Source organism: Candidatus Poriferisodalis sp. (genome assembly GCF_965208925.1).
In the GTDB taxonomy this organism is placed as follows: domain Bacteria; phylum Actinomycetota; class Acidimicrobiia; order Acidimicrobiales; family Poriferisodalaceae; genus Poriferisodalis.
This window is the reverse complement of record NZ_OZ242364.1, coordinates 3,214,898-3,272,568: the sequence shown is the minus strand read 5'-3', so window position 1 is coordinate 3,272,568 and position 57,671 is coordinate 3,214,898. Positions and strand designations below refer to the sequence as shown.

At 65.7% G+C, this 57,671-nt stretch carries 52 protein-coding genes and 1 tRNA gene (2 of these 53 running past the window's edge); 38 read left to right on the top strand and 15 right to left on the bottom strand.

Going from position 1 to position 57,671, the window contains the following annotated elements; all coding sequences use genetic code 11:
* From tpiA to ACOGI5_RS14420, 4 genes are all read left to right on the top strand, one after another.
* Positions 1-277: the 3' end of a triose-phosphate isomerase gene (tpiA, locus tag ACOGI5_RS14435; protein ID WP_419865106.1), read on the top strand. 497 nt of this gene lie to the left of the window's left edge; 277 of the gene's 774 nt are visible here — the last part of the coding sequence; its start codon lies off the left edge, out of view; its stop codon occupies positions 275-277.
* An 88-nt stretch (positions 278-365) separates the two neighbouring features.
* Positions 366-644: a hypothetical protein gene (locus tag ACOGI5_RS14430; RefSeq protein ID WP_419865105.1), complete on the top strand. Its 279-nt coding sequence runs from the start codon at positions 366-368 to the stop codon at positions 642-644.
* Complete coding sequence (locus ACOGI5_RS14425; protein WP_419865104.1) at positions 644-1,033, top strand: helix-turn-helix domain-containing protein; 390 nt, start codon at positions 644-646, stop codon at positions 1,031-1,033. Before ACOGI5_RS14430 ends, ACOGI5_RS14425 begins: the two co-directional genes overlap by 1 nt.
* Before the next feature lie 6 nt (positions 1,034-1,039).
* Entirely contained in the window at positions 1,040-2,635 is a 1,596-nt protein-coding gene (locus ACOGI5_RS14420) for an AMP-binding protein (protein ID WP_419865103.1), read from the top strand.
* 6 nt (positions 2,636-2,641) lie between these two features.
* On the opposite strand, the gene ACOGI5_RS14415 is transcribed toward ACOGI5_RS14420, so the two are convergent.
* On the bottom strand, positions 2,642-3,769 hold the full coding sequence (locus ACOGI5_RS14415) for an alpha/beta hydrolase family protein (protein ID WP_419865102.1): 1,128 nt from the start codon (positions 3,767-3,769) through the stop codon (positions 2,642-2,644).
* Positions 3,770-3,901: 132 nt separating this feature from the next.
* Complete coding sequence (locus tag ACOGI5_RS14410) at positions 3,902-4,510, bottom strand: MarR family winged helix-turn-helix transcriptional regulator (RefSeq protein ID WP_419865101.1); 609 nt, start codon at positions 4,508-4,510, stop codon at positions 3,902-3,904.
* A gap of 252 nt (positions 4,511-4,762) precedes the next feature.
* Between ACOGI5_RS14410 and ACOGI5_RS14405 the strand changes: the two genes are divergently transcribed.
* The 5 genes from ACOGI5_RS14405 (at position 4,763) to secG (ending at position 9,340) form a co-directional block, all read left to right on the top strand.
* Positions 4,763-5,167 carry a poly(R)-hydroxyalkanoic acid synthase subunit PhaE gene (locus tag ACOGI5_RS14405; protein WP_419865100.1) on the top strand — a complete coding sequence of 135 codons (405 nt, stop codon included), beginning with the start codon at positions 4,763-4,765 and terminating at the stop codon, positions 5,165-5,167.
* 29 nt (positions 5,168-5,196) lie between these two features.
* Complete coding sequence (locus ACOGI5_RS14400) at positions 5,197-6,348, top strand: alpha/beta fold hydrolase (protein WP_419865099.1); 1,152 nt, start codon at positions 5,197-5,199, stop codon at positions 6,346-6,348.
* A 35-nt stretch (positions 6,349-6,383) separates the two neighbouring features.
* Entirely contained in the window at positions 6,384-7,394 is a 1,011-nt protein-coding gene (locus ACOGI5_RS14395; RefSeq protein WP_419865098.1) for a patatin-like phospholipase family protein, read from the top strand.
* Positions 7,395-7,460: 66 nt separating this feature from the next.
* Positions 7,461-9,047, top strand: a complete 1,587-nt coding sequence (locus tag ACOGI5_RS14390; RefSeq protein WP_419865097.1) for a thioredoxin family protein — start codon at positions 7,461-7,463, stop codon at positions 9,045-9,047.
* Between the two features lie 65 nt (positions 9,048-9,112).
* A complete protein-coding gene (gene secG / locus ACOGI5_RS14385; RefSeq protein WP_419865496.1) occupies positions 9,113-9,340 on the top strand; it encodes a preprotein translocase subunit SecG in 228 nt (75 codons plus the stop codon).
* Positions 9,341-9,402: 62 nt separating this feature from the next.
* Here the strand turns inward: secG and ACOGI5_RS14380 are convergent, their stop codons facing one another.
* On the bottom strand, positions 9,403-10,842 hold the full coding sequence (locus ACOGI5_RS14380) for an N-acyl-D-amino-acid deacylase family protein (protein ID WP_419865096.1): 1,440 nt from the start codon (positions 10,840-10,842) through the stop codon (positions 9,403-9,405).
* Between the two features lie 127 nt (positions 10,843-10,969).
* Here ACOGI5_RS14380 and ACOGI5_RS14375 point away from each other — a divergent pair, with 127 nt between their 5' ends.
* The 3 genes from ACOGI5_RS14375 (at position 10,970) to ACOGI5_RS14365 (ending at position 12,927) form a co-directional block, all read left to right on the top strand.
* Complete coding sequence (locus tag ACOGI5_RS14375; RefSeq protein WP_419865095.1) at positions 10,970-11,806, top strand: TIGR03560 family F420-dependent LLM class oxidoreductase; 837 nt, start codon at positions 10,970-10,972, stop codon at positions 11,804-11,806.
* Positions 11,807-11,887: 81 nt separating this feature from the next.
* Positions 11,888-11,971: transfer RNA gene (locus tag ACOGI5_RS14370), tRNA-Leu, on the top strand.
* A 59-nt stretch (positions 11,972-12,030) separates the two neighbouring features.
* The gene (locus ACOGI5_RS14365; RefSeq protein WP_419865094.1) at positions 12,031-12,927 is read left to right on the top strand and encodes an LLM class F420-dependent oxidoreductase; all 897 of its coding nucleotides are present in this window, start codon (positions 12,031-12,033) and stop codon (positions 12,925-12,927) included.
* A gap of 17 nt (positions 12,928-12,944) precedes the next feature.
* Here the strand turns inward: ACOGI5_RS14365 and ACOGI5_RS14360 are convergent, their stop codons facing one another.
* On the bottom strand, positions 12,945-13,787 hold the full coding sequence (locus ACOGI5_RS14360; protein WP_419865093.1) for a phytanoyl-CoA dioxygenase family protein: 843 nt from the start codon (positions 13,785-13,787) through the stop codon (positions 12,945-12,947).
* A 137-nt stretch (positions 13,788-13,924) separates the two neighbouring features.
* Here ACOGI5_RS14360 and ACOGI5_RS14355 point away from each other — a divergent pair, with 137 nt between their 5' ends.
* The 4 genes from ACOGI5_RS14355 to ACOGI5_RS14340 are packed head-to-tail and all read left to right on the top strand — an operon-like array spanning position 13,925 to position 18,973.
* Positions 13,925-15,226, top strand: coding sequence for a Rieske 2Fe-2S domain-containing protein (locus tag ACOGI5_RS14355; RefSeq protein WP_419865092.1), 1,302 nt, complete (start codon positions 13,925-13,927; stop codon positions 15,224-15,226).
* Positions 15,227-15,229: 3 nt separating this feature from the next.
* The gene (locus ACOGI5_RS14350; RefSeq protein ID WP_419865091.1) at positions 15,230-16,636 is read left to right on the top strand and encodes a glutamine synthetase family protein; all 1,407 of its coding nucleotides are present in this window, start codon (positions 15,230-15,232) and stop codon (positions 16,634-16,636) included.
* Between the two features lie 31 nt (positions 16,637-16,667).
* Positions 16,668-17,843, top strand: coding sequence for an acyl-CoA dehydrogenase family protein (locus tag ACOGI5_RS14345; protein WP_419865090.1), 1,176 nt, complete (start codon positions 16,668-16,670; stop codon positions 17,841-17,843).
* 11 nt (positions 17,844-17,854) lie between these two features.
* On the top strand, positions 17,855-18,973 hold the full coding sequence (locus ACOGI5_RS14340; protein WP_419865089.1) for an acyl-CoA dehydrogenase family protein: 1,119 nt from the start codon (positions 17,855-17,857) through the stop codon (positions 18,971-18,973).
* Between the two features lie 11 nt (positions 18,974-18,984).
* On the opposite strand, the gene ACOGI5_RS14335 is transcribed toward ACOGI5_RS14340, so the two are convergent.
* The 6 genes from ACOGI5_RS14335 to ACOGI5_RS14310 form a co-directional block, all read right to left on the bottom strand.
* Positions 18,985-21,348: a xanthine dehydrogenase family protein molybdopterin-binding subunit gene (locus ACOGI5_RS14335; protein ID WP_419865088.1), complete on the bottom strand. Its 2,364-nt coding sequence runs from the start codon at positions 21,346-21,348 to the stop codon at positions 18,985-18,987.
* Positions 21,348-21,833 (bottom strand): (2Fe-2S)-binding protein, encoded by a 486-nt coding sequence (locus tag ACOGI5_RS14330; RefSeq protein ID WP_419865087.1) that lies wholly within the window; start codon positions 21,831-21,833, stop codon positions 21,348-21,350. The genes ACOGI5_RS14335 and ACOGI5_RS14330 overlap by 1 nt, the downstream gene beginning before the upstream one ends.
* On the bottom strand, positions 21,830-22,687 hold the full coding sequence (locus ACOGI5_RS14325) for an FAD binding domain-containing protein (RefSeq protein ID WP_419865086.1): 858 nt from the start codon (positions 22,685-22,687) through the stop codon (positions 21,830-21,832). The genes ACOGI5_RS14330 and ACOGI5_RS14325 overlap by 4 nt, the downstream gene beginning before the upstream one ends.
* Before the next feature lie 6 nt (positions 22,688-22,693).
* Entirely contained in the window at positions 22,694-23,722 is a 1,029-nt protein-coding gene (locus tag ACOGI5_RS14320; RefSeq protein ID WP_419865085.1) for a hypothetical protein, read from the bottom strand.
* Positions 23,719-24,867, bottom strand: coding sequence for an aromatic ring-hydroxylating oxygenase subunit alpha (locus tag ACOGI5_RS14315; RefSeq protein WP_419865084.1), 1,149 nt, complete (start codon positions 24,865-24,867; stop codon positions 23,719-23,721). The genes ACOGI5_RS14320 and ACOGI5_RS14315 overlap by 4 nt, the downstream gene beginning before the upstream one ends.
* Positions 24,868-25,051: 184 nt before the next feature.
* Entirely contained in the window at positions 25,052-25,519 is a 468-nt protein-coding gene (locus ACOGI5_RS14310) for an ASCH domain-containing protein (protein WP_419865083.1), read from the bottom strand.
* Between the two features lie 188 nt (positions 25,520-25,707).
* Here ACOGI5_RS14310 and ACOGI5_RS14305 point away from each other — a divergent pair, with 188 nt between their 5' ends.
* The 9 genes from ACOGI5_RS14305 to brxL all read left to right on the top strand — a co-directional run bounded on the left by ACOGI5_RS14305 (position 25,708) and on the right by brxL (position 41,244).
* Entirely contained in the window at positions 25,708-26,235 is a 528-nt protein-coding gene (locus tag ACOGI5_RS14305) for a GNAT family N-acetyltransferase (protein ID WP_419865082.1), read from the top strand.
* A 78-nt stretch (positions 26,236-26,313) separates the two neighbouring features.
* Complete coding sequence (locus tag ACOGI5_RS14300) at positions 26,314-27,465, top strand: hypothetical protein (protein ID WP_419865081.1); 1,152 nt, start codon at positions 26,314-26,316, stop codon at positions 27,463-27,465.
* A 349-nt stretch (positions 27,466-27,814) separates the two neighbouring features.
* The gene (locus tag ACOGI5_RS14295) at positions 27,815-28,360 is read left to right on the top strand and encodes a BrxE family protein (protein ID WP_419865080.1); all 546 of its coding nucleotides are present in this window, start codon (positions 27,815-27,817) and stop codon (positions 28,358-28,360) included.
* Between the two features lie 5 nt (positions 28,361-28,365).
* Complete coding sequence (locus ACOGI5_RS14290) at positions 28,366-29,124, top strand: BrxA family protein (RefSeq protein ID WP_419865079.1); 759 nt, start codon at positions 28,366-28,368, stop codon at positions 29,122-29,124.
* Entirely contained in the window at positions 29,111-29,683 is a 573-nt protein-coding gene (locus tag ACOGI5_RS14285) for a BREX protein BrxB domain-containing protein (RefSeq protein WP_419865078.1), read from the top strand. Before ACOGI5_RS14290 ends, ACOGI5_RS14285 begins: the two co-directional genes overlap by 14 nt.
* On the top strand, positions 29,680-33,138 hold the full coding sequence (gene brxC, locus ACOGI5_RS14280) for a BREX system P-loop protein BrxC (RefSeq protein ID WP_419865077.1): 3,459 nt from the start codon (positions 29,680-29,682) through the stop codon (positions 33,136-33,138). Before ACOGI5_RS14285 ends, brxC begins: the two co-directional genes overlap by 4 nt.
* A complete protein-coding gene (gene pglX / locus ACOGI5_RS14275) occupies positions 33,135-36,767 on the top strand; it encodes a BREX-1 system adenine-specific DNA-methyltransferase PglX (protein ID WP_419865076.1) in 3,633 nt (1,210 codons plus the stop codon). The genes brxC and pglX overlap by 4 nt, the downstream gene beginning before the upstream one ends.
* 287 nt (positions 36,768-37,054) lie before the next feature.
* On the top strand, positions 37,055-39,250 hold the full coding sequence (locus tag ACOGI5_RS14270; protein WP_419865075.1) for a PglZ domain-containing protein: 2,196 nt from the start codon (positions 37,055-37,057) through the stop codon (positions 39,248-39,250).
* Positions 39,247-41,244 carry a protease Lon-related BREX system protein BrxL gene (brxL, locus tag ACOGI5_RS14265; protein ID WP_419865074.1) on the top strand — a complete coding sequence of 666 codons (1,998 nt, stop codon included), beginning with the start codon at positions 39,247-39,249 and terminating at the stop codon, positions 41,242-41,244. Before ACOGI5_RS14270 ends, brxL begins: the two co-directional genes overlap by 4 nt.
* A gap of 115 nt (positions 41,245-41,359) precedes the next feature.
* On the opposite strand, the gene ACOGI5_RS14260 is transcribed toward brxL, so the two are convergent.
* From ACOGI5_RS14260 to ACOGI5_RS14250, 3 genes are read right to left on the bottom strand one after another with little or no spacing between them, the layout of a single operon-like run.
* Positions 41,360-42,034, bottom strand: coding sequence for a DUF4145 domain-containing protein (locus ACOGI5_RS14260; protein WP_419865073.1), 675 nt, complete (start codon positions 42,032-42,034; stop codon positions 41,360-41,362).
* A 6-nt stretch (positions 42,035-42,040) separates the two neighbouring features.
* The gene (locus ACOGI5_RS14255) at positions 42,041-42,700 is read right to left on the bottom strand and encodes a nucleotidyl transferase AbiEii/AbiGii toxin family protein (RefSeq protein ID WP_419865072.1); all 660 of its coding nucleotides are present in this window, start codon (positions 42,698-42,700) and stop codon (positions 42,041-42,043) included.
* A 4-nt stretch (positions 42,701-42,704) separates the two neighbouring features.
* Positions 42,705-43,016: a transcriptional regulator gene (locus ACOGI5_RS14250; RefSeq protein ID WP_419865071.1), complete on the bottom strand. Its 312-nt coding sequence runs from the start codon at positions 43,014-43,016 to the stop codon at positions 42,705-42,707.
* Between the two features lie 199 nt (positions 43,017-43,215).
* On the opposite strand from ACOGI5_RS14250, the gene ACOGI5_RS14245 reads away from it, so the two are divergent.
* From ACOGI5_RS14245 to ACOGI5_RS14235, 3 genes are all read left to right on the top strand, one after another.
* Positions 43,216-44,004 carry a PP2C family protein-serine/threonine phosphatase gene (locus ACOGI5_RS14245; protein ID WP_419865070.1) on the top strand — a complete coding sequence of 263 codons (789 nt, stop codon included), beginning with the start codon at positions 43,216-43,218 and terminating at the stop codon, positions 44,002-44,004.
* Between the two features lie 25 nt (positions 44,005-44,029).
* The gene (locus ACOGI5_RS14240; RefSeq protein WP_419865069.1) at positions 44,030-44,269 is read left to right on the top strand and encodes a hypothetical protein; all 240 of its coding nucleotides are present in this window, start codon (positions 44,030-44,032) and stop codon (positions 44,267-44,269) included.
* A gap of 88 nt (positions 44,270-44,357) precedes the next feature.
* A complete protein-coding gene (locus tag ACOGI5_RS14235) occupies positions 44,358-45,044 on the top strand; it encodes an O-methyltransferase (RefSeq protein WP_419865068.1) in 687 nt (228 codons plus the stop codon).
* A gap of 66 nt (positions 45,045-45,110) precedes the next feature.
* Here the strand turns inward: ACOGI5_RS14235 and ACOGI5_RS14230 are convergent, their stop codons facing one another.
* On the bottom strand, positions 45,111-45,941 hold the full coding sequence (locus tag ACOGI5_RS14230) for a GNAT family N-acetyltransferase (RefSeq protein WP_419865067.1): 831 nt from the start codon (positions 45,939-45,941) through the stop codon (positions 45,111-45,113).
* 16 nt (positions 45,942-45,957) lie between these two features.
* Complete coding sequence (locus ACOGI5_RS14225) at positions 45,958-46,671, bottom strand: GntR family transcriptional regulator (protein WP_419865066.1); 714 nt, start codon at positions 46,669-46,671, stop codon at positions 45,958-45,960.
* A gap of 112 nt (positions 46,672-46,783) precedes the next feature.
* Here ACOGI5_RS14225 and ACOGI5_RS14220 point away from each other — a divergent pair, with 112 nt between their 5' ends.
* From ACOGI5_RS14220 to ACOGI5_RS14175, 10 genes are all read left to right on the top strand, one after another.
* Positions 46,784-48,472: an ABC transporter substrate-binding protein gene (locus ACOGI5_RS14220; protein WP_419865065.1), complete on the top strand. Its 1,689-nt coding sequence runs from the start codon at positions 46,784-46,786 to the stop codon at positions 48,470-48,472.
* Positions 48,473-48,567: 95 nt separating this feature from the next.
* Positions 48,568-49,527 (top strand): ABC transporter permease, encoded by a 960-nt coding sequence (locus tag ACOGI5_RS14215; protein ID WP_419865064.1) that lies wholly within the window; start codon positions 48,568-48,570, stop codon positions 49,525-49,527.
* A complete protein-coding gene (locus tag ACOGI5_RS14210) occupies positions 49,524-50,369 on the top strand; it encodes an ABC transporter permease (protein ID WP_419865063.1) in 846 nt (281 codons plus the stop codon). Before ACOGI5_RS14215 ends, ACOGI5_RS14210 begins: the two co-directional genes overlap by 4 nt.
* On the top strand, positions 50,366-51,286 hold the full coding sequence (murQ, locus tag ACOGI5_RS14205) for an N-acetylmuramic acid 6-phosphate etherase (RefSeq protein ID WP_419865062.1): 921 nt from the start codon (positions 50,366-50,368) through the stop codon (positions 51,284-51,286). Before ACOGI5_RS14210 ends, murQ begins: the two co-directional genes overlap by 4 nt.
* Positions 51,283-52,260, top strand: coding sequence for an ABC transporter ATP-binding protein (locus ACOGI5_RS14200; RefSeq protein WP_419865061.1), 978 nt, complete (start codon positions 51,283-51,285; stop codon positions 52,258-52,260). The genes murQ and ACOGI5_RS14200 overlap by 4 nt, the downstream gene beginning before the upstream one ends.
* Positions 52,257-53,228, top strand: a complete 972-nt coding sequence (locus ACOGI5_RS14195) for an ABC transporter ATP-binding protein (RefSeq protein WP_419865060.1) — start codon at positions 52,257-52,259, stop codon at positions 53,226-53,228. Before ACOGI5_RS14200 ends, ACOGI5_RS14195 begins: the two co-directional genes overlap by 4 nt.
* Positions 53,225-54,334 (top strand): N-acetylglucosamine-6-phosphate deacetylase, encoded by a 1,110-nt coding sequence (gene nagA / locus ACOGI5_RS14190; protein ID WP_419865059.1) that lies wholly within the window; start codon positions 53,225-53,227, stop codon positions 54,332-54,334. Before ACOGI5_RS14195 ends, nagA begins: the two co-directional genes overlap by 4 nt.
* On the top strand, positions 54,331-55,536 hold the full coding sequence (locus ACOGI5_RS14185; protein WP_419865058.1) for an anhydro-N-acetylmuramic acid kinase: 1,206 nt from the start codon (positions 54,331-54,333) through the stop codon (positions 55,534-55,536). The genes nagA and ACOGI5_RS14185 overlap by 4 nt, the downstream gene beginning before the upstream one ends.
* The gene (locus ACOGI5_RS14180) at positions 55,533-56,558 is read left to right on the top strand and encodes an SIS domain-containing protein (RefSeq protein WP_419865057.1); all 1,026 of its coding nucleotides are present in this window, start codon (positions 55,533-55,535) and stop codon (positions 56,556-56,558) included. Before ACOGI5_RS14185 ends, ACOGI5_RS14180 begins: the two co-directional genes overlap by 4 nt.
* 165 nt (positions 56,559-56,723) lie before the next feature.
* A protein-coding gene (locus tag ACOGI5_RS14175; RefSeq protein ID WP_419865056.1) for an FAD-dependent monooxygenase crosses the window boundary here: on the top strand, positions 56,724-57,671 show its 5' portion. 204 nt of this gene lie beyond the right edge of the window; 948 of the gene's 1,152 nt are visible here — the first part of the coding sequence; its start codon is at positions 56,724-56,726; its stop codon lies beyond the right edge, outside the window.

The following is a 57,671-nucleotide window of genomic DNA, read 5'->3' as shown; positions in this document are numbered from 1 at the left end:
CCTGGTGGTGGCCTACGAGCCCGTCTGGGCCATCGGCACGGGTCGCAACGCTTCGCCCGACGACGCGCAGGAGATGTGCGCAGCCGTCCGGCGTGTGGTTGACGACATGCGCCGGGGAGCCGGCGAGCACGTCCGCATCCAGTACGGCGGCTCAGTCAAGCCCGCCAACGCTCCGGAGCTGCTGGCACAGCCCGACATCGACGGCGCTCTCGTCGGCGGCGCCTCGCTCGACGCGGTGCAGTTCGCCCGCATAGTCCATTCGGCAGCGCATCCCTAGGTTGCAAGTTGTTCCCGCAGTGGGTACTATTTCTAACAGTGCCGGTGACCCCCGCCGGCACTTCCCCCTTTTTCAGGAGCACGTCAACATGGCCGTTCTCGATTCCATCCGCGACATGCAGGACCGCACCCTCGAGCAGATGAAGACTGCCCAAGAGCAGTTCGTCTCGATGAACGAGCGCGTCGCTGAGGCATGGCTGTCGGCCGTGCCGGCGGTTTCGTCGCCGTTCGCGGAGTACCTGCCCAAGCCCACCGAGATGATCGACACCTACTTCAGCTTCTGGAGCCAGGTGCACGAGGCCAACAAGGACTGCGCCGCCCGCATCGCTGCAGCCTGGGAGCAGGCCAGCGAGGACGCCCAGGCCTGATGGTCGCTTCCGACCCTGACGCCGCAGAAGCGGACGATCAGCGGTCGGCGAACCCGTTTCCCGGCTTCGACCAGCTCGGCGACTTCATACGGGCCCAGCGCGAGCTGATGGAGCTGAGCCAGCGACAGCTGGCCAAGATGGCTCGCCTGTCGAACCCATACCTCAGCCAGATCGAGCGCGGCCTGCACGAGCCGTCGGTGCGTGTGCTCAAGGCGCTGGCCGAAGCGCTGAACGTGCGCGCAGCCACGCTGCTCTCCTATGCCGGCCTGATGGACCGCGACGACGTGCCCACGGTGGTGGAGGCGGTGCAGGCTGATCCGAACCTCTCCGACGAGCAGAAGGCAGCGCTGCTGGGCGTGTACCGCAGCTTCGACACCGGCGGAGACTGACGCTCTGTGCCCGGGCCGACGATCGCCGGCGACAGCATGTGGAACGTCGCGTTGCGCATGGGAGCTGCCGATGCAGCTCTCGGTTCGGCGCGCTGGTGGGCGTCGGTGCAATGGGGCCTCGGCACCGCTGCTGCTGTGACGGCGGCGGCACTGCGGTTCGGGGGTCGCAGCGCGATCGTGGACGACGCCGGTTCGGTGGACTATCGCACGCTCGACCGCGGGGCATCGAGCGTGGCAGCTCGACTGCGCTCCGATTCGGCCCGGGTCGATGGCAGCCTGGGCGCCGTAGGCATCCTCTGCCGCAACCACCGGTGGTTTGTGGCGGCCCTTGTGGCCGCCGAGCGCGCCGGCTGCGACACCGTGCTGCTCTCGACGGCGCTGCCCGCATCGAATCTCGCGGAGGTGTGCGAACGCGACGGCATCGCTGTGATCGTCGCCGATGAGGAATTCGCTGAGGTCGTGGCCCAGTCGGGCACGAAGGCCACGGTGCTCGTTGCCGACGGGAGCGGCCCGGACGCGCTTGCTCACATCGCAGCGGAAGGCTCGCCGTGCTCGCCGCCGTCGCGCCGGCCCAAGCTCGTCTTGCTGACGTCCGGGACGACGGGCGTACCGAAGAGCGCCGTGAGGACACTGAAGACGACTCGCGTGGGCGGCGTCGGCATGCTGCGGCGCGTCCCGTACCGCCTGGGCGACCGGTACTTCATCGCCTCGCCGCTCTTTCACGCTTGGGGTCTGAGCCAGCTCGTCGTCGGTCTGGCCACCGCCAGCACCCTCGAGATGAGGCGACAGTTCCAGGCGGCCGAGCTGAGCCAGCTGATGTGCGAGCGGCGCTACGACGCCCTCGTGGTCGTCCCGCTGATGCTGCGCCGCATGCTCGACCTGCCGATCGAGCCCGGCGCAGTGCGCCGACCGCGCATGGTGCTCAGCAGCGGCAACGTCCTGTCGGGTGACCTCGCCGGGGAATGGATGGACCGCTTCGGAGACCGCCTGTACAACGTGTACGGCTCCACCGAGACCGCGATCGGCACCATTGCCGATCCAGTCGATCTGCGCGCTGCGCCCGGCACCGTGGGCCGCCCGCCCGACGGGGTGACGCTCACGATCCTCGACGATGACGGCATGCCGTCGCTCAACGGCAGTGCCGGCTGGGTTCACCTCGCCAGCACAGCGCAATTCCTCGGCTACACCGACGGGAGCGACGGCGACCGAGCAGGCACGCTCATGGCCACCGGTGACATCGGCCGCCTTGACGCCGACGGCCGGCTTCATATCTCAGGGCGTGCCAACGACATGATCGTGACTGGCGGCGAGAACGTCTTCCCCTCTGGCGTCGAGGAAGTGCTGGGGCGCCATCCCAGCGTCGAGATCGCTGCGGTCGTCGGCGTGGATGATCCCGAGTTCGGCCAGCGTGTGGCCGCGTTCGTGGTTCCGCGCCCGCGGCGCCGCGTCGATGCCGACCAGCTCCGCGCTTGGGTCGGCGAGAACCTTCCGAGCTTCATGGTGCCGCGCGACGTTCACTTCGTGGATGCCCTGCCCATGACGACGACCGGAAAGGTCGTGCGGCACCGCCTCGCGGTTCTGGGGCATCCCGACCGCGTGTAGCGGCGCTCAGCGCGGCGCCGGCGGCTGCTGGCCGAACGTCTCGACAGCGGCCCGGTCGACGTAGCGGGCGACTTCGCGCTCGAACGGGTAGGACAGGTGCGAGCCTTGGTACCAGAGCATGTCGGGACGTTCCCAGTGCTCCCAGAGCGCCTTGACGTTGCCCGGCCGGACCCAGCGGTCGAGCAGCCCGGCGAAGATGTAGCGCCGCTCCTGCGGCACCTTGCAGGGGAGCGACAGCGGTGACACCACCGAGAGGATCTGCTCGTAGGGCTCCCATGACAGCCCCCACTGCTCGTAGAAGGGCGGGAGCAGCGGTTCGACCTGCCGGCGGGTGCCGCGCGCGAGGTCGCTCTCGGGGACACCGGCGATGACTGCAGCCAGGTCGTCTTCCAGCGCCGCGGTCATGGCGGCCATGTAGCCGCCGAGCGAGATGCCCGACACGGCAACGGCAGGCGCCTCCTGCTGGTGGCGCACCCATCCGATCACCCTGCGGATGTCCCAGGCGCCTTGCGCCACGGTGAACACCGTGTTCATTGCGCCTGCGTGGATCACACGCGAACCGCTGACGCCGATGGCCCGGGGACCGTGCAGCGGGAGCACTACGGCAATCACGTTGAGCCCCCAACGCCGGTGCAGTCGGTGCGCGTACAGCATCCACATGTCCGTCTCGGGCTCGCCGGTGCGGTAGCCGTTGACGGCCACGACCCAGGGCCGGGGCCGGTCGGGGTGCTGCAGCATCCACGCGTGGGTGGTGCGCACCGGCCGGTAGCTCATCCAGCGGTCACGCCCAGGCTCGCCGGGCCACGGCTCGAATTCGCTGGCGAAGCGGACGTGCCAGAAGTCGGCGTCGCCCGCAGAGGTTGCGCTGATCTGCACCCCGCCGTCGAGCGGCGGGGGAGTGCGGTGGTAGGCGGCCGGATCCTCGAGCCAGCCGCATTCGGCATACAGGCTTCGGGCCTCGGCCAGCTCGGAGCGAAGGCGCTGGCGGAATGGCCCGTCGGGGATCCTCATACGAGCGGACGCCAGCTCCAACTGGATCGACCATTCGTCGATCATCCACTTCCAAGCAGCCGCCGGCGTCTGGCGAACCGCAGGCAGATCGTCCTCGTTGTGCCCGCGGATCCACTCGGCCACCGAGCCTGCGGCCCGGCAGCCGGCTCGCAGCGGCGGCCTAGGCCCACCCGAGGCCGGTCGGCGGCTCGTGGAAGCGTCTGCGGGGACGGCGGTCATCGGCGGTCGGGTCCTCTCGGATCGGTTGGTCCCGCTCTACAGCGCCCGCGCATCGAGCCGGGCGAGCGCGGCGTCAGTCGACACCAGCATGCGTTCCAGCAAGTCTGCAAGAAGTTCGCGCTCGCTGGTGTCGAAGACGGTGAAGATCTCCTCGTAGATGCGGTAGGCGCGGTCGACGAAGTACTGGTGGCGGGCCGCGCCGAGATCGGTCAGCTCGACCAGTACCTCCCGATGGTCGCGGTCGGCCCGTCGCTTGGAGACGAGCCCGTCGGTCTCGAGCCGGACGACGGCGCGTGTGACCGTGCTGGGTTCGACGTCCATGATGTCGGCGAGCGCCCGGATGGAGACAGGGCCGTGACCTGCCACCGCGTCGAGCGCTCGGAACTGGCCGGGCTCGATCGCCTGGGACCCGCCCCCGAGCACGTGTCGGCGCAGCCGTTCGACGGTCGGCCCCAGCCGCGCGGCGCGCCACAGGGCGGCGACCTTATGATCGAGATCCCACTCGTCGCCCCAGTCGGCGGACTCGGGCGCCCAGGATTGCTGCGCGTCACGAACTCGTGGCAGCCCGAGCGTACGACGAGTGCCGCTGCCCGTGGACTGCGCCGGGTCTCCCGCGCCCTGCTGGTCCGCATCGATCAAGTTCATCGGCTGTCTTCATAATCTAGCCGATCCACTGCCTCTCTGCCAGTAGATCGTTGCAGCGTGTCACACAATTTCCGGTAGCGAAATGCTCTTGTGACCTCGCTGTAACCTAGATATGATTGCATAGCGTCATGCAATTGATGGACGACGAAATCGGTCCCATCAGTTCATTCATTCGCTCCGGCAGGCGTCGAGTACGCCGCCGGGATTCGTGACACCACACCGGACACCCCCTGTATTCCGGAGGAACCAGACATGGCCAAGCAATGGCGTGAGATCTACGACGAGTGGGAGAAGGCCGTAGCGCCTGGTCTCCAGCAGTTCACCGCCTCGGACGGCTTCCGAGACTTCATGGCCGCCAGCGCCAAGGTCACCAGTGCCTTCACGGCTGAGTTCGAGCGTGCCAGCCGGCGCTGGCTGCACTTCTGGAACCTGCCTGCCGCCACCGATGTGCGCAAGCTGCGCCAGCAGGTGGCCGCCGTGGACCGTGAGCTGAAGGGTCTCAAGAACCTCGTGTTCGACGTGGTCACTGCCGAAGGTGCCGATGCCGGATCGGCGATGAACGGCCATTCGAAGACCGCTGCCAAGGCGGACCCCAAGAAGAACGCCGCGAAGAAGCCGGCTGCGCGCAAGACCGCTGCTGCTGCCGAATCGTCCTGACCGACCGCGATTGAACCCAAGGAACAGCAATGTCTGCAAGCACGCTGATCAAGCCCAAGAATGGCGCTGACCCCAAGGGCCAATCGCCCGAGCACGACGCAGAGGCGCCCAACCTGTTCGCTCCGTTCGGCCCCGTCGCCGAGATGTGGGAGACCGGCATGCGGCGCTGGTGGAACCTGACCCGCCACGTCATGGGCATCGACCGTGCCCCGGTCGGCCAGACTCCCCGTGACGCCGTGTGGAGCAACGGCAAGGCCGTGCTCTACCGCTACCGCAGCGAGAACCCGACCGTGCGCCCGCCGCTCCTGCTGGTGATGAGCCTGGTCAGCCGATCGTTCATCTTGGACCTGCAGCCCGGCAACAGCTTCATCGAACGGCTCGTGGCCGAGGGCTTCGACGTCTTTCTGCTCGACTGGGGCGTGCCCGACGAGGAGGAGGCCAACAACACCCTCGAGACCTACTGCGACGAGTTGCTGCCCCAGGCAGTGGTCAAGGTCAACCAGATGGGCGGCGAGGTCGGTGTCACCGTGTTCGGCTACTGCTACGGCGGCCTGCTGTCGCTGCTGTATGCGGCCGGCCACCCGGACGATCCGATTCGCAACCTGGTGGTGATGGCCACCCCGGTGGACTTCACCGAGATGCCCACGGTCATGACCGGCGTCGGCAAGGGCGGCATCGATCCCGAACACCTGATGGACCACACGGGCAACGTGCCCGCCGAGGCCGTTCGGGCCTCGTTCACGCTGCTCACGCCCACTTCAGACCTCAGCACGGTCATGGACTTCTGGGAGCACCTCGACGATGACAAGTTCCTGAGTTCGTACCAGGCGATGACGTCGTGGACCCGCAGCCACATCCCGTTCCCAGGGGCCACGATGATCCAGACCGTCGAGATGTTCATCGAGGGCAACGGCTTCGTCACCGGCGATCTGATGCTGGGCGGCCGCAAGCTGGACCTCGGCGACATCAAGGCGCCGTTCCTGAATGTGATCGCCGAGCGCGACCACATCGTGCCTCCCGAATCCACCTTCGGCCTCGGCGAGATGATCGGCTCCGACGACGCCACCGAGATGCGGCTGCCCGCCGGCCACGTCGGGCTGATCGTGGGCAACGGCGCCCGCAAGCGCTCGATCCCGTCGATGATCGGCTGGATGCTCGAGCACAGCGACGTCGCGGCCTAGCCGGAGTCGTTCAGAGCCGGACCGCTCGAAATCGCATGAGCGAGACAGCGACGCCCGGACCGGCCGGGTCGATTCGCAGCGTGGCGCTGGTGATGGGCTCCGGCGGCATCGTCGGCGGGGCGTTCCATGCTGGCGTGCTCAAGGCGCTCGAGGACGCTTGGGCGATCGACGCCCGGGAGGTCGACCTGATCGTCGGCACGTCGGCCGGGTCGATCTCGGGAGCGCTGGTGGCTGCCGGGCTCAGTCCCAGCGATCTGTTCCGGCGCGAGACTCGTCAACCGCTGAGCCCCTGCGGCGAGCGACTGCTCGGCGCGGCACGGGCCCGGCGCGGCCCGAAGCGCCAGGCCACTGCCAGCTTCGGGGCGCCGATGGCACCCCACATCTGGATGCTCGCGGCGGCGATGCCGGGTCAGGTGGCACCAGGCACCGCGCTGGCATCGCTGCTGCCACGTGGCAGAGTGCCGACATCGCACGTGGCCCACATGGTGCGCGGGCTCTTCGAGGGGGAGTGGCCGACAGGACCCCGACTGCGTGTGCCGGTGGTGGATCTCGATACCGGCCAGCGGGTGGTCTTCGATGCCGACGGTCCGGCGACGCCCGCGGAGGCTGTCGCGGCGTCGTGTGCCGTGCCCGCGGTATTCGAGCCGGTCGAGATCGACGGCACTTCGTACATCGATGCCGGCGTGCACTCGTCCGACAACCTCGATGTGCTGCGGGATGAGTCCTACGACCTGGTCGTGGTGAGCTCCCCGATGGGCATTGCCGAGTTGCCGTCTGCGGCACAGCCGTGGGCCATGCCGATTGCCGCGGCGATGGACTTCGGCGCGACAACACTCGGCTGGAGCGCATTGCGGGTTGCCAGCCGGATGGCCACCGAATGCGAACGACTGAGCTTGACGGAGTGTGAGCGTGTGGAAATCGTCATGCCGGCATCGGCCGATCTCGATGCCATGGGCAGCAACCTGCTCGACCCGCGCCGCCGGCCGGCTGTGGCCCTGCAGGCCTACGCCGCGGCGAGCGAGCAGTTCACGGCACACCCCCTGTAGCGGATCGCTGGCGCGTCGGCGCCGACCGGGAGGCCGCGGCTAGCGCCCCAGATCTAGAGTCGCGGCGTGCCTGCTGAAGAACGCTCCACCGCCGCTGAGCTGCCGGGCCTCGTCGATGGCCTCGTGGCGTTCGTGAAACGCGATTGCCCGACGTGCCGCGATGTCGAGCCGGTACTCGCCGAACTCGCCGATCACGCCGTGCGCAGCGGCACTCGCCTGACGGTGTTCACGCAGGACGACCCCGAGTTCATGGCTGTGCTCAATGGACCACACGCGAATGTCGTGCACGACCACGACCTGGCTGTGTCGTGGCACCACGAGATCGAGACCGTGCCGACGCTCATGGCCGTGATGGACGGTCGTGAGATGGCGCGCACCGTGGGGTGGGACCGCATGAGCTGGGAGGCGCTGAGCGGCGCCGACGATCTGGGCTCCGAGCTGCCGGACATGCGACCGGGCTGCGGCTCGATGTCAGTGGACCCATTGCTGGCCGACGAGCTGGCATTGCGTTTCGGCGCCACAGCCTTCGCAAGTCGCAAGGTGGAGCTGGCGTCGGCGGAAGATCCGGTCGAGGCGGCATACGACCGCGGCTGGTCCGACGGGCTGCCGGTCGTGCCGCCCACCGAGGCGCGTGTCGCAGCAATGCTGGCGGGAACCTCGCGGGCGCCCGACGAGATCGTTGCTGTGGTGCCGCCCACGCTGGCCCCCTGCACCGTCGAGAAGGTGGCAGTCAACGCGGTGATGGCCGGCTGCAAGCCCGAGTACTTGCCCGTGGTGCTGGCCGCAGTCGAAGCAGCCTGCACCGACACCTTCAACATGCACGGGCTGCTGTGCACACTGTGGTTCTCAGGGCCGATCGTGATCGTGAACGGCCCGATCCGGCGCCGCATCGGCATGAACACCGACAAGAACGCGCTGGGCCAAGGCAACCGGGCCAACTCCACCATCGGCCGGGCGCTGCAACTGGTGATCCGCAATGTCGGTGGCGGCAAGCCGGGCATCGGCGGTATCGACCGCTCGGCGCTCGGCTCGCCCTCGAAGGTGGGCTGGTGCTTCGCCGAAGACGAGGAAGGCCTGCCCGAAGGATGGGCGCCGCTGTCGGTCAGCCGGGGCTTCGAGCCAGGTCAGGACACCGTGACGCTGTTCGCAGGGCACGGCCCGATCGGCTGCATCGACCAGGTGTCGCGGACGCCGGACTCGCTGATCCGCACCATCGCCCAGCAGTTGATGTGCGTGGGCAATCGCAAGCTGCCCACCGAGGCGATGCTGGTGATGACGCCTGAGCACATGTCGACGTTCGCGGACTCGGGCTGGACTCGGGAGCGCTTCTACGAAGAACTCGAGCCGCTGTTACAGATGGATTTGGACTTCGCAGTGAGCGGCGCCGGCGGCATTTCCGAGGGGCTGCCCGAGGGCTTCGTGCAGCAACTCTTGGGCACTGAGGTCGCCGGCAACCAGAGCGGCTCGGTCGACGGCGGGCACGTGTTCGGCTCGGCCGAAGGCGTCGCCCGCGGGGGCCTGCGCAAGCTGCCGCCGTGGTCGCCCATGGTGGTGCGTGCCGGCGGGGGAGCGGGCGGCTTCAGCGCCATCATCGAAGGCTGGGTGCCCGGGGCGAAGGGCAGTACCCCGATCACTCATCCGATCGTTGCATAACCGCTCGCCTGCGCCGGGAGCGCACTCGGGGGCTGAGCCGGGTGCCGGTAGCCTCAAGCCCCGTGATGGTGTGGATCGTCGGAGCGATACACCTGCTGTCGGCCTTCGGACTGATCGGTCTCGTGCTGCTGCACAGCGGCCGTGGCGGCGGGGTATCTGACATGTTCGGCGGCACGGTGGGATCCACTGCTGCGGGCTCGACCGTCGCCGAGAAGAACCTCAGCCGCATCACGGTGGTGGTGGCCGTCTCGTTCGGCTTCACCACGCTGATCCTGGGTTTGCTGCTCGCCTGACGGCCCGGGCTTGTTGCTCGCTTGACGGCGACGGGCTTGCTGCTCGCCTGATCCCAGATCTCTCAGGAGCGCCTGATGGCCCGACCGGGCCGTGCGCCGGTGCTGGCGCCGTCACGCCAGACCGTCCTGCCATTGACCATGACGAGTTCGATGCCGTTCGCCGGCTGAGCCGGCCGCTCGAAGGTTGCGGTATCGATCACGGTCTCAGGGTTGAACAGCACCAGATCAGCCATCGCACCGACTTGGAGCACGCCCCGGTCGGCCAAGCCGAAGTTCCGGGCCGGAAGGCCCGTCATCTTGTGCACTGCGTCTTCCAGCGAGAAGAGCCCAACCTCGCGCGCATAGTGCCCGAGCACTCTCGGGAACGTTCCCCACAGGCGCGGATGCGGGAACTCGTCATGCGGCAGGCCGTCCGAGCCGATCATCGTGCCGGGGTAGGCCAGGATCCGGCGCACGTCCGCCTCGTCCATCATGAAGAAGATCCCGCCGGCGGGCATCAACGCTTCGACGGTTGCCTCGAGGTCGAGACCCATCTCGGCTGCGATATCCGTGAGATCCATGCCGGCCGCTTCTGGCCACGCCTCAGACCACGTCACCAGCACTCTGCTGGCGCCGAGATGCCTGGCTGAGGCCAACGTGGTGGAGCTGGCGACGTAGGGGTAGGCGTCGAGGCTCACTGGCTGGTGCTGCCGGGCCCGCTCGATCTGCGCCAGCGTGTCTGTCGAGCGCCCGAAGTTGGCCTGCCCGGCGCACTTGTGGTGCGAGATCACCACCGGAATGCTGGCCTCGCGGCCGATGGTGAACGTCTCCTCCAATGACTCGCTGACGTAGTCGCCTTCATCGCGCATGTGAGTCGTGTGGATGCCGCCGGCGAGTTGGACGGCCTTCGCCAGCTCGATGATCTCCGCGGTCGGAGCGGCAGCCGCCGGGGCATAGAACAGTCCCGTTGACAGGCCGATGGCGCCGGCCTCCATCGCCTGGTCCAAGCGCTGGCGCATGGCTGCGATCTCGGCTGGGGTTGCTGGACGGTCCAGGGAGTTCATGGCTTCCACTCGCAAGGAGGCATGGCCGACGAGGCACGTTGCATTGACGGCCGCAGGCTCGGCGTCCAGAGCAGCGAGGTACTCGCCGAAGTCACCGAAGAAACCCTCGGCATCGGGACACACGAGATCCAGTGGTGTCGGCGGGCGTCCGCTGGCACGCAGCGGCGCCAGACTGACCCCGCAATTGCCGGTGACGACCGTCGTCACGCCTTGGCTGACCTTGGGCTCCATCAGCGGGTCGATCAGCAGCGCCCGGTCGTCGTGGGTGTGCACGTCGATGAACCCGGGTGCCACTGCTCTGCCGCCGGCGTCGATCTCGAGTGCTCCCTCGGTGGGGCTGAGATCGCCGAGGCCGGCGATCCGGTCGTCGGTGACGGCGATGTCACCGCGGACCGACGGGCCGCCGGTACCGTCGATCAGGCGGGCGTTGCGGATGATCAGCTCCGGTGGGTCGATCACTTCGGCGAGCTCCTTTGCATGCCGGCCGACGCCGCGAGTCCACCACAGAACCGACTCCTGTTGGCCGTCGTCGCTCCGGCGAGACACGACGCGTAGCGTTCGAGACGCCTGCGACGAAGGAGCCCCGATGGGACGCCACGCGATCAAGACCCCGCCGCACCACGCCACCTGGCCGGAGTTCCTCTCCCTGTGGCAGCTTGCCGACGAGATGGAGGTCATCGAGTCGGTGTGGAACTGGGACCACTTCTACCCGCTGGCGCCGCCGTACGACGGTCCCAACCTCGAGGGCTGGACGATGCTGGCAGCGCTCGCCCAGGCGACCGAGCGCGTCCGCATCGGTGCCATGGTCAACGGCATGCATCACCGTCACCCGGCAGTGACCGCCAACATGGCGGCCACGCTGGACCACATCTCCAATGGCCGCTTCGAGCTGGGGATGGGTGCTGGCTGGAACTTCATGGAGAGCGATGCCTACGGCATCGACCTCGGCACGCTGCGGGACCGCTCGGACCGCCTCGAGGAGGGCATGGAGGTGATCGTCAGCCTGCTGGCCAACAAGACGACGACGCACAAGGGCCGCTTCTACGAGCTGACCGACGCGTGGTGCGAGCCGAAGCCGGTGCAGGACCGCATCCCGATCGTCATCGGCGGGTCGGGCCGGGTGCGGACGCTGCGCACCGTGGCGAAGTACGCCGATCAGTGGGACATGCTCTTCCCGGACGATGTCGCAGCGTGGCAGGAGCTCGACGGGGTGCTGCGGGCGCACTGCGAGCGTGTCGGCCGCGACGAGGCAGAGATCGACCGATCCATCCACCTGAGCCTTGAGCCGGGGGAGGCGGGCAGGGCAGTGGCCACGGCGCAGGAGTTCTTCGACGCCGGCGTCGACATCGTCGTGTGGTCGTGGCGCGGCGAGCTCGACCCGGCCCGCCTGGACGCGCTCGCGACCGCCATCGACGAGGCCTGATTCCCACCGGACGATTGGGGTGGCAGCGCTATGCTGATGCGCCCCGAAATGGCTGGGCAGACGGCTGTTTCGGGGGCCTCAGTCGGAGTGGCGGAATTGGCAGACGCGCTAGATTAAGGATCTAGTGCCCGAAAGGGTGTGGGGGTTCAAGTCCCCCCTCCGACACCCACCATCAGCGCTCGGCCAGAGCGTCAGCGTCGACACCGAGCCGGAGTCAGGTCGCCATGAGAGTCGGTGCGATTCTTTCCCAAGCCGACGCAGGCACGGATCCGACGAAGATCAGACGGTACGCCCGCGAACTCGAGGAGGCGGGCTACGAGCACCTGATGGCCTACGACCACGTGCTCGGCGCATCGCCGGAGCGGCTCGGTGCGGGGCCCTTTGGCGGGTTCCCCGAGCCCCCGTACACCAGCGAGCACACCTTCCACGAGATCCTCGTTCTGTTCAGTCACTTGGCCGCGGTCACCTCGACCATGGAGTTCGTGACGAGCGTGGTTGTCCTGCCGCAACGCCAGGCGCCCGTCGTTGCCAAGCAAGTAGCGACGATGGACCTGCTCAGCGAGGGGCGCCTTCGGCTTGCGGTGGGGGCCGGCTGGAACGCTGCGGAGTACATGGCACTCGGTGCCGACTTCGACCATCGCACGGCGGTGCTCGAAGAGCAGATCGAGGTCATGCGCAAGCTGTGGACCGAGCGGATCGTCACCTTTGACGGGCGCTTCCACCAGTTGGACCGGGTCGGGATCAACCCGCTTCCCGAGCGGCCGATCCCCGTGATGATGGGGACCCGCATAGCTGATGCAGCGATGCGACGAGTTGCGCGCGTCGCGGATGGCTGGATGCCGCTCGCTCTCCCGGGCATTGATCGGGGCACCCTGGCCGAAGGGGTGCGGCGTATGCGGGAGATCTGCGAGAGCCAGGGCCGAGACCCCGATTCCCTGCCCGTCTTCGCGAGGGTCTACTTCGGCCCGGGATGGCAGGCCGAGACCGAGACGGCCCTTCGCTGCGGGTGCGCCGACTTCTCGGTCGGGGTCAACCGGTTCGAGAACCCCGACATGACCTTGGAGGACCACCTTCGCATCCTCGTCGAGACGAAGCCCGAGATCGACAGCCTGGTGGGTTGACGCCTATCAGTGCGCAGCTACAGCGTCGGGGCTCGTTCGGGCGGACGCTCGGCACCCTGGTAGAGGAGTTCGCGGAGTGCCACGCCGGCTCGCTGGTGGAACTCGACGGCGACCGGATCGAAGTCACTCTGTGGTCGCGGGGTCAGCTCGAAGTTTCCGTAGCTGTCGGTCCCGCGGACAAGGGTGGCGAAGTCCCAGTCGACGAGGAGCTGTTTGGTCCGGGTCGGCATGTACTGCAGCGAGATGCCGATGCGACGGTCGTCGGTCGTGTTCGGTCCCGATCCGTGTGCGAGCCGCACGTTGTGCATGGACATCTGGCCCGGCTCGAGTGCCATCGAGGCGACCTCTCGCTCGGAGACGTCGATCTTGAGCTCCTGGCCCCGCGTCAGCATGTTGTCCGCGTGGTAGGTCTCGTCGTGGGAGAGGAGTTCCCGGTGGCTTCCGGGGAGCACCGACATCGCACCGGCTGCCTCGGAGGCAGGTGAGAGTGCGATCCACGCGCTGACGAGTTCGCCGTTGTCGAGTCCCCAGTACTCGAGGTCCTGGTGCCAGCCGACGTAGCTAGGCGAATTCGCCTCCTTGATCCAGAAGATCGAGTTCCAGCACAGGATGTCCGGGCCGATCAGATCCTCGACCGCGTCGAGCAAGGTCTCGTGGCGCATGAGCTCATCGATCCACGGCCACAGCAGATGACCGCCGGCACGCTGAGCGCCGCCGAGCGGGCCGCCGCTTTCGGCCTCGTAGGCCTCGAGCTTCGCCCGCGCCTCGACCGCCTCGCTGGCGGTCAGAAGATCGAGCGGCGCGATGTAGCCCCGGTCGCGGTAGTGGTCAACCTGGGCGTCGGTCAGGTGCTTCGGCATCGCGTCCCTTTCTTGGCCTGCCGTGGCTGGTCGGTCTGGTTCGTCGCCGAAACTACTACTCGGGTCCAGACTCACCTCTAGCATCGCCTGCTAGACGACGGTGAGTCCTCGCATTGCACGACCGGGGGGAGGCTCGCATGGTCAGTGCCGATGAGAACCGACTCTTGACCGAGAGCGGGCCGGGGACGCCGGGCGGTGACGTGCTTCGCCGGTACTGGCAGCCGGCGGCGCTCGCCGAGGAACTCGACAGTGACCGGCCGGTGGTCCCGGTTCGCCTGTTGGGCGAGGACCTCGTGCTGTTCCGCGACGACCAGGGCCGGCTGGGCATGATCGGGCGCCGTTGCCCTCACCGCGGCGTTGACCTGTCCTATGGCCGGGTGGAGGACGGCGGACTGCGCTGCCCGTTTCATGGGTGGCTCTTCGATGTGAACGGTGCGTGTCTCGAGACACCGGCAGAGCCGCCGACCTCGACGTTCCACACCAGGGTGTGCCAGGTCCACTACCCGGTCACCGAGCGCAATGGCATCGTGTGGGCATACCTGGGCGAGGGCGATCCGCCGGTGCTTCCCGGGTTGGACTGTTTCGTGGCGCCGGGCCCGCAGGTGTTCGCGTTCAAGGGCATGTGGGGGTGCAACTGGCTGCAGGCTCACGAGGTCGGGATAGACCCGGCGCATGCGGCGTTCTTGCATCGCTTCCTCGGCGCGGAGGACGGCACCTACGGGCTGCAGTTCCGCGACACCATCGCGGCCACCGACGTGACCGTCGCCGAGCTGATGCGGGAGGCCTCCGCGCCCGATATCACCATCGAGACCACCCCGTTCGGCTTCCGGTTCCGGACGCTGCGCCGGTACCGGGACGAGTTCACCCATGTCCGGATCTCGAACTGCATCTTCCCCAATGCGATCACGATCGCGATGAGCCGGGAGATGAGCATCTTCCAGTGGCACGTGCCCATCGACGACCACCGCTGCTACTGGTACTCGATGTTCGTCAGCTACGGCGAACCCGTCGACGCCGAGGTGATGCGAGCCCAGCGCATCAGCCAGGTCACCCTGCCGGACTACCGCCCGATCGCCGACAGATCGAACAACTGGGGGTTCGATCCGGTCGAGCAGCGCGAGCGGACCTACACCGGCATGGGCGCCGACATCAATGTCCACGACCAGTGGGCGGTCGAGTCGCCCGGCCCGATCTTCGACCGTACGACCGAGCACCTCAGCCCGAGCGACGCCGGCATCCGCACCCATCGCCGCATGTTCTTGGCCGCTCTGCGCCAGCCTGACGCGGACACGCTCATCGGCGCGGCCGACCCTGGGGTGCTCCGCGGTCCCGGCGCCATCGACGGCGTCACCACCGGCGACGACTTCGATACTGCGTGGCGCGACCTCGAGACCAAGCGACGCGAGGCCTCCGGCTGGGCTCCCGCGCTGGCGGACTGACCGATGCCTGACACCTCGAAGCCCGAAGACCGCTGGGACGCGGACTGGGCCGACGCCGCGGCGGCAGTCGAGGACCAGGTCCGCGACAAGGGGCTGCGAAGCGTTCGGGTCTCGTTCGCCGACCAGCACGGGCGGTTGCACGGCAAGGTGCTCGACGCGGCGCAGATTCCCGACGCGCTGCGCAACGGCGTCTCGTTCCCGGGTTCGTTGCTCACCAAGGACACCGGCCAGCACTACGCGTTCAAGATCTGGGAGCCTGACGGCGGCCCGACGCTTGCCTCGGTCATGGGGGCGCGCGACATGGTCATGGTGCCGGACCCCACCACGTTCCGCGTGCTGCCGTGGCTCGACGGGACCGGGTGGCTGCTGAGCGACCTGTACAGCGTCGAGGGTGCTCTGATCGAGCTGTCGACGCGTCGAATCTGCGCCCAGGCGCACCAGCGGTTGGCCGATCGCGGGCTACGGCTCCGGGCCGGCCTCGAGATGGAGTTCCATCTCTACCGCGTCGACGAGTCCTCCGGAGACCACCAGCTCACCCACCGGGGCTGGGACCTGTTGGCTGAGAACTTCTCCGATCAGGTCGAACCGCTGCTCGAGCCGATCCAGCGCAACCTCACGGCGTTGGGCCTGCCGCCGAGAACCATCGAGGTCGAGCACGGACCCAGCCAGGTCGAGCTCACCTTCCCTCCCGCCGACGGCATCGAACTGGCAGATCAGGCGGTCCTGATCCGCGCCGCCGTCAAGCAGATCGCGAGGCGGCACGGCCTGCATGCGACGTTCATGGCCAGGCCGGCGCTTGGCGACGCCTTCCCGAGCGGCTGGCACCTCCATCAGTCGCTCATCGGCATCGACGACGGCCGCAACCGGTTCGCGCCCACGGTCCCCGGCGAGACGCTCTCGGCGACGGCGCGGCACTACCTCGCCGGGCTCCTCGACCACGCTGCCGAGTCCTGCCTGCTCACCACGCCGACCGTCACCGGCTACAAGCGCTACCGGCCCCACAGCATCGCCCCCGACCGGATCGTGTGGAGCCGCCAGCACCGCGGCGCCATGCTGCGAGTCATCGACGAGCCCCCGGGTTCCGCGACCAGGATCGAGAACCGCGCCGGCGACCCCGCGGCGAACCCCTACCTCTACCTCGCCTCCCAGATCCTCTCGGGGCTCGACGGCATCGAAGCGAAGTTCGAGGCGCCGCCCCCCAGCGAGACGCCCTACGAGGCCGAGGCCGGGCCGCTGCTGCCGCGTACCCTCGGCGAGGCCATCGACGCGTTCGACCAAAGCGCCTTCTACCGCAACGCGCTCGGCGACGAGATCGTCGACTACCTCGTCACCCTCAAGCGGTCCGAGTGGTCACGATTCGGTGCGGCCGTGACCGACTGGGAACAACGCGAGTACTACGACACCTTCTAGCTGCAGCGAGACTGCACGGAGGAGGCAGCCGATGGAGTTCGAATTCCCGGCCGAAGCCGAGCAGTTTCGAGAAGAGCTGCGCGCGTTCATGGATGCAGAGCTGCCTGACTGGTGGAACGGACTGTTTCACGACGACGACCGCATCTATCCGTTCACCCGAGAGTTCTGCATGAAGCTGGCGGAGCGGGATTGGCTGACGATGTCGTGGCCGGTCGAACACGGTGGCGTGGACGCCGACGTGTGGAGTCAGATGGTGGTGCGCGAGGAGATGTGGGCGGCCGGTGAGCCCCGCGGCCCGCAGTACATGAGCCTCAACTACATCGGCCCGATGCTCATGGAGTTCGGGACCGCCGACCAGCAGGAGCGGTTCCTGAGGCCGATGGCCGCGGGCGAGGTCATGTGGTGTCAGGGATTCTCCGAGCCAGAGGCCGGCTCCGATCTCGCAGCGCTGTCCACGAGGGCGACCGACGCTGACGGGTGTTTCCTGGTGAACGGTCAGAAGATCTGGACCAGCTACGCGACTGCCGCGGACTGGTGCTTGTTGTTGTGCCGGACCGATCCGGGCGAGCGGAAGCACCAGGGCTTGTCGATGCTGCTGGTCGACATGAACACTCCGGGGATCACGGTCCGGCCGATCGACTCGATGGGCGGCCCCCAGGAGTTCAACGAGGTTTTCTTCGACGACGTCGAGGTGCCCTATGACTGCCTGCTGGGTCCGCGAGGCGACGGCTGGCGGGTCGCGATGTCGACGCTGGCCCATGAGCGGGTCGGGGCTGCGCTCCACGCGCGGGTGAAGGTGCTGCTCGACGCGCTGATCGAATACGCGACCACCACGAGGGACGAGAACGGCCAACCGCTGGCCATGCGGCCGTTGGTGCGGGCTGGGTTGGTGCGACTTCAGGCCCGCTACCGAGCCGCGAGGCTGTTGTGCTACCGGGTCGTGTCGGCCATGGCGGCGGGCGACGCCAACGTCGTCGACCCCGCAGTGAGCAAGGTCTTCTCGTCTGAGCTCAACATCCTGATCGGCAACATCGGTCTCGACATCGTGGGCGCCAGGGGACAGCTCCGCACCGGTGACGGCCTCGCCCCGCTCGACGGGCTCATGAACGATCACTGGGTCCACAGCATCCCGCAGCCGATCGCCATGGGCACGAACGAGATCCAGCGGAACATCATCAGCCAGCGCGGCCTCGGCCTCCCCCGATAGGAGCGACCGCCATGGACCTCATGCTCAACGACACGCAAGAGATGATCCGAGACGGCGCGCGGCGCTTTCTGGCCGACTCGCTCGATGCCGACACGGTGCGAGAGGTCGAGGCGAGTAGCGACGGCGTCAACTCTGAGATCTGGGCTCAGATGGCCGAGCTCGGCTGGACCGCGCTTGCGCTGCCCAGCGACATCGGCGGAGGCGGTGCCGGACTCGCCGACCTGTGCGTTCTGGCCGAGGAGCTCGGACGGGCTGCCGCATCGACGCCCCTCGTCGCCACGGCTGGCTTCGCGGCGACCTTCCTCGGAGCCGTCGAGCCGACGGCGGTGACCCGCGACATGTTGAGCACGCTCGCGACTAGCGGCGCAGTGATCACGCCCGCACTTCTCGACGCGGCCGGGCGCGACGAACGATCCGCCTCGTCGACCGTCCTGACCGAGACAGGCGCTGGTGCCACGATCTTCGGCGCAAAGGCGATGGTGCCGTACGCGTCGGCGGCGCAGGCGCTGCTCGTGTCGCTGACGACACCAGACGGCGAATCAGCGGTCGTCGCTGTCGACCGCGACGCCGCAGGCGTCGAGTGGACTCGCCATCGCGCCACGGGTGGAGACCCGCTATTCCACGTCGAGTTCTACAACGTTCCCGTGTTCGCCGGCGGTGTCCTGGCTCGCGGCCGCGCCGCGGAGCGGGCCATCGACGCCGGATTGGACGCAGCCACCGTCCTCGCCACCGCTGAAGCGGTCGGCTGCTGCGAAGGGATGATCCGGCTCGCGTCGGAGCACGCATCGAGCCGTCAGCAGTTCGGAAAGGTGATCGGCAGCTACCAGGCGGTATCCCACCGGTTGGCCGACATGCGCATCAACACCGACGCCTGCCGGCTCCTCGTCGCAGAGTCCGCCTGGATGCTCGACCAAGGGCACGACGCGACCCTCGAGGTCGCCGGGACCAAGGTCTTCGCGAACGAGGTGATCGTCGACATGGTCCATGCCGCCCACACCGTTCACGGGGCGATCGGCTACACGACCGAATACGACCTGCAGCTCTACACCAGGCGCGCCAGGGCGTTCTGCCTGAGCCACGGCGACACCGACACCCAGACCGAGCGCGCCGCTGTCGCGCTCGGCCTCTAGCCGAGGCGGCGTCAGCCGCCGGCTTCTCGGATGAGACGAGACAGCAGCGCGGGCCGCAGCGGTTTGGTGTTGACGTTGACGTCGAGGTCGGCCAGGGCGTCGGCGACTGCGTTGACGATCGAGGGCACTGCTCCGATCAGACCGCCTTCTCCTACGCCTTTGAACCCGCCGACGGTGTCGATCGACGGCGACTCGATGTGGGCGATCTGGAAGTTGGGAACGTCTACCGAGCTGGGCAGCAAGTAGTCCATCAGCGTTGCCGTGCGGACCTGGCCGTCGGAGTCGTACACGAACTCCTCCATGAGTGCCTCGCCGATGCCTTGGGCCACGCCGCCCATCACCTGGCCGTCGACGATCATCGGGTTGATGACACGGCCGCAGTCGTGAACGACGACGTAGCCCTCGATGTCGACCGTCCCGTCTGCCGCATCGACCGCCACCTGTGCGATGTGGGTGGCGTTCGCCATGGTGACCAGCGGCGGGTCGTAGAAGTCGGTCTCCTCGATGCCGAAGCTCTCGCCTTCGGGCAGGTCGACGGTGTTCATCGCATACGCCGTCTCGGCGACCTCCGCAAACGAGAGCGCCCGGCTCGGCACGCCGGCGACATGCATCTGGCCGTCGGAGACCACGATGTCTTCGGGGGTGGACTCGAGCATGTATGCGGCGATCCGTGCCAGCTTCAGCCGGGCTTTCTCCGACGCCCGTATCAGCGCCCCGCCGCCGGTGACTGCGCTGCGGCTGGCGAAGGTGTTGGTGCCGTAGGGCCCCGCCGCGGTGTCGCCCTCGACGACCGTCACGTCCTCCAAGCGAGCCCCGAGCTCGTCGGCGACGACCTGAGCGAAGGTCGTGAAGTGGCCTTGCCCTGAATGCGCGTGGCTCACGAAGGCGGTCACCTTGCCGGTGGGCTCGACCTTCACCGTTCCGCTGTCGAAGCCGGGCAGGCGGCTCAGTCCGCGGGCACGCCAGCCGGGGGCGCCCGTCCCGCTCACCTCGGTGAAGCTGCAGATGCCGATGCCTCGGTACTTGCCGTCGATTAGCCGTCCCGCCGCCTGGCGGGAGCGAAACTCGTCATATCCCGCCATCTCCATCGCCATCTCGAGCGACTCGACGAAGCTGCCTGTGTCGTAGCGGACGCCGACGACGTTGTTCCACGGAAGTTCCGCGGTGGGCACCATGTTCCTCAACCGAACCTCGGCAGGGTCGAGCTCGAGCCGGCGGGCGATCCGGTCCATCATGCCCTCGATCGCCATGAAGCAGACCGGCTGTGCGACACCCCGATAGGCCAGCACCGGCGCGGTATGGGTGGCGACGGCGGTGGCCGTGTACTCATACTCGGTGATGCGGTACGGCCCGACGATCATGCGGGCGCCGCCGGTGGTCTCCAGCGTGCAGCCGAACGGCACCGCCGAGTAGGCGCCGCCGTTGGTGAGGATCTCGGCCCTCAGCGCCGTGACGATGCCGTCATCATCGACAGCGGCCTCCACTCGATAGTGGTTGTCACGGGCGTGGACGTCGGTGAGCAGGGCGCCGTACCGGTCCTGGACCCACTTGACGGGCCGGCGCAGACGCAGGGCGAGCGCAGCGCAGACGAATTCCTCGGGGTAGAGGGCCGCCTTGATGCCGAATCCGCCGCCGACGTCGGGAACAACGACCCGCAGGGTTGACTCGGCGACGTCCAGGAACTCGGCCAGCGCCGTCCGCAGCAGGTGGTGGATCTGGGTCGAGGAGTAGAAGACCAGATTGGCCGGCTGTTCGGGCACGGCGAGGCAGCCTCGGGGCTCGATCGGCACGGCGGTCACACGGTTGGAGTGGAACTCCTCGGAGATGACGTGGGCCGCCGCTTCGAAACCAGCGTCCACGTTCTCGGTCGCGAATCGGCCCTCGAAGTAGACGTTGCCTGGCACCGTCGGATTGACCTGCGGAGCGGCGGGATCGGTGGCTTCGTGAATGTCGGTGACCACAGGAAGCGGCTCGTAGTCGACCTGGACCAGTTCCATGCCGTCTTCGGCGATGTACTGGCTCTCGGCCACCACCACGGCCACCGCCTCGCCTGCGAACCGCACCTCGTCGATCGCCAGCACGTCGCGGGTGTTGGGGCTGTAGCCGGGCAGCTCGATCTGGGCGGCGATCGGCTTCACCATGGCGGCGAGATCGGCACCGGTGAACACGTCGACCACGCCGTCGAGCGCAAGGGCCTCGCTCGCGTCGATCGAGGCGATCCGGGCGTGGGCGTAGGGGCTGAGCACGAAGGCCAGGTGCAGCGTGTTGATCGGCGTGGGCAGGTCGTCGACGAAGCGTCCCTGGCCCCGCAGGAGGTAGTCGTCCTCTCGCCGCAAAACGCTCTGCCCGACAGCGCCTTGGAGGTCGCTGCTCATCACTGGTGCCCCCGTCGCAGCTCCACCGCGGCCTCAGTGATCGCGTCCACGATGTTTGCGTAGCCGGTGCAACGACAGACGTTGTTCATCAGCGCCTCCCGGATGGCGGCCTCGTCGGGGTCGGGACTGCTCTCAAGCAGCTCGACCGCTGTGAGGAGGAATCCCGGCGTGCAGAACCCGCACTGGAGCGCATGCTTCTGGTGGAACATCTCCTGGATCGGATGCAGCTCGTCGAGTCCCGCGAGATCTTCCACGGTGCGGATGTCAGATCCGTCGACCGCCACAGCGAAGTGCAGGCAGCTGCGGGCAGTGCGGCCATCGAGCAGCACCGTGCACGCACCGCACACCCCCTGCTCGCAGCCGATGTGGGTGCCGGTCAGGCCGAGATCGTGGCGCAGGTAGTCGACCAGCAGCCGCCGGGGCTCCACCCGGGATCGGCGGCTGCGCCCGTTGACGGTGACGGTCACCTCGTGTTCACCCGTCATGGACCTTCCCCTTCCAGCAGGCCGCGCTCCAGCAGCACGCCCACGAGGTGTCGCCGGTACTCGGCGTCGGCGTGCATGTCACCGGTCGGATTGACGACATTGCGGGCGGCTGCGACGGAGGCTGCGATTGCGGTGGGGCCCAGATCGGTGCCGACCAGCGCGTCCTCGGCGTCGACCAGACGCTGGGCCACCGACCCCACGCCGAACGCCGCGATGCGTGCCATGGCGCAGGTGCCGCCTGCGCTGGCCCACCGCAATGCGACCCCGCCCACCGGGAACACGTTGCCCCCGTTCGAGACCTCCAGCAGCGCGCTTCGCTCGCTCGGGTCCTGGCGTTCGAATGCGACCGCCGAGACGATCTCGCCTGGCTCGATGCAGGTGGTCATGTCCGCAACGAAGAAGTCGTGGGCCGCAACCCGGCGTTCGCCGGCGGCACTGGTCAGCACCAGATCGGCCTCCAACGCGAGCGCCACGGCCGGCAGCTCGGCGAGCGGATCGCAGTGGGCCAAGCTGCCGCAGACGGTGCCGCGGTTGCGCGTGGCGGGCAGTCCGACGTGCCGCAGCGCCTTGGCCAGCAGCGGGCACTCGGCTTGGACCAGCGGGCTGGTCTCGGCGTCGATCTGACGCACGAGCGCACCGACGACGAGGCGGTCGTCGGAGAGCCGGATGTAGTCGAGCTCACCGCAGCGGTTGATCGACACGAGCACCTCGGGTCGGGCCAGCCGAAGATTCATGAGGGGAACGAGGCTCTGGCCGCCGGCGAGGATCCGGGCGTCTTCGCCGTGGGCGGCCAGGGCTGCGACCACCTCGTCGAGCGTCTCGGGAGCAACGAACGAGAACGGCGCAGGTTTCATGGCGGCTCAGCCGGCGAGGGGTTGCAGATCGGCTGCGAGCGCCGCCAACGGCTCAGGACTCACGATGGCGCCGTCTTCGACGACACGCTGACCGTCGATGTCGATCGTGTGCATGAACAAGACGGCGTCGGGATGGTTCTCGCCGCCGCCGGGATCCCACCACGGCATGCCCATTCCGATCGCGTTGTTGCCAATCGCACGCGTGTCCTCGACGAACGAGCCGCCGGTGACCCGGGCCGTGGGATGGATGCCGTGGGTGAAGTGGATGACGTAGCCGTATTCGCCGTCCTTGCCGGCCCGCCGCAGCGCCCGGTCGGCGACGGTCCGCTCGTTGCCTCCGCCGGAAATGGCCCTGATGCGGCCATCGATTTCGAGGGTGATGGGTGACGGAAGTCGGGTGTAGTACTCGTGAAACATGGCGCCGACGTCGATGTGGCCCTTCACGGATTCGACTTCAGGGAACAGCGTGCATTGCCCCGGAATCAGGACCGTCCCCGGCTTGTCGGCGCGTCGAGGTTTCTCGAACCCGCGCTGCGCCAAAACGAAGCTCACGTCGGTGCCGGCGCCATCGGTGATGCGCACGCTCTTGCCGACGGCATCGTTCACCAGCGCGTCAAACCCATGGTGCACCGCGAAGTAGCGGTCGAGATCGACTCGCCCGAACAGTCGCAACAGGCCCCCGGCGCTGAGGTCGGCACCCAGCAGGTAGCGGATGCGGTCGGTCTCCATGGCGTGATCGTGCAGTTCCGAACCGGCGAGGTAGGGGAACGTGAAGTCGATCCACACATCTGCGGCCAGCGCTGCGGCCCCTAGCGCCGGAGTCACGTAGGGATCGGCGAGGCGTCCCTGATACGGCAGCGGCGGGATCAGGTGGACCGAGGCATTGGCGCCGGCGAGCAGCGACGCCCGCAGTACCGCCTGCCAGACCACCTCGTCGCTGTCGGTGTCGGCGGTGATCAGGACGGTCTCGCCCGGCTCCAACGCCATGTAGTCGCGCATCAGCACGTCCGCCGCGCTCGAGACGGTGGGGGTCATGGGGTGGCTCCGTCGAGGACACGGTCCAGGTAGCCGTTGAGGAAGTTGTGAACGCCCTTCTCGTGCGTGCTCATCCGCCCCGGCCGGTAGGCGGGGGAGCTCATCGCCTGCTGCATCGACTCGATCATCACCCGGTCCTCTTCGAGCACCAGGATCTGGTAGTCGTAGTAGATCTTCAGCGTCTCGTCGAAGTCGGGCCGCTCGAAGAACTCCTCGGGGAACAGGTGGTAGATGACCACCTTGGTGTGGCCCTCGTCGATCGGCCAGGCGATCATCGGCCGGATGCAGTCGATGCGGCCGAAGAACGTCATGTTGGGCGCCTTGTACGCGGTGCAGGCAAAGCTGTGCGGGCGGTCCTCCATCCACGGCATCTTGCCGAGCAGCGGTTCGGCGCCCGGCGTGGGCGGGCCGGCGTCGTAGAAGATCGACAGTCCGCCGCCGGGCTTGATGTCGATGTGGTCGGGCTCGAACTTGAAGTTGGCGCCGAAGCTTCCCGCGTGCAGCACCCCCACGTGGTAGAAGTCCATCAGGTTCTCGTGCACGAACTTCCAGTTGCACGCGAGGTCGATCTCGAGCTTGTTGCCGAGACGGCACTTCTCCCACCCGAGGAATGAGAACTCCTCGTCGATCACCGCCATCGCGTCGGCCAGCGGTTCGGCTTCGGGATCGAAGTTGATGAAGATGTTGCCCCGCCACACGTCGAGCCGCAGCGGTGTCAAGGCGCAATCGGCGACGTCGAATCCCTCGGACTCGGCCATGTAGGCGGCGCCCTTGAGCTGGCCGTCGAGGCCGTACACCCAGCCGTGGTACGGGCAGCTGAAGGCTTTGAGGTTGCCCGCTCCGTACGCGACCTCGACGCCACGGTGGACGCACATGTTGTAGTTGGCGTGCAGCTGCCCGTCACGATCGCGTGAGAGCAGCACGGGCTCGCCGACCAAGCGCAGCGCCATGAAGTCACCCGGTTCGGCCAGCTCTTCGACACGCCCGACATACAGCCATTCGCGCTTGAAGTACTCGTCGACCTCGCGACGGAAGATTTCCGGGCTGGCATAGATCGCGCCTGGTGCATGGCTGGCCTGGTCCAGAGCGGCCCGGGTCTCCCTCGGATCTATCTGCAACGAACCAGGCTCCAACGAATCTGGCATCACGTCCCCCCATTCCCCACGGCTCCGCCCCATGGAACCGCATTGCGAGACTCGATTCGCTCTCCGTTGCATAGCAGGGCATCAGCCCCTCCGCCAAGGCGACCGTCACTGACGAGAACTCGAGTCCTCGATTAGAAGGGCTATGCGCTTATGCAGGCCTGTGCTGATGGGGGAGCCTGATCGCCTACGGTGCCGCAGCGAGGATTCGGCCGCTGTCGTCTGCGGACAGGTACCCAAAGCTCTGGGGCGGTCGGAAGCCGTCGACCAGTCGGCGAAGTTGCGCCAGGCTGACCGGCGTTTCGGCGCGTTGCGCATCGCTGAGGTGCAGAGCGATGCCTTCGCTCAGACCAGAGAAGTACTCGTGAAACTCGCGCCTTGAGATCCCAGCTCGGCTTGATGCCAGGCACCAGAGGTCTCGCAGCGACTGCGACTCGATTGAGTCAACACGGCACGTCCCGACGAGTGACATCACCGGTCTCGTCGAGTAGATCAATGCGAGCGTGGGGGTCGCAATGCGGGGGCGTGTCCGCCGCAGTTCGATGGTCTTCGCACCCGAAACGATTGCACTGGCGTACCTCGGCTTCAGGGACAGCACGAGAACGTGCCCCAGGCCACTTCTCGCCTTGTCGGCTGCTTCGTCGCGAACATTCATGCGAACTTATGTTTGTTTTTGTTGCTCCTGGTTCTCAAGCTGCCCGTCCGAATCGACGGAGCGTGGAGCGGCATATATTCTGGGTGACATTGATGCTCAACCTGGGGATGGGAAGGCTCCCGGACTTCGATGTCACACCGAACGCATATCGTTGATGCTTGTAGAGCGTTGTCGGAAAGAAGGTTCGGGTGACCGGGACGACGACTGATCTGATCCGAAGTATCGACAGAGGGTTCGATTTCGCTGCGTCGACGAGGATCTCAACCAGCCGGTCCGGCCTTTCGAAACGAAGGTCGCTCGCGGCGCTTCAGCTCGTCACGCCTGCGGTAGCTGGCAACTATGCGTGCGGGTCGCAGTGGCTTGAACGTGTCGCCGACCAGCTTGACGCTGCGGGTGGGCCCTTGGTTGTTGCGGCAACCCATGACGACCAGTTCGCTGGAGTCGCGGTGCTACGTCCGAAAGGAGTGCGCCGCCTGAAAATCGCCACGTTCTTCGTGGCATCCCACTGGCGGGGACGTGGTGTGGCAACGATGCTGGCACGTCAGGTGACCGCCGGAGCGTTCGACGTCGGATACGAAGAGGTCGCACTTACGTGCCCGGATCAAATGCGCCATCAGTTTGACCGGGTGCTGGCCCCGAGCGGGTTCCAGCATGTAGATCGCCTGGTGGACCGCTACGGAGAGCGGGCCGAGAGCGTGTTCTGCGCTGCGGCCTGAAGCGGCCTTGGGGGCGATGGAGCGATGGGCACGCTTGCGGTAATTTCTCGAACTCCGATTAAGTTGTACCAGCTGCATGTGAATCTGTGGATCCTGCCGGGCCTTGGACGCGAGGTTCGGTTTCTAGATGTCGGATTTCGTTTTGAGGTGCTGGGCGGAGTAGAGGCGCCGGGTGGTGTAGTTGAATTCCTCGACTTGGCGATTCCGGGTTCGGGGCTGCGAAAGCCAGCAGATCTGTCCCAGTGGATCACATCGGAGTCGGGCAGCCTGATCTTCGGGATGCCGATCGTCCGCGGTCCGATGGACCAGATCTCTCCGGTCCAGACGATTGTTCCAGACCACGTATCGGCAACGCTCGTCGAGTTGTCAGAGTTTGAGCCGATGATGACGGAAGATCTCAAGGCCGGCGTCAGCCTCTGGCGATGTCATCTTGCAGAGCCATGGAACTCCGCGGCCGGGATTGGCTACTGCCGCATCAGATTCTTCGTTCTAGATCCCGGCAGAATGTGGACCCGCCCAGGGGTGTCACCGGTTGACGGTAGGTCTTTCTTCGACATAAGGGTCCTCGACGTACGGGAGTACGCCACGTCGCCGGTCGCGCCGAGAATACGAAAGTTCGGGACGGCAGTACTGGAGACGGTGAACACTCACCTAATTCTGCCGGAGGAGTTCGAAGTCCTTGACGCCGCCGAGAATCATAAGTACGTCAGGCTGTTGGAAACGGCGGCTTGGCGGGCCTACCTGGGGCGTCGCGCGAATCTGCCGATAAGACGTCCAAAGATGTTGGCGGTGTCATGGGAAACGCAGGGCAGCGGAGGCCGTCCCGCAGCAGATTTGACGCGGCCAGCGCGCTTTGCGTGCATGCTGAGGAAGCACTCGGTGACACTTGCGCTTGCGAGGTTGCTCGTGGCCGTCATCGTCGCAGGATTGATGGTGTGGTTCTTTGTCGGTTCAGATGCGTTCCGAGGAGGTACTGCCAACGACGTGATCGGCTGGTGGAACGAAGAGGTGCGGGCAGAAGACTCGAGTTTGCCTGTGGCCGATGGGATCTCTGAGGATCTGCTGGATTTCCTGCTTCCCGTGACCGCCGTGGGCACCCTGGCGGGGGTCGTGGCGCTGGTTCGTTGGTCGAACGCGCGACAGCTTGTCGGCAGAATGAAGCTCATTGGACGAATCAGGAGTGGCGTCGAGGCGTGGCTTGTCAACGCTGACGACCACGGGCGCTACTGAGCAGTCCATAGAGAGCTTGTCGCTGCGCTCGTCCTCGCTGCGTCTACGACCTGCTCGCTGCCGGGTGATGCGCGCGCCGATCAACTCGGCCCCATTCTGGACGGCGTTCGCAAAGCCTGACCCTCACGGTGGGCCTCACAGCAGTGCGAGGAATGGCATCCTGCGCAGTCAACCGTCCCGTCGAGGGTTTACTGCCGCATCGAGTTCGGCGAAAGCCGACGTGCCCGGGCACATCTATGTGTCGGACGGCGCAGTCTGAGTCGGCGCGGCTGCGGCTGATCCGGGTCCCTCCCACTAGGGCCGTCACGGCCGCCGTGACACCGGGGGCAGGCACCGAGCGGGGGGCGCCGTGGCACCAGCGGTCTCAACACCTGACGTCGACGAGATCGTTGTATCCGCCATTCGAGTCGCCCGACTGGGTGAGGCCGATCTGCGGAATTGGTGGGGGTCTCGCTCATTCGGCGCGGCGGGTCGCGTTGTCCTGAAGCAGCGGCTTCCGCGTACGTGGCGTATGGCGGCAGTTGAGCTCGACTTGGCGTCGGCGGCGAACCGGCACAACGACATCATCGACCGGCCGAACGCTGTCCACCTGTTCAGCGACCGCTGGCCAGTACGACGCTGGACAGCAGCGTGGGTTTCCGAGCAGAAGACCGAAGACGAGCCGTCAGCGATATTCGAGTTCCTCGAGACTGCGACGCTCGATGCGATTGAAGATTCTCTACGTGCCGGAAAGAGGCCGCGAATCGAATCCCTCGGCGATGCGTTGAGGGCCGGTTCAATCGAGCGCTCGGTGCTGGAAGACCCTGCCGCGGTTGCCGATGCTGTCCAGACGCTTGCTGCTGTGTATGTCGGTCGCGCGACCTTCGCCGCGCCATTCCTCGAGGTGACCGATTGACGGTGATGAGCTCGAACATCTCGAAGCGTGGCGCCCTGCTCGATGACACACGGCAGTTCGTCTCGTTGTGGGACGACACCTTGTCAAGCGCAGCGAATCTGTCGCTCATCAACGAGCAGAACCTGCTTGGGTTGCCTTCGCAGTCGAGGGCATCCGATGTCACCATGTACGCCCTCCGCCCTCGCTTTGTCGACCCGGGCGAGGACTTGGTCCGGGCTCTCCGCATTCTCTGCGGCAACCCCGCTGCTTTCTCTGACGCTTGCTACTACGAGGCTTCCAGAGCCGACCAGCTTCTCGGGGCTTTCGCCGAGGGACCGCTCGCTGGCTGGTACGACGAAGGCCGGCTCGGAGTTAACGCGGATCTGGCCGAGCAATGGCTGACCGAGCTCGAAATGGCCGAGAGTGTCCCAGCCTGGTCACCATCGCTGAAACGACGGGTTGCCCAAGGGCTGCTGGCCACCCTGCGCGACTTTGGACGTCTCGAAGGCGCGACGAAGTCACCCAACAAGGAGATCACTGGCCCTTCGATCTCGGATGGTGGATTCGCCTACGTCGCCTACCGACTCCATCAGGGCGGTGAGTCGAGCCGCGGGCTCTTGACAGCGCCGGTGTGGAAGCGATGGCTGCTCGACGGACCTCGGATCGATCAACACATGCACCGCCTCGCCGCAGAAGGGCTCGTGTACTACGACCGTGCCGGCTCGAGCTTTCGGATCGACTGGCGTGTCGAGAGTCTGGTGGAGGTCGCTCGTGCCGTTGCCTGAGCCCGTCGCCAACATCGCCGAACGGATCGTCAGCTACTACGAGACGCAGGCAACCGTGCCCTTCTTCATCTACCAGTACGAGCCGCAGGACGAGTACGCCGTGAGGCGGGAGCTGAATGATCTCCGCATGTGGCTCGAAGCCGACCCGCGGAACATCGAATGCGACACCGTCTCGCTCGCCGACGTCTTCTGGAAGACCCTGGAGGAGGGTGGCCAACTCGACGAGATCATCAACCTCGAACGGGCCGGTGCCTACGAGGAAGCGCAGCTCGCTGTTCGGCAGGTGCTGAGCGCACGCCCCACATTCGCCGACCGCGTCGTCGACCGGGTTCAAGCTAGGCAGACCGATCGCTCGGCAATCTTCCTGTACCGCGCTGGCGCGCTCTATCCGGCCCACCGCACGAGCACGCTGCTCGACGAACTCAAGGCTCGCATCGACAGCCCGGTCACGCTGCTCTACCCAGGCAGCATCTCGGGCGACTACGGCCTCCGGTTCATGGGCAAGACCGAGCCGACATACGGCTACCGAGCCCTCATCATCCCCCGAGGTGAATCGTGAGAATCGAAGAACTGTTCAGCCGGCCGATTGACCGCAAGATCGAAGAGGTCATCAAGGTCGACGACGAGTCCACGATCCTCACCGAGGTCGAGGAGTACATCCCGACCGACCACATTGCGTCCGAGCTCACTGACGTGCTCGACAGGTTCCAGGAGATGATCCTGAACCCGAGCGAGACGGTCAATATCTGGGTGTCCGGCTTCTTTGGGTCAGGCAAGTCTTCGTTTGCCAAGGTGCTCGGGTATCTCATCGCCAACCCGGAGATCGGCGGCCGGCGAGTTGCCGAGCGATTTTTTGAGCTCAATGAGATCCCGCGCGCCAGCCAACTGCTCCGCACCGTCCACTCGCAAATCGAGGCCGAGGTCGTACTTCTCGATCTCGCCACCAGCCCCAACGTGTTGCGCGAGGGCGAGGCAGTGGTGCTGCCGGTATACCGAACGTTGCTCGAGCAGCTCGGCTACAGCCGCGACGTCACGCTGGCCGAACTCGAGTACGCACTCGAGGGACCCGATGAGACGATCGGCCTCGGGCAGTTCCTCTCGACGTACGAGTCGGTGAATGACCGGTCGTGGAATGACGACCGCAACGTCATCACAGCCAAGAATCGGGCCAGCCGGGTGCTGCACGAACTCGACCCCGACACCTACCCCTCAGCAGACTCTTGGTCGAACGCCGCCAGCCCGCCGGAGATCAACGCCAACTGGTTCGCTGACCGTGCGCTGGAGATGCTCGCAAGGCGCCGAAGCGGGACCACGCGCCTCGTGTTCATCGTCGACGAGGCGGGTCAGTACGTCGCTCGCTCTGTCGACCGGATGCTCGGCCTTCAGGGTCTCGCTGAGGCCTGCCAGAAGAAGAAAGGTGCGCTCTGGCTGCTCGCCACGTCGCAGGAGAAGCTCACCGACGTGGTTGACAGCCTCGAAGGCAAGCAGACCGAACTTGCCAAGGCCGTTGACCGGTTTCCGATTCGCGTCGACCTGCTGCCTTCCGATATTGACGAGGTCACCGGGCGGCGCGTCCTTGACAAGAGCGCCGACGGCTCTTCGGCTGTTCGTGCCGCTCTCGACACGGATCGCAACAAGCTCGCCACGTCCGTCGCCTTGCAGTCAGACCGCTACGAGCCATTCGGCGAAGAGGACTTCGTTCGCCTGTATCCCTTGGTGCCGTACCAGCTGCAGGTCCTGATCGACGCTGTCTCGGCCCGACGCGCTCAGGGTGGTGCGCCACAGACGTTGGGCGGGTCAAACCGCACGATCATCAAGCACACGCAGCAGTTGATCACCAACCCGGCAGTCGGGCTTCACGGCGATGACGTCGGAGCGCTCGTGACACTGGATCGCTCCTACACCCTCCTTGAAGAAGTGATCCCGACTGCGTGGCGCCACGAAGTCGAACAGGTCGCCAGTGCACATGGTGACGACAGCCTCCACGCCAAGATCATGCGGGTTGTGGCGCTGTGTACCGACGTTCCCGGAGTACCGCTCTCTCCGCGGAACTTGGCGGTGCTCCTGCACCCGAGTACGCACGCAGACCCCCTCGAATCGGAGGTCCGCGACGCGCTCGCGGACCTTGTGAGGGAGGACCGTCTGCGCGAGGGTGATGACGGCTATCGGCTGCAGACCCCGGAACAGAAGAACTGGGAGAAGGAACGCAGGCAGATCGACATCGGCGAGCGCCACAAGAGGATCCGCAAGACGTTGTTACGTGACCGTCTCGGATCACTCACTGTCAAGAAGGGCCGAACTTTCAGGCTTGAGCTGACCGTCGAGCGCGAGAAGCTCACCGACGGCGACATCAGTCTCGACATTCGAGAAACCGATGATCTCGACGCCCTGCGATTCACCTCACGGGCAGAAGACAACGACAGTCGCATCTACTGGGCGTACGAGACTCAGAACGACACCTTCGAGGCGCTGGTCGAGCTCTATCGCAGCGAGGAGATGATCGACCGTCACAAGAACGATCAAGGGGAAGCCGAGCGATTCCTGCTCCAGGAAGAACGCAAGCGGGCGGACCGTCACGGGCAAACGGCCAGTCAGCTGCTGGCCCGAGACATGATCGGCGGGACGGTTGTCTTCGGCGGAACCTCACAGGCGGCACCCGAGGGCGAGCTGCAACCGGCCGCTCAGAAGGTCATCACTGACCACCTCGACAAGATCTATCCACGGCTCGAGGAGTTCACGGCGACGGTCAGGCGAACCGACCCTGTGCAGGTCTTGAAGGCGGACTCCCTGGCAGGGCTTCCAGACTGTTGCGGCGCGGACGGACTGAACGTTGTGACGATCACGAGCAGCGGGCACGAACTCGTGATCGGCAGCGGGCCGATCGAGACCGTTGTCGGCCACATCGGTGCCCGCAAGCAGTACAACGAGGATCAGAGCGGCCAGCAGCTCGAGCGGCACTTCGGGAGCCCGCCCTTTGGTTGTTCGCCCGAGGCGCTGCAGGTGGTTCTGGCCACCGCTATTCGGGCCGGGCTCCTCGAAGTCGTCTCTCAGGCATCTCGGATCACGTCGTACACGGACCACCGTCTGGAGCCGATCTTCGCCAAGCTGCCAACATTTCGGGCCGCTTCGTTTCGGCCTGCCGAGGAAAGCGGACCCGATCTCGATGTGCGCGGCAAGGTCACCGAGTGGCTGCACGAGTTGACCGGAGAGCCGGTCGGCATCGACGTCGGATCGCTCGCGCATCGTGGCCGGTCGGTGTTCGATGGCTTTCGTCAGCCCTGCACGGAAGCCATGTCGACATTCCGAGGCGCTGGCCTCGACGTGCCTGAGCAGCTCGATGTCATGCATGAACTCCTCGAGCGTCTGTCAGGCGACGACGATGACCTGGTCGTTGAAACTATGCATGAACGCCGGATCGATCTCGCTGACGGACGAACGGTGGTGACTGCACTCGCCTCGGTTGCTGAACACGAGATGCCGACATTGCGCTCTGCCGTTGCGGCGAGCCGCGATGGCCTCCAGCTTGGCGATCCCGACATCGTGGAGGAGGCCACAGCACTCGGCGAACTCTTGGCCCGTGCGCGCTACGGCGATGATCTGGCGAAGATCAAGAGCCATACCACCAAGATCGAACAGGCCAAGGCCAACGCTTTGGCTTCGCTCCAAGACGCCGTCGCCGAGAAGGTGGCGGAAGCCACCTTGGCGCTCCGATCTCGATATCCGTCTGTCGATGACGATGTCTTCGACGAGGCGATCGCTCCGCTGGCCCGCCTCGCCGACACCGCCGAGATCCCGTTGCTACGGGCAAACATCCAGAGTGTCGACGGTGCAGTCGGCTCGGTGTCGGACGCGTTGGATGCTCTGGTGGCAACTCGCGAGGTCCGCCATGTGCGCGCCGCCGAAGTCTGGAGCGCACCTATCACTTCCGAGACCGAGCTGGATGCGGCGCTCGGCCGGTTGCGAGAGGCAGTCCTGAGCGAACTTAGCGAAGACACTGAGGTCCGGCTCCGGTGACCGTGGCACTGGACGGTGCTCAGCGGACAGCTCTTGGCAACCTCATCCAGAAGGCGCGGTCGCTACTTGAGATCGACTTGGCATCGACGTTGGAAGGCGAATTCGGTATCCACCGCAGCGACGGACGGATCGAAGATGCCGAGGCCCTGCCGCTCGATGCGTCTGAGGCGGCGGTCAGACTTGACCTACTCGACGTCATCGCTTACTTGCGCAGCGAAGGCGAGACAGAATCCTCGGCAGTCGAGCGTCTCATCCGCGAGGCCGCCTTCACTCACGTCAACCGGCTTGTCACCCTGCGGGTGGCGGAAGGACTCGGCGTGCTGCCCGAAGCGATCGGCAACGGACTCGTCTCGCAAGGATTCCGCGACTTCGCCGAGATAGCGCCCGCCAGCGCGAATGAGGAATGGGAACGCTTCCGCCTCCTCGTGCGGATCTGTGCTGATGAACTCTCGGCCGATGTCCCCGCGCTCTTCGACCCTCGCAACCCACTGCTCGAACTTGAGCCGTCGACGGCAGCGTTCTCGGAATTGATCGAGCTTTTCGTCGCTGTCGACGAGTCGATCTGGTCGGCACCCGATGCGCTTGGTTGGTCCTACCAGTTCTTCAACTCGTCCGATGAACGAAAGGAGATGCGGCAGTCTTCAGCTCCCCGAAACTCAAGGGAACTTGCAGTACGGAACCAGTTCTTCACGCCCTCGTACGTCGTTGAGTTCCTTGTTCAGAACGGCCTCGGCGTGCACCTCGCCGCGTCGTTCCCGGCGCTTGCGGGCGAATTGCCGATGCTCGTCGAGGTGCCTGAGCCCGCCGCGGAGCCGATCGACCTCCGCGAGGTGAGCGCGCTCGACCCGGCTTGCGGGTCCGGTCACTTCCTGCTCGGTGCTTATGACGTGCTGGAGGCCGCTTGGCGGCACGCTGGCGTCGAACCTGGAGACGCGGCGCCTGACATCGTCCGGTCGCTGTGGGGCATCGACATCGATCCTCGCGCTACCCAGATTGCGCAGGCCGCTGTGATCCTTCGTGCACGGCGTCATTGCCGCACGCCACTGCCGAAACCGAACGTGATCTGCGCCCGCTCACTGCCAGACACTCCAGAGGCAGACGAACTAATCGCCACCCTGCCGCCGCACGTCGGCCGGGTCGTGCAAGCGATAGCCGAGGAACTCATCATGGCTCCGGTGCTCGGTCCGCTGCTCAAGATCGAAGAGAGGCTCGACCGGGAGGCGCGTGATGTGTTCGGGACCGGCCACCTTGAGGGAACTCTTTCCGAAGGGTGGTCTGGCGGTAATGCCGTGAACGTCGAGTCTGTTGTCTTGGAGACGCTGGAGACGATTGCTGACCAGACGACGTCGACCGTGGCACAGAGACTCTTCGCTGCCGAAGCACACGACGCCGTTCGCTTCATCGAAGCCATGAGCCGCCGGTACACGGCGTGTTTGATGAATCCACCCTTCGGCGAGCCTGTCTTTGCGTCCAAGACTTACCTGAAGGCGGCCTACCCGTGGATTCCGAATAAGGACTACAACCTTCTCGCGGCGTTTGTCGGACGCGGGCTTGAACTCGCTGAGGAGCGGGTCGGCACATGCGCAGCGATCACGTCACGTGGAGGTCTGATTACCAGGACCTTCGAAAAGTGGCGAAGGGAGGTGCTGCTTGCGAATCGCTTCGTCGTCCTCGCTGACCTCGGTGAACGGGTGATGGAAGACGCTCGGGTCGAGGCTGCGGCGTACGTGCTGGCTCGGGCAGAGCCGGAGGGTGAAGGCGTGTTCCTGCGCGTTAACTCTGAGGTGGATCGAAGCAAGGCTCTGAGGGAAACGAGCGGCGCACACCGCGTCGGCAACGATGACCACCGCGTATACGTGGTCGAGCTTTCCGAGTTTGGAGCAGTGCCGGGCTGGCCCGTCTCGTATTGGATGAGCCAAGCGATGAGGGATCAGTTCCGCTCTCGGCCTGCGTTCGCAGCATGCGCGGAGGTGAGGCAGGGACTGGCAACAGGTGATGATTTTCGGTTCGTACGAGCAGCATGGGAGGTCAACCCCGAAAGAGTCGGATTCTCGACAAGTGACACTCGACATGGTTGCCGCTGGGTGCCGTTCGCGAAGGGTGGCGCATACAGCCCCTTTTGGGGGGACATCCACCTCCTCGTGGACTGGGAAAACGACGGGGAGCGCATCCGCGCTTGCAGCGGCAGCCGGGCCCAGAACACGCAGTACTACTTTCGGCGCGGGCTTACCTGGCCACGACGAACGGTGAAGGGCTTCAACCCCCGAGTGATGCCGGATGGAGCGGTCTTTGCCGACAAGGGAAGTGGTGTGTTTATTGATGGTGACGGTGAAGAGGCGCTTCTATGCGCCCTCGGTTATCTGCTCTCCCGAGCCGGACAGATGTTCCTGGGCTACTTGACGACGTTCGGATCTTGGGAAGTTGGTGCTGTCAAGAGGCTTCCGGAGGTTCCGGCATTTTGGGACAGCGGTGCAGTCGCCGCAGCGGTTGCGAGGATCGTCGACTGGAAGGCCGCCAATGACACTTGGGACGAGACGACAGGTCGGTTCCTCGCTCCCTACGGTCGGGTCGAGCCGGCCGCGACGCCGTTCGCCGAGCTAGCGGCTGTGGATGAAGCGGTGCTGGACGCCATGGGGTTCGATGAATCCGATCGCCGGATGCTGAGCGAGGAATTCGGAGCCCTGCCGACGAGCTACTCACAAGGAGGGCACCAAGGAAGCGTCCCGCCAGTTTGGTGGCTGGACGAGGACTTGGAGGAGCGTGTCCACGAATTGGCGCAGGGCCACGTTGGACCTTATCGAGCGCCACCGACGGGCGAGAAGCAGCTCGCTGATCTGGTCTCCTACGCCGTCGGTTGTGCTTTCGGTCGATGGGATATCGAAATCGGCCGAGATCCCTCGAATGTGACAAGTTCGACTCACCCCTGGGAGCCGCGCCGCCCCCTACCTCCAGGGGCACTTCGAGCGGCACGTGCGAGTTACCCAATCGAGGTTGCTTCCGATGCTGTCATGCCGGATGATCCAGGCGAAGACCGCGACGTAAGCCGTCGCGTAGCGTTGGCGCTCGAGTACATCACAGGCTGTTCGGTAGAGGATCTCAGCGCCTCGCTCGTCGGCGCACCGATGCAGCTGAGCCGCTACATCCGCACGAAGTTCTTCTCTCAACACCTCGTCCAGTACTCGATGAGCAGTCGTAAGGCTCCGATCTACTGGCAGCTCCAGGTTCCTTCGAAGGCATGGGGTGTCTGGCTGTACATGCCTCGCCTATCTCGCGAGATGCTGTTCGCCACCGTTCGAGAGGCTGAGCAGCGCCAACGATTGGCGGAACGACGGATCGCCACGCTGCAGCGGGAGTACGAGGACGGTGGTGCTGGCCGACCTATCGCTGCTGTCTCGAAAGAGCTTGGCGCTGAGCAGAAGCTCGCCGTCGAGCTTGTTGCCTTCAGGGACGAAGCGGATCGGATTGCCAACTTTGGATGGGAGCCTGACCTCGACGATGGGGCGGTGCTTAACGCCGCGCCGTTGGCGTCGCTGTTTCCGGCATGGAAGGACGCTGCGAAGTACCGCGCTGAGCTGAGGCAAGGCAAGTACGCATGGTCGACGGTCTCGAAGTACGCGGATCAGTTGTGACGCCAGTACGAGACCACTTGGCAAGGGAGCTTGCTAGCAAGCTCCAGCGGTACGGCGTCGTTATCTGGGATGACCGAGAGCAGTCCTATGGCGCGGTCGCCGGTGAGATCGCTCCGGAAGGCGTATCCGTCGCTACGTTCGATGGAAGCTGGTTTGCACTCCGACGGGACATCGAAGCGCAACTCGCTGGAGCGACATCACCCAACCTGCTTGTTTACGTTTCAGCTCCGGCGCCCGAGAACGACCCACTTGAGGAGTTGCGGTCGGTCGGATTCTCGCATCGCAGCTTGCTTCCCACCGTCATCCGCAATTCGCTCCGGGGCCAGCTGACCGATCAGCGGCTTGAGGAGTTGGGCAAGCAGTGCCAAACCCTGGCGGAGGTGGAGGCGGCACTGGACGCCGGTGCCAGCGAGGCGGATGCGCGACTGATGACGCTGGTGGGTGAGTCAGGAACAGCAGCTATCGCCCGGGCTCTGCTCTCGGGCTCGTACGACGAGCAGCTGACGGAACCTGTGCTCCTCGATGCCGCCCATGCCTTTTTTGCGAAGTCGACCGGTGCCAAGGCCGACGTCGCCAACGGGGCAGCTCTCCGCTCAGAAGTGTTTCGCCACTTCGTACTCACAGTGCTCCACGAGGCGACGGGGATGCTGCCCGACGATTTCACCGGGGCATTCGCGTCGGTCACGGCGCCACAGCGCAAAACCGTCAACGACACGTGGGGCCTCCTCCGGGCACTGTCCGAGAGCTCGGCCGCCATCGTTGAACTCGCCAACGAGGCTGACAGCGCGTTGCACACAGCCGCTGTCATGACTTGGCGGGAGGGGATGAGCAGCATTGATCTCACCCCAGGCATTGAGGAGCTTGCGCTGCTTGAAGCCAGACGCCTTCTCGGCGAACGCGATTGGCATGCTGCGAGCGAACTGGCCGAGGAGCGCTTGCAGTCGAGCTGGTGGGCGCAACCGAACCGGCTGGAGGGTCACGACTTTCATGCTCGGTGGCGTGCAGTTGCCGCCATCGCTGGTCTGAACGCTGCTCTGGAGAGCGAACTGCCCGCGGCCGCGTCGTTGGCATCCGTTGTCGACTGGTACTCGTCGACCGGCTGGGAGGTCGACAGCGCCTACCGCCGCATGGAGCTACTGAGAGTCAGCGCCGGCACCGATCTGCATGAGTTGGACGATGCGTTCCGGCTCGGCCGCCAACGCTACGAACAGTGGCTTGACCAAGTGCTGCGGCGGACGGCGGAGGCGATTTCCAGCGATGCGAACGTCCCCGATCACGAGCAGCAGCGCCGCATTCACCATGCAGAGGTGCGCGGCCGGACTCGCACGGCATATGTGCTCGTAGATGCTCTGCGGTACGAACTCGGCCGGGACCTCGCTACCAGGCTTGGGCGACTGAATGCGACCGTCGACGTGCGCGCAGTGGCAGCTGCTGCTCCGACGATCACGCCGATAGGCATGGCCGCAGTCACGCCTGGTGCGGAGGAACGATTCGACATTGATCTGAATGCGGATTCGCGCCTCGCGGTGCATATCCAGGGAAGGACCGTCCGAACGGTTTCTGACCGAGTCAATCGGTTCGAGAAGGTTCACGGCAAGGTGGCCGATATACCGCTCGACAAACTGGCGCAGTACACCAATCGCGAACTCAAGAAGCACATCGAGGGAGCGTCCCTCGTGCTCGTTAGGTCGACCGAGATCGACGCAGACGGCGAGACCGACCAGCTCGCTGCAAGCTGGGGCTCGTTCGATTCCACGCTCGATGTGCTCCAAACCGCAGTCGCTCGTTTGCTCCACGCCGGCATCCGGCGCGTCGTTCTCACAGCCGACCACGGATTCCTCGCCGTCCGCGAGCTAGGGGAGAAGCTGCGGGTCGACAAGCCGCCAACCGGCAGGGGAGAGCCGCATCGACGGGCTTGGATCGGCACCGGCGGCACCGCGACGGACTCGACCGTGAAGGTGCCGCTGTCCGACTTCGGTATCGGCGGCGGTCTCGACATCATCGCCCCGCGGGGGCTCGGCGTGTTTGTGGCCAGCGGTGGTCTGCAGTTCTTCCACGGCGGACTGTCTCCGCAAGAACTCGTCGTGCCCGTTATCACGGTGGTGTCGGACGAGCCGACAGCCGAGCCGAAGTATGAGATCGAGTTGTCTGTGGCGGGCGGACGAATCACCACCGGTGTCGTCGCCGTCACGATTCAGATGACCGGCGACTTGTTCACCAGTGAGAGCCCTGTACGGGTCGTCCTCTCGCAGAATGGAAAGCGCATCGCTCGAGTCGTCGGTGGCGACGGTTTCGACCCGGTCACTGGCACCATTGACGCGGCAGTGGACAAGAGCCAGGTGATCACCATGCGAATCTCGGAGAATCTCACCGCCGGTTCTGTGGCCATCCTCGAAGTGCTCGATGCTTCGACCGGAATTCGCCTCGGCGATGCTGTTGATATCGAGGTGGCGGCTCACGTGATGGTCCAGGAAGAGTTGTGACGGAGCGCGAACACGACCGCCTCGACGAGCTAGCCAACCGGTTCTTCCCTGGCCGAGTCGTGCGTAAAGATCTGGTGCGTCAGGTCAAGGTCGGCGCGTCAGTGCCCGTTTATGTGCTCGAGTTCCTCCTTGGCAAGTACTGCGCCTCATCCGACCCGTTCGAGATCGAGGCTGGCCTCACCGTCGTCAATCAGGTGCTCGCCGACAACTTCATCCGACCTGACGAGTCCGAGCAGGCGAAGGCTGAACTGAAGAAGAAGGGCAAGCACCGCCTGATCGACAAGGTCGATGTCCGTTTCGTTGAGTCCGACAAGAAGTTCTGGGCGACGTTGGCGAACTTCGGGTCGAAGTTCATCAACATCCCTGAGGAGACCGTTTACAAGTACGAGCGTCTCCTCGGCGGCGGTGCCTGGTCGCAGATCGACCTCGTCTACAACGACCTAGAGGACAAGGCGCAGAAGACACCCTTCTACATCGCTGGACTGAAGCCCATCCAGGTCGCTGCCTTCGACCTCCCCGCCTATGTCGATGCCAGGCGGGAGTTCAGCCGTGACGACTGGCTCGACCTTGTCGTGCGGACCATCGGTCTCGAGCCAACCGAGTACGACCATCGCGGCAAGCTGCTGGCACTCACGCGCCTGCTCCCGATGGTGGAACGGAACTACAACCTCATCGAGCTCGGGCCGTGGGGTACCGGGAAGTCCTTCGTTTACCGTGAGTCCAATCCGAACGCGATCCTCATATCAGGCGGCAAGGTCACCGTCGCTCAGCTGTTCGTGAACATGTCGAGCGGCCGAGTCGGTCTGCTCGGCACGTGGGACGTCGTCGCCTTCGATGAGGTCGCCGGCCTCCAGATGGGGGATTCGACCGTCGTCAACATGCTGAAGGACTTCATGGAGTCCGGGTCATTTGCTCGCGGCAAGGAAGAGATCCCGGCCGAGGCGTCGGTCGTGTTCATCGGGAACACCTCGAAGCCCCATGAAGAGCTGGTTCGTACGGCACACCTCTTCGCCGATCTTCCGCCGCAGATGATCGATCCGGCGTTCCTTGATCGGCTGCACTACTCCCTGCCTGGCTGGGAAGCTCCGAAGCTCGAAGCGAGGCTCTTCACTGATCACTTCGGATTCGTGTCTGACTACTTCGCCGAGGCGATGCGCCAACTCCGCAAGAGCAGCCAGGTGCGGGCGATCGACGCTGACTTCGGGCTTGGCTCGCATCTGTCGGCCCGAGACGAGCGCGCTGTGCGCAAGACCGTGTCGGGTTTGGTGAAGATCCTGCATCCGCACGGTGAGTGGGGCCACGGTGAACTGCGGGAGTACCTCGAGTTCGCCATGGAGGGTCGACGCCGGGTCAAGGAGCAGCTGAAGAAGCTGGCGTTCCACGACTATGCCAAGACGGCGTTCTCGTACCTGGAAGAGGACACCGGGCGCGAGATCTGGGTCGAGGTTCCAGAGCAACCGGATGAACTTGAGACCGAGCCCGACCTCGATGTGGCTGAGGTCGAGCACGAGCAGCGCCGCTCGACGGCAGAGCTGATCGAGGCAGGCGAGAGCAAGACCGTCGAATACAAGCAGACGGCGCGCTTCAACCCCTACACCGGCAAGGCCGACAAGAAGCTTGAGCACAGCGTCCTGAAGTCCGTCGCTGGATTCATGAACGCTGGCGGGGGCGTCCTGCTGATCGGCGTGCACGACAGGCAGAACCCGACCGGATTGGCGGATGACTACTCAACGACGGGCAACAACGGTCGGGACGGTTTCGAAAACTGGCTGATCACGCGGCTCGACCGAGAGATCGGGAAGTCGCCGACGGCCACCCTCATTGATGTGACATTCGAGGAGTTCCCGGAAGGCGACGTCTGCAGGCTCGACATCCGACCGAGCCCGAAGCCGGTCTACCTGAGCGACGACGCCGAGTTCTACGTGCGGATGGGCAATTCGACGCGGCTCTACAACACGAAGGACGCACTGGAGTACATCCGCTCCCGCTGGTAGACGTCGCCGAGCGACCCTGGCGCACGGCACGAGGGGGTCACCCCAGCGCCATCACTGCCGTGCGGTCCCGAGGCTCGATGTGCAAGACCGGAACCCGAGCCTTTGTGATGCAGCCTCAGAACGGCTCTTCTTCCGGATTGGGCCGCTGCTCGAGTTCTGCCCAGACCTGGGGCTTGACGTAGAGATCGTCGATTAGTTGATCGATCGCGACGAACAGCCATTTCACATTGGCGTCGGCCGTCTCGGCGCTGATCCCATAGATGTCGTGCGAGGCCTCGTTGCCTTGGACCCGGATTGCACTAAGTCCGCTCTTGAGTAGTGACGAAAGATCGAGCTCTTGTTCAGCCAGCTCGATCAGCTTGAACAGCGTCTTGTTGTTAATCGAGTGCCCGGCATCAGCAAGGTGACGCTTGAGCAGCGACTCCAGGAGGAGTCTGAGAAGCGCGCAGGCGGAACGAGGCGAGAGTCCAGCTACCGCGGCAGCCTCCCGGTAGAGATCCACTTCTTCGCCATTCAGGCCTTGATCCGGTGCCTGACGGATATCCCGGTGGAAGGCGGCGAACCGCTCATCTGACCATCCGTCGAATGAGTGCTCCGATGGGGTTCGCAACCAGTAGGCCAGAGTTGAGCAGTCAGCCCGCGCACAGCGGGCCAACCAGATACTGCTGCCGGCGGTGTCCAGACGAGGTGACTCTGACACTTCGTCCAAGATTTCGTTGAGCGTTGTCTCGACAATTCCCAGCCAGACCCGTTGGTCGGTGATCCGGCAGGCGGGACACTTGACGGCCATCTCCTACTACTCCGATGTGCTTCCGCGATCATTGCGTGACGATTGGCTTGAGCGCGGCAGTTGGCCGCGCCAGGAATGAACCCAGTCGCGCAGTGTCTCGAATTCTGGATCGGTGATCGGGAACGCTTGACGTGGATGGTGGTCGAACACGCTGAGGGCGTCGCGCAGCTGTTCGAGGCTGAAACCTTGATCCTTGTCGGCGGCGAAGTCGCAAAGGTCTATGACGTCGAATCGGGCGGAGAGCGCGTAGACGTCGATGAAGTCGCGTGGCTCGGCACGACCGAAGAGAGCCAGCAGTTTGTCACCGGCGAGGTCTTCAGCAGCGAGGACCCGACCCTGCGCGGTGGACACTGGAGGAAACGCACGGCCGGAGATTCCGATGTCGATACTCAGCTCGTCGTTGCCGTCTCTGACGAGGAGACGCACGAATTCAGCACTCGATCTCTCCATGGCGACGCCGAGACCTTCTTGCTCGAGAGCGGAGCACGTCGCCTCAGCGAAAATGCGTACATCAACGTCAGTGGGCGAGAAGAAATCCAGGTCCGTAGTGGCCCGGTCGACGATGCCGTGAACAATGAGCGCACCGCCGCCAGCCAGAGCCACTGTGTCGGCCTCGGGCAACCCCGCGATGATGCTGCGCACACGTTGCTGCAGCGACGTCAGCACAGTGCTAGGCAATCAGCTCGCGGTCGCGCAACCAGTCGTCCCAGCGTTGTCGCACGTGCGGTGAGAGCCACATGTCGGACCACATCTCCACGAGCAGCTTGAGGTCGATATAGCGGCGTACGTCGTCGCACGTGCCTTCGGTCATCACCAATTGATACACGTACATGCGGTCGCGACGGTCGTCGAGATCGAACTCGCCCTGACCGCTCCATGCGAGGCGGCTCGGGAGCTTCACACGCCCGCGTTCAGGCGCGAGCGTGTGCTCCGCGAGATCGTCCGGTATCTCGACAGGTCGGGAAAAGCGCGTCGTTGCCACTGCACTCAAGTCTAAGAACCGCACGAGAAAGCCCGATGACAAGCCCCAGACGTCCTTCGCCGTCAAAGGCGACGCTGGCTCCATGGTGGCGTCTTCCTGCAGCCGCGTCCGCGAAAACGACACGGGCCACGCTGTGCTGGTTCGGTACGGTCGGATTGAGGATGCAGATGGGAGTGGTGGGATGTCCGAGAGTTCTGCAGTGAGCATCACGGCAGAGTTGACGACGCGGGCTGAGGTTGGGCCGCGGGATCGGCAGGAGGACCGCGTCCGGACGGTCGTCAACGCTGACGGCTCGTGGGTGATGGCGGTGGCCGATGGGCTGGGCGGTCATCCGTTCGGGGACGAGGCTGCCCAGGCCGCAGTGGATGCGCTGCCCGAACGCATTACCAGCCAGGCAGATATGGCCGCAGCGTTCGACGCAGCGAACGCGGTCGCGTGGGGCTTGCATCCCGAGATGCGCAGCGCCGACGAGGGCGTGTCGTCGGTGATCGCGCTCACGACGCTGGTGGTTGCCGCGTGGACACCCGAAGGCCGCCTGCTGGTGTCGTGGGCAGGGGACTCGATGGCATTCTTGGTGCCGATCGCCGCCGGGCCGGGTTGGCACAGCACGCCTCATGGCGGGCCGATGGGATTCGTCAGCCGTGGCGTCGGCATGTTCCGGGCCAGCACGGGCAGCACCTACGAGCTGCCGGCGGGCCACCTCGAGAACCTCAGCGAGGACGTGCCGGCAGCCCGTGTCCAAGGCTGGATCAGCGATCAGGGCCTGCTGGTCGTGCTGGCCACCGACGGGCTGTTCGACCCGGTATTGATGACGCATGATCGGGGCTGGTTCGGCGACGATCCAGACGATCTGAGCCTCGGCTTCGCTCTGCCGCCCGAACGGCGGGAATCGGCCGACACAGTTGCCGACACGCTGATGGACACCGCCCGCTTCGCCGGCCTCATCGACAACACCACCATCGCGGTCGCCCGTCTCGCGCCGGGCTGAGATCGTACGCAGATAGAAAACGTACGTGCCGAACAGGATCATCAGCGTGCCGGACGACGTGGTGCCGATCATCGACAGCCTGGACGTGCCGTTCTCGAGGTGGGTCACCGGGCAGCTCCGGCGCCATGCAGTCCAGTCGACCATGTCATTCGCCGATCAGCTCGTGGCCGATGCAGCATTGGCCGCGCCCGGCGGACTGACTCGCGAAGACGCCGCGGCGATCGGAGGGCGGATGGCCTCGGGCACTGGTCGATGCCATCGATGACGGACTGCGAGCCGTCCTGAGTCTGTGACCGTTGGCCTGAAGCCCCCGAACTCGGACGACGACACTCGGTAATCAAGAGAGGACATGTATGACATCGCCCCTGCACGATCCTGCGCTCGAGGCACTGCTCGATCGGCTGCACGCCGAGAGCGACGCGCAGGCCGCCGAGACGTCGGCGTTCTTCTCCGAGGCGCGGCGGGAGAGCGGCCGAGATCGGACCCAGCGCGGCTTCGACGACGACATGCGCCAGTACCTCGCCGACAAGCTCGTTGCGCTCGATCGCGACAAGGCGATGTTCTGCTATCAGGTCTGCCGCGCTCTGGGCGCTCGGCGTGTGGTCGAGGCCGGGACGTCCCACGGGGTGTCCACCCTGTACCTGGCCGCCGCCGTGCGGGACAACGGTCATGACGACGGCGTGGTGATCGCTACCGAGTACGAGCCGGACAAGGCCGCCGTCGCCCGGGCCAACTTCGAAGAGGCAGGCCTGGCGAGCTGGATCGAGCTGCGGGAGGGCGATCTGCGCGAGACGCTGGTCGACTGCGGGGGACCGATCGACTTCCTGCTCGTCGACATCTGGCATGTCGCTCTCGACGCTCTCGAACTGGTCGCCCCCGCCCTGCGCCCCGGCGCGGTCGTCGTCACCGACAACACCATCTCGTCCGCCGAGGGCTACCAGCCGTACTTCGAGTTCCTCAACGACCCCGCCAACAAGCTCCGCACGATGACCCTGCCGTTCACCGGAGGACTCGAGTTCACCGTCCGCGTCGCCGAGTAGCGGGCGGCAGGCGCCACATCGTTCGGCTGTCGACTGTTCCACCCTCGCCGCCGCCATTGTGCGGCGCTACGGGTGGCTGAATCGGTATCGAGTCACTTCTTCGACGGCGCGATAGCCCAACGACCGGTACAGCATGTTGGAGGTCGAGTTCGCGAGGTCTGTGTAGAGCATCGGGCGGAGTCCGTCATCCAGGATGGCGGTGGTGATGGCCGCAACCACGTTGGCTGCGAATCGCTGACCTCGGTGTTGGCGGGGGGTGAAGACGGCTTGCACCCGGCTGATGCCGGCGACGGCAGGCGTACGTGCAGCCATGCTCACGCTCCTGCCACAGTCCCAGATCCAGAGCTCATGCTCCGACAGACGCTGGCGTATCAGCCAGTCCGAGTCGGGCACCGGGTCGCCCGTCTCCGCGCCGAACTCATCAAGCCAGCCGATCAGTTCGTCGGCATCGGTGTCTACGGCTCGCCGCAACCGACCTTCGGCCGGCTGGGGCGGCAGCAGCGCCTCTGCTGCGCAGATTCGTTGGGCGAAGCAGGGGACTGCGGCGCCATTGGTGCGCTCGGTCCACTTGCCTGCGAACAACGCTGCCGTGGCGGCGTCGGCGCTGACTCCTGGCAGGTCGACGCCAGACTCGGCGATGGCCGCCGCCGCGGCGTCAACAGCCTCCTTGTCCATGGGCGAGACAAGGGCCATCGACTCAGGCGAGTGCTGGGCGACAAGTCCGCAGACTCGCGTGCCGTCGTCGACCCACCAGAACTGCCCGCCGTCGCCGCTTGGCTGAGGCTGGCAGAGGATCTCCATCACCACGCAGTTGCGCAGCGGGTCTGCCTCCAGAAAGGACCGTCCGACGCGGTACGCCTCGCCTCGATCACGAGACGAGAACACCCGGACTGGCATCGATCGGCCGCCGAAGTCAGGTGGTGAGCTGAGTGGCGAAGCGGTAGCGGTCGCCGCGGTACACCGATCGGACGTACTCGAACGCATCGCCGTCTGATTCGAAGGACTGGCGGGTCATCAGCATCATGGGCGTGCCGATCTCGGTCTCGAGCAGCTTGGCTTCCTCCGGAGTGGCCGGCGCGGACTCGATCGTCTCGAGCGCGTGGTGGGGGGTCACGGAATAGTCGTCGACGAGGATCTCGTAGAGCGAGACGTGGTCATTGATGAGCCGGGCGATACCGGGGAACCGAGTCTGGGAGAGGTGGTTGATCTCGAGGGCCAGCGGAACGCCGTCGGCGAGGCGCACGCGCGAGATGACGGTGATGGGGTCGCCGACATCAATGCCGAGCGCGTCGCCGATCGTGTCGTCGGCGCACTCGTCGGTCACGGAGAGAACCCGTGAGCTCGGCTCCATGCCGAGCTCGTGCATGTCCTCGGTATGGGAGGACAGGCGCAGCGGCAGTGTGAGCTTTGGCTCCGCCACAAAGGTGCCGTGGCCCTGACGTCGCATGATGCGCCCTTCCCGGGAAAGTTCCTGGAGGGCTTGTCGGATGGTGGTGCGGGAGGTCTCGAATGAGGCGGCGAGCGTCCGTTCGTCGGGCAGGGGCGCGCCGGGCTGGAGGCCGTCGATCTCGGCCATGATCACTTCTTTGACCCGGTAGTACTTCGGCAGTCGCTGTGTGTCGGTCATGTGCAGGCGTTCCTCCGCTCCCAATGTTGACACTGAGATTGGTCTATGCCAATATGCAATGGTCTAGATCACCGCTGAAAGGTCCAGACCAGACTATTGGAGGGAGTCCCACATGAGCGAAAAAGCACGTTGGTTGACGAGGATGGTCGCCCTGTTCGCGGCACTCGCGTTGTTCGTCTCCGCATGTGGCGACGATGCAGACGAACAGGCCGCTGATGACACGGCTGCTCCGACGGAACAGGCCGATGACTCGCCGGATGCCGCGGCCGACGACCCTGGAGACGACCCCGACGCCGGGGACAGTGACGCCGCCGCTGACGACGCCGGTGACGCCGGCGACGAAGCCGAGACCGATGACAGCCCTGCCCCGCCGACTGGAACCATCGTGGTCGGCCGAGCTGCGGACATAGATGTTCTCGATCCGCATCGGGCGACGGCGTTCCAGTCGGTGCAAGCTCTCGAGCTCGTCTACGACACACTGCTGAGCCTCGGCGCGGACCTTGCGGTCGGCCCCGGCCTCGCCGAGAGCTGGGAGTTCTCCGCCGACGGCCGCACCCTCACGCTGCATCTGCGCGAGGGCGTGATGTTCCACGGCGGCGATTCGTTCGACTCCGGCGATGCTGCCGCCTCGTTGAACCGGATCCTCGACGAGGAGACGGGCGCGGTCACTCGGGCGAACATCGCATCGATCGCTTCGGTGGACACACCCGACGCGTCAACGGTCGTCCTGAACCTGTCGCAGGCCGATGCCCCGATCCTGGCGTCGCTCGCTGATCTGAACGCGGCGATGATGTCGGCGGACGCGATCGCGACCGGCACCGTCGACACGTCACCCGACGGCACCGGGCCGTTCGTCTGGGGCGAATGGCAGCAGGGCGAATCCCTGACGCTCACGGCCAACCTCGACCATTGGCGAGGCGCGCCGCAAGTCGGAGGAATCGAGATTCGAGTGCTGCCCGATGAAGCCTCGCTCCTGGCGGCAGTCGATGTGGGCGAAGTCAACGTCGCTGTCATCACCGATCCGCTCGTGGCCGTGCAGGCCGGAGGCGACGTGGAAGTGCTTCGCACCCCCGCACTCGCGTACCACGCCCTGATGATGAACTCGAACCGAGGGCCGTTGGCCGATCAGTCCGTGCGGCACGCCATTTCGTGCGCGATCAACCGTCAAGAGGTCATCGACTCGGCGGCGCTCGGCGAGGGTGCCGTCACGGGTCCGATCACCATCCCGGCGTACCAGTCCCCGCCCGATGGGCTGCCATGCGGCGGTCAGCAGGACGTCGCTGAGGCTCGACGACTGCTCGATGCAGCCGGACAGGGCGCCGGATTCGAGCTCAACGTCATCGTCCCGATCTTCTACGCCTCGGCTGTCGATGAGGCTCAAGTGGTCCAGGCCCAGCTCGGCGAGGTCGGCATCGCACTGGACCTCGAGGTGCTCGAGACCGACGTCTATGTCGAACGGTGGTTGGCAGCGGACTTCGACGCTGCGGTCGCCCTCAACAGCGGAAAGATCGACCCGCACCAGATGTATGTCCGCTACTGGACATCAGACGGCAACCTCAACCCGATCGCCTCCTACTCTTCGGACATCCTCGACGAGCTGATGGCTGCCGGACGGGTCGAGACTGACCAGTCCGCCCGGGTCCGCATCTACGCAGAGTTCTCCGCAGCGCTGCAGGAGGCGTCGCCGTGGATCTGGATCTACAACGGCTTCGAGTACCGGATGCTCAATGGCGTGGACAACTTCACGCCCATGCCCACCGGCTCCCTCCAGTTCCTGCGAGAGGCGTCGCTCGTCGAATGACACCTCCGGCCAGCGCCGGTCTGATCGCCTATCCGGGCGATCAGACCGGCGTGGTGCTATCCAGAGTGCCGACTAGATGACTGGCTGGTCTCGTGATGCCTTGGCGATACGCGCTCGTGCGACTCGTTGCCTCTGTGCTCACCCTCGCGGGCGTGGCAGTGCTGGTGTTCGTTGTGCTGCGGCTGCTGCCAGGCGACGAGATCACCTCGACGTTCGGCACGGAGACGGGCGTTCTCACCGACCGGCAGATCGAGTCGCTGCGCAGCTACTACGGCGTTGATCAGCCCGCCTACCAGCAGTTCTTTTCCTGGCTGGGCAGCGTGGTCACCGGGAATCTCGGCTTCTCCGTGCGCTCCGGCACCAGCGTGGCCTCACAGATCCGTGACGCCCTGCCGGTCACGGTGGAGCTCGCCCTTGCCTCGATCCTTGTCGGCCTGGTGATCGGTGTCCCGCTGGGTGTCCTGTCGGGTGCCAGGGCCGGGACCCGCAGCGACGCCGGCATCCAAGTCTTCGGGCTCTTGGGCCTAGGGATTCCGAACTTCGTGATCGGCACCTTTGCAGTCACGCTGTTCGCTTCCTGGTTCGACTACTTCCCGAACGCTCGGGGGTACGCGGCCCCGTGGGAAGACCCCTGGCTCAATGTCCAGCAGATGATGTTCCCCGCCATCACGCTCGGGCTCGCCCTGAGCGGAACGATCATGCGCACCACCCGATCGGCATTCCTGGAGACCTCCACTCAGCCGTTCGTGCGCACCGCCCGGGGCAAGGGAATCTCGGCGCGCCGGGTGCGATATGTCCACATCCTGCGCAACGCGTCCATACCGATTGCCACCATCACCGGCATCCAGTTCGGCTACCTCCTCGGCGGCACGGTCATCGTCGAACAGATCTTCGCGATGCCCGGCCTCGGCAGGCTCGTCCTCGACGGCATCGGCAAGCGGGAGTACGCCGTCGTGCAGAGCACGATCCTGGTGATCTCCGGACTCTTCGTGATGGTCAACCTGCTGGTCGACCTGCTCTATGCGCGCCTCGACCCGAGGATCCGGTACAAGTGAGCGCGCCTCGGTCGTTGATGCGACGTCTCGCGGCGAGTCCATCCGCCATGGCCGGCGGGATCATCGTGGCGCTGCACCTCATCGCCATGTTTGTTGCCCTCTTCGAGATAACTCCCTACCCGCCGGCCGAGCAGCATCCCGAGAGCCGCCTGCAGGGCCCGTCGGGCGCATTCCTTCTGGGAACCGACCAGTTCGGACGCGATGTGCTGTCACGTGTGCTCGACGGCGTTCGGCTCTCGCTGCAGGTCTCGATCGTCGCAGTCGCGATCGCTGCTGTGATCGGCAGCACCTTCGGACTCGCAGCGGGCTTCTTCGGTCGCCGATTCGACTCGGTGACCATGCGCGTGGCGGATGTCTTCTTCGCGTTCCCGGCAATCCTGCTGGCGCTGGCAATCGTGACCGCGCTCGGTCCCGGCTGGCGCAACACGGCGATAGCGATCGCGGTCGTGTACACACCGATCTTCGCCAGGGTCGCTCGCGGCCCCGTGCTGTCACTTCGCACGCGGGAATATGTGGAAGCGGCTGAGGGGCTCGGATTCCATCCAGCCCGGATTCTCGTCGTCCACATCCTCCCCAACGTGGCCGCCGCGATCATCGTGCAAATCAGCCTCGCCTTGTCATGGGCGATCCTGACCGAGTCGAGCCTCAGCTTCCTCGGTCTGGGAGCCCAGCCGCCGCAGGCCTCGCTCGGGTTGATGATTGCCGACTCCCGTGCGCTCGCCACAACTGCGTGGTGGAACTTCGCCGGGCCGGCAGTCGTCGTCGCTGCCTTGGTCATCGGCTTCAACATGTTCGGCGACGGCCTGAGAGACGCGCTCGACCCCACTGGGGAGAATCGATGATGACCAGGATCAATGAGCACCTCGCGGGTCTGTCGACCGAGCGCCGAAGCGATGCCCACCGAGATCTGGACCTCTGGGAGACGCGCGACATCGTCGCGGCGATGAACGATCTCGACCGTGGTGTCATCGAGGCCGTCAGGGCTCGCACCGACGAGATCACGGCGGCGATCGAGGTGATCGTCGACAGTCTGCGAGCAGGCGGACGCCTCATCTACGCCGGAGCCGGCTCGGCGGGGCGTCTGGGCGTGCTTGACGCAGCGGAATGCGGGCCGACGTTCAGCGTCGAGCCAGAGAAGGTGCTCGCGGTGGTCGCAGGCGGGACCGACGCCGTTGCTCGCGCGGTCGAAGCGGCCGAGGACGACTACGACGCAGGCTGCGACGCCATGTCCATGCTCGAAGCGGGGCCCGATGACGTCGTGGTTGGAATCTCGGCCAGCGGGCGCACCCCGTATGTGCTCGGCGCGATCGAGACTGCTCGGGCGCGGGGTGCCTCGACCGTGGGCATTGCGAACAACGAAAACTCTCCGCTGTCCTCGCTCGCCCAGGTCGGCATCGACATCGCTACCGGCCCCGAGCTCGTGGCCGGCTCCACCCGGCTCAAGGCCGGCACCGCACAGAAGCTGGTGCTGAACATGCTGTCGACAGTCTCGATGATCCGGCTCGGCCGCACCTACGGCAACTTGATGATCGACGTGCGGGTATCGAACGACAAACTCCGAGCGCGCGCCGCAGCGATCATCAGCGAGATCACCGGAGCATCAACGGACGACGCCATCAGGGCCCTCGATGCCGCGGGCGGCAAGGCCAAGATCGCGGTGGTCATGGTTGCCACTGGTCTCGATGCAGGTGCGGCCACGACATTGCTTCTGGCCCATGACGGCCATCTCCGGTTGGCGCTAGAGGACTCGCAGCCGTGACCGCCGCGCCCGTGTTGCGTCTCGAGGAGCTCACTGCGTCGATCTCGGCCGGTGATGAGATGCGCCATCTCGTCCAAGGTGTGACCCTCGACATTGAGCCTGGCGAGAAAGTGGGATTCGTCGGCGAAAGCGGCTCGGGCAAGTCCATCACGATGCTGTCGATCATGGGCCTGCTGCCGCCGAATGTGAGCATCACCTCGGGCAGTGCCGTGTTCGCGGGCGTCCAGCTCGCCGGACTCGCCGAACGCGACTACCAGCGCATTCGCGGCTCGCGGCTGGCGATGGTCTATCAAGATCCGATGTCGGCCCTGAATCCTGTCATGCGTGTCGGTGCCCAGATCGCCGAGGGCCTGCGTGCTCATGGCGCTGAGGGTCCGGGAGTGGACGACACCGTTCGGCGGGTGCTGGGAGACGTCGGCATCCCCGATCCCCAGCGGATTGCGAAGTCATTTCCCCACCAGCTCTCTGGGGGCATGCGCCAGCGGGTGATGATTGCGATGGCGCTCGCGATGGAACCGGAGCTGATCATCTTCGACGAGCCGACGACTGCGCTCGACGTCACGATCCAGGCCCAGATCCTGACGTTGGTACGCGAACTGCATGCGGCCAAGAACACGGCGATCGTGTGGGTCACGCACGACCTCGCTCTGGTGTCAAACCTCGTCGACCGGATCGTCGTCATGTACGGCGGGCGCATCGTCGAGCAGGGTCCGGTTGTTGACGTGCTGACATCCCCGAGACACCGCTACACAGCGGCGCTCCTCAAGGCGTTCCCTGAACGCCATGCTCAGGTCCGAGAGCGGTTGGCTCAGATCCCGGGCGGGCCGCCCCGCCTCGACGACATACAGACCGGCTGCCCCTTTCGGACGCGCTGTGTCGACGCCATCGAATCGTGTGGCGTCATGCCTGCCGTCGAAGCCGGCACACCTCGCCACTCCTACTCGTGCTGGGTTCCGATCGAGGTTGCGTCGTGACTGCGGCGGTGAGCGTGCGAGAGCTGAGCCGGAGCTTCCGGCGGAACCGACGCTCGGCCCCGATCCAAGCCCTGCGAGGTATCTCGCTCAGCATCGAACCAGGTGAGACGCTGGGTGTTGTCGGAGAGTCCGGCTGCGGCAAGTCCACGCTGGCCCGTCTGATCGCCCGCCTCGACGAACCCACGACCGGCACGATCGAGATCCTCGGTGATGACGTCACCCACATAGGCGGCCAAGAACTCCGGCAGCTGCGCAGGAGCGTCCAGATGGTCTTCCAGGACCCTTACGCATCGCTGAATCCCCGGCGTCGGGTGGGAACCGCCGTGGAGGAGGTCTTGAAGGTCCACAAGCTCGTCGAATCGCCAGCCGCCCGGGCAGAGCGGGTCGACGAGCTCCTCGGCCTGGTCGGTCTCGACTCTGGATTCGCCTCGCGCTATCCCTCAGAGCTGTCGGGCGGCCAACGTCAACGGGTCGGCATTGCCCGTGCATTGGCCATCGAACCTTCGATCGTCATCTTCGACGAGTCAGTGTCCTCGCTGGATGTGTCAGTCCAAGCCGAGATCATCAATCTGATGGTGGCGTTGCGCGAACAGCTGGACCTGACCTATGTCTTCATCAGCCATGACCTCGGCGTCGTCCGTCACATCGCGGATCGCATCGCTGTCATGTACGTCGGGACCATCCAGGAGCTCGGCACCTGGAGGCAGGTCTCCGACGATCCCGTCCATCCGTACACCCGCGCCCTGCTCGGCGCGGTCCCGCACATGCGACTTGACGACCAAGCCGGGCCGCAGGAGACACCTGTGCTGGGCGAGATCCCGAACCCGGCCGATCCGCCTTCCGGTTGTGCCTTTCACCCCCGCTGCCCGCACGCCACCGCACTGTGCTCGCAGGAGAGCCCGGTCCTTCGAGCGGTGGCCGATCGCTTGGTCGCCTGCCATCTCGCCGCGGAGATCATCGAGCAATGAACAAGCTGGGTGTCGACGCAGCCGTCCTCGGCGCAGAACTCGTCCGTGGTGACGTGGCGGTCGCCGATGGACGGATTCACGCAGTCGGCATCGGCGAGGGTGCCGGGACCGGCCGCATCGCTGTTCCCGGGTTTCTGGACATCCAGGTGAACGGATTCGCCGGCATCGATTTCTCTACTGCCGGCGGGCATGAACTGGCGGCAGCCAGTACGGCACTCGCGCGCACCGGCGTGACCAGCTTCCTCGCCACCCTCATCACTGGCTCACTCGATCGCACGATCGCTCAGGCCAACGCGATCGCGGGTGGCCAGGGCGTCGCATCCGGTGCTCGACTTCGTGGCATCCATCTCGAGGGCCCTGCGATCAATCCAGACCGAGCGGGAGCGCACAGGAGCAACCATGTCCTCGGCCCCAGTGCGGGTCTTGCGCGCCGCCTTCTCGACGAGGTGACCGACCTGCGGATGGTGACGCTCGCCCCGGAGCTGCCCGGGGCGCTTGACATGATCCGCGTCCTCCGCGAGGGCGGCGTGACCGTGTCATTCGGACACACCGAGGCCACTGAAGAGCAGGCGCTCGCGGGCTTCGACGCAGGCGGCACCGCCGTCACCCACATGTTCAACGCGATGCGGTCGATTCATCATCGCGAGCCAGGCATCGCCGCTGCTGTGCTGATGCATGCTGATGCGTTCATCGGTTTGATCGCCGACGGGCTTCACGTCGCCCCGACCATCATGAAGATGGTCACCGACTTGGCCGGGCACCGCGTGGTACTGGTGACCGACGCGTCTGCCGGCGCTGGCTGCGGTGACGGCAGCTACACCCTCGGCGGCGAGAGCATCACCGTCGTCGACGGCGTAGCCCGGCGGCCCGACGGGGTCATGGCAGGTTCAACGCTCACAATGCCCGAGGCCATTCGCTCACTTCTGGAGCTCGGCGTCAGCTTCGTTGACGCAGTCCGCGCGGCAACGCTCGCGCCGTGGGCGCTCTTGCAGCGACCCGAGCACGCCAGCATCGCCCCGGGTGCTGTTGCCGACGTCGTCATCACCGACCTCGATCTCGAGATCTACTCCACCCTTGTCGCCGGCACTGAGGTCTATGAACGATGACGCAATCCGACCGCCCGCTCCGCACCATCGGCATGATCTCCGGCACGTCATTCGACGGCATCGATGTGGCCGTTGTCGACGTCGGGGTCGCGGACGATGTGGTGAGTCTGAGCATCGTGGGAAGTGCTTCCTACGACTATCCCGAAGGCCTGACGGCCCAGATTGCGGCGGTACTGCCGCCCGCTCAAGTCTCGATAGAAGACGTCTGCAAGCTCGATACCAGGATCGGCCAGGCCTTCGCCACCGCGGCGGCACGGGCCAACGATGAGATAGCCGGCGGCTCAGCCGAGCTGATCGGTTCCCACGGTCAGACGGTGTTCCACTGGGTAGAAAATCGGCAAGCGATGGGCTCGCTCCAGCTCGGCCAGCCAGCCTGGATCGTCGAGGCCACTGGACTCCCCGTCATCGCCGATTTTCGAGCTGCTGACATTGCTGCCGGGGGGCACGGCGCACCTCTGGCCTCATCGTTCGACGTCATGCTGCTTCGCGGGCGCGAGGGAGGACCTCGGGCCGCGCTCAATCTCGGAGGAATCTCCAACGTCACCCTCGTTGACGAATCAGAACCGATCGCCTATGACATCGGTCCTGCCAACGCGCTGATTGACATCGCCACCCAGTGGGCTAGCGACGGGAGCGAGTCGTACGACGCGAACGGCGCCCGCGCGGCCGCCGGGCACGTCAACCCGGCGCTGCTGTCGCACCTCTTGGACGAGCCCTACTACGCACTGGACCCCCCGAAGTCCACCGGCAAGGAACTGTTCAGTGCTCGCTATCTCGACGCTGCGCTGGACGCAGTTGGTCCGGTGGAAGCGAACGATGTCGTGGCCACGACGACCCACCACGCGGCGAAGGTGATCGGTGATGATCTGCGCCGGCGGGGAATCACCGAGGTTGTGGCGGCCGGCGGAGGCACCAGCAATCCGCTCCTCATGAGGCACATCGCCGATGCGCTCGCGCCTGCGCGGGTCACGACGATGGAGGACTACGGGGTGCCCAACGATGCGAAGGAAGCCGTGTTCTTCGCCATGTTCGCGGCACTGATGGCTCATGGATATTCCGTGACGGTCGCAAGCTGCACCGGAGCGGCGAGCGAGCGCGGACTCGGTGTGATCGTGCCGGGTGCGACGGCTCCAATTGGAGGCGTCGATGTGGCATTCCACCGGCCGCGCCCAGCCCGCATCATGATCGCTGCCGGACGATGAGCCTCTGGGATGAGATCCACGAACAGCCCGACACCGTCCGCCGAATGCTCGACTCGAACCGATCAGTCGCCGGCGAAGTCGCCGCACTCATCGGTGCAGCCGACACCGCATCCGTGGTCATCGCCGCCCGGGGCACATCTGACAACGCAGCTCGGTATGCGCAGTACGTCTGGGGGTCCCGGCACCGTCTCCAGGTAGCGCTCGCGACGCCGTCGCTCTACACGCTGTATCAGCGGCCGCCTCGGCTCGACAGAGCGATCGTCATTGGTATCTCTCAATCCGGTGAGTCGCCTGACCTTGTTGCAGTGCTCCGGGAGGCCCGGTGCCAGCGGCGGCCCACTGTTGCCATCACCAATCATCCGGACTCGCCTCTCGCCATGGTCGCAGACCTGTGCTTCGAGCTCGAATCCGGCGAGGAACGGGCGACTGCTGCGACCAAGACGTACACCTCTCAACTTGCCGCGGTTGCGCTCATCGCCGCTGCGATGGGCGGAGACTATGCCGGTCTCTCGCGCGTTGCCGATGATGTCGCTCGCGTGCTCGCCTCCGGTGAACAGATCGCTCATGCTGCAAGCCGATTTTCTGACGATGCGTCGGCCGCCGTCATCGGACGCGGATTCAATCTCTCGACCGCATTCGAGTGGGCGCTGAAGCTCCAGGAACTGGTGGGTATCTGTGCGATGCCGTTCTCGACCGCTGACTTCCTGCATGGCCCCGTCGCGCTGGTGGCCGATGGCCTCCCCGTCCTGGCCGTCGCTCCATCTGGCGCCCCACTTCGGGGAGTCCATGAGCTCCTCGAGCATCTGCGTCGCGACTACGGAGCGAAACTCGCAGTCATCTCAGACGACGCTCAAACGCTGGCGCTCGCTGGCGCAGCGATCCCGATTGCTCCGATTTCCGAGTGGCTGAGCCCGATCCCCGCCGTCGTGGCGGCCCAGCTGTTCACCTACTACCTGACCGGTTTCAAGGGTCGGGATCCAGACTCGCCACAAGGGATCACCAAGGTCACCCGGACGACGTGACCAGCGTCGGCTAGACCTGAGCGTCGTAGCGCTCGCGCAGCAGGAACTTCTGGATCTTGCCGGATGCGTTGAGCGGGAACTCCTCGACGGCGACCAGGTTGAGCCCGTGTCGAGCCCGGGGGCCGAGCTGTGCGCCGATTGGGTGTAATCATCAGAATGAACGCTATGGCTGTTGATCGGGTTGTTGTGGTTGGTGGCGGGATCGGCGGGCTGTCGCTGGCGCTCGCATTGCAGCGCCGCGACATCGCGGTCACGATGTATGAGCGGGCGAGCGAGCTGCGTGAGATCGGCGCGGGCATCGTGATGCAGCCCAACGGGCGCAATGGGTTGATCGATCTGGGCGTGAACGATGCGGTGGCGGCCGTGTCGAGCTGCCCGGAGGTGCTGCATTTCTGCGACTACGCCACCGGGGAGATCATCGCGGACCTGCCCAACGCCCGGGTCGAGGAGAACTTCGGCTTGCCGTCGTTGTCGGTGCATCGAGGCGATCTGCACAGCGTGTTGCTGGCTGCGGTGCGAGGCAACGACCCCGCTGCGGTACGTGCAGCGCACGAATTCGTGGCGCTCGACCAGGATGCTGACAGCGTGACGGTTCGCTTCGCCAACGGCGCGACCGACACCGCGCCGCTCGTGATCGGTGCCGACGGCAACGGCTCGGCGGTGCGTTCGTTCGTGTTCGGAGGCCCGCCGGCGCGTTTCAACGGCCAGGTGGCATTCCGTGCGGTGCTGCCAGGAGAGGCAGCCCCGGCGATCACGTGTGAGCGGGAGCTGGCGATGCACCGGGGGCCGGGCCGCTACCTGCTCTACTACTCGCTGCGGGGCGGCGAGCTGATGAACCTCATCGGCTGCGGGCACACCGACACGTGGGAAGAGGAGGGCTGGTCGATCCCAGCGACGGCCCAGCAGTTCCTCGATGCCTACGACGACTTTGCGCCTCACCTGCTGGATCTGATCCGAGCGGTGCCCGACGATGCGCTGTTCAAGTGGGGCCTGTACGACCGCGAACCGCTCGAGGTGTGGACTTCCGGCCGAGTTGCGATCTTGGGCGACGCTGCGCATCCCATGACGCCGTTCCTCGGCCAGGGGGCGTCGATGGCCGTGGAGGACGCCGTG

Bases quoted from the DNA above. Each gene is read 5' to 3' on its own strand.
- ACOGI5_RS14430 (WP_419865105.1), top strand. From the start codon at position 366: ATGGCCGTTCTCGATTCCATCCGCGACATGCAGGACCGCACCCTCGAG.
- ACOGI5_RS14425 (WP_419865104.1), top strand. From the start codon at position 644: ATGGTCGCTTCCGACCCTGACGCCGCAGAAGCGGACGATCAGCGGTCG.
- ACOGI5_RS14410 (WP_419865101.1), bottom strand. From the start codon at position 4,510: ATGAACTTGATCGATGCGGACCAGCAGGGCGCGGGAGACCCGGCGCAG.
- ACOGI5_RS14405 (WP_419865100.1), top strand. From the start codon at position 4,763: ATGGCCAAGCAATGGCGTGAGATCTACGACGAGTGGGAGAAGGCCGTA.
- ACOGI5_RS14400 (WP_419865099.1), top strand. From the start codon at position 5,197: ATGTCTGCAAGCACGCTGATCAAGCCCAAGAATGGCGCTGACCCCAAG.
- ACOGI5_RS14395 (WP_419865098.1), top strand. From the start codon at position 6,384: ATGAGCGAGACAGCGACGCCCGGACCGGCCGGGTCGATTCGCAGCGTG.
- secG (WP_419865496.1), top strand. From the start codon at position 9,113: ATGGTGTGGATCGTCGGAGCGATACACCTGCTGTCGGCCTTCGGACTG.
- ACOGI5_RS14375 (WP_419865095.1), top strand. From the start codon at position 10,970: ATGGGACGCCACGCGATCAAGACCCCGCCGCACCACGCCACCTGGCCG.
- ACOGI5_RS14365 (WP_419865094.1), top strand. From the start codon at position 12,031: ATGAGAGTCGGTGCGATTCTTTCCCAAGCCGACGCAGGCACGGATCCG.
- ACOGI5_RS14360 (WP_419865093.1), bottom strand. From the start codon at position 13,787: ATGCCGAAGCACCTGACCGACGCCCAGGTTGACCACTACCGCGACCGG.
- ACOGI5_RS14355 (WP_419865092.1), top strand. From the start codon at position 13,925: ATGGTCAGTGCCGATGAGAACCGACTCTTGACCGAGAGCGGGCCGGGG.
- ACOGI5_RS14350 (WP_419865091.1), top strand. From the start codon at position 15,230: ATGCCTGACACCTCGAAGCCCGAAGACCGCTGGGACGCGGACTGGGCC.
- ACOGI5_RS14345 (WP_419865090.1), top strand. From the start codon at position 16,668: ATGGAGTTCGAATTCCCGGCCGAAGCCGAGCAGTTTCGAGAAGAGCTG.
- ACOGI5_RS14340 (WP_419865089.1), top strand. From the start codon at position 17,855: ATGGACCTCATGCTCAACGACACGCAAGAGATGATCCGAGACGGCGCG.
- ACOGI5_RS14335 (WP_419865088.1), bottom strand. From the start codon at position 21,348: ATGAGCAGCGACCTCCAAGGCGCTGTCGGGCAGAGCGTTTTGCGGCGA.
- ACOGI5_RS14330 (WP_419865087.1), bottom strand. From the start codon at position 21,833: ATGACGGGTGAACACGAGGTGACCGTCACCGTCAACGGGCGCAGCCGC.
- ACOGI5_RS14325 (WP_419865086.1), bottom strand. From the start codon at position 22,687: ATGAAACCTGCGCCGTTCTCGTTCGTTGCTCCCGAGACGCTCGACGAG.
- ACOGI5_RS14320 (WP_419865085.1), bottom strand. From the start codon at position 23,722: ATGACCCCCACCGTCTCGAGCGCGGCGGACGTGCTGATGCGCGACTAC.
- ACOGI5_RS14315 (WP_419865084.1), bottom strand. From the start codon at position 24,867: ATGCCAGATTCGTTGGAGCCTGGTTCGTTGCAGATAGATCCGAGGGAG.
- ACOGI5_RS14310 (WP_419865083.1), bottom strand. From the start codon at position 25,519: ATGAATGTTCGCGACGAAGCAGCCGACAAGGCGAGAAGTGGCCTGGGG.
- ACOGI5_RS14290 (WP_419865079.1), top strand. From the start codon at position 28,366: ATGAGCTCGAACATCTCGAAGCGTGGCGCCCTGCTCGATGACACACGG.
- ACOGI5_RS14260 (WP_419865073.1), bottom strand. From the start codon at position 42,034: ATGGCCGTCAAGTGTCCCGCCTGCCGGATCACCGACCAACGGGTCTGG.
- ACOGI5_RS14235 (WP_419865068.1), top strand. From the start codon at position 44,358: ATGACATCGCCCCTGCACGATCCTGCGCTCGAGGCACTGCTCGATCGG.
- ACOGI5_RS14230 (WP_419865067.1), bottom strand. From the start codon at position 45,941: ATGCCAGTCCGGGTGTTCTCGTCTCGTGATCGAGGCGAGGCGTACCGC.
- ACOGI5_RS14225 (WP_419865066.1), bottom strand. From the start codon at position 46,671: ATGACCGACACACAGCGACTGCCGAAGTACTACCGGGTCAAAGAAGTG.
- ACOGI5_RS14220 (WP_419865065.1), top strand. From the start codon at position 46,784: ATGAGCGAAAAAGCACGTTGGTTGACGAGGATGGTCGCCCTGTTCGCG.
- ACOGI5_RS14215 (WP_419865064.1), top strand. From the start codon at position 48,568: ATGCCTTGGCGATACGCGCTCGTGCGACTCGTTGCCTCTGTGCTCACC.
- murQ (WP_419865062.1), top strand. From the start codon at position 50,366: ATGATGACCAGGATCAATGAGCACCTCGCGGGTCTGTCGACCGAGCGC.
- nagA (WP_419865059.1), top strand. From the start codon at position 53,225: ATGAACAAGCTGGGTGTCGACGCAGCCGTCCTCGGCGCAGAACTCGTC.
- ACOGI5_RS14185 (WP_419865058.1), top strand. From the start codon at position 54,331: ATGACGCAATCCGACCGCCCGCTCCGCACCATCGGCATGATCTCCGGC.
- ACOGI5_RS14180 (WP_419865057.1), top strand. From the start codon at position 55,533: ATGAGCCTCTGGGATGAGATCCACGAACAGCCCGACACCGTCCGCCGA.